Source organism: Frankia sp. CcI49 (genome assembly GCF_001983215.1).
Classification (GTDB): Bacteria; Actinomycetota; Actinomycetes; order Frankiales; family Frankiaceae; genus Parafrankia; species Parafrankia irregularis.
Genome location: NZ_MOWP01000029.1, coordinates 230,686 through 278,664, shown reverse-complemented (window position 1 = coordinate 278,664; position 47,979 = coordinate 230,686). Strand labels below are relative to the sequence as shown.

Below are 47,979 nucleotides of genomic sequence, written 5' to 3'. Positions count from 1 at the left end.
GCCGCGGAGCCGCGGAGCCGCGGAGCCGCGGAGCCGCGGAGCCGCGGAGCCGCGGAGGGATTATCCGAGTACCAACCGGCCGGCCGGCCACCCGATTCCCGGCTATTCAGGTGCCGATTTGGGCGCGCGCCCAACCGAAGGCGATATAAAGCGCTGTCAGCTGTTCCAACGGCGAAGGAGCGGGCGCACATGAGCATCGACGGACGCTGGGAAATCATTCTTTCATCACCGATCGGCGAGCAGAAGGGTGAGCTCACGATCACGAGCACCGGCTCCGGATTCACGGGCTCCATGGTTCAGGACGGCACGACACTCGAGATCACCGACGGCCGGGTCGACGGTGACAAGATCTCCTGGTCGGTCGCGGTCACCTCCCCGATGAAGCTCACCCTCAAGTCGACGGCCACCGTCAGCGGCGACACGATGACGGGCAAGGCGAAGCCCGGCATCATGCCCGGGATGTCGTTCACCGGAACCCGCGTGGGCTGAGCCCACCCAGGGAAAGCACGGAGATACCAGCGGACGGTGCGGCGCGACCCCAACAGCGGCTACGCCGCACCGACGGCCTCACCTTCGGCGACACTGCCCCTTTCGCTCGATGCCGTCCGCATGCCCTTCGGCCGGACAGCCGGCAGGTACAAATCTATTCGGTTTCCATATTCCAAAGGAAAGCAGCCGGAGGAATCGTTTCCTCGGAAAATGACCGCGATGCGGGGGCTGCCCCCCGGACCTACTCCGGCCGCTCGACAGCACCTCGGGCGGCCATGAAGCGGTCCTCCAGGGAGCTCAGCGCCGAACCCAACAGCATCCGATGCTCCACCACGTAGTTGACGAATACCGGTGTGTGATGCTCGCCATGCAGGTCCACCCCGATCCGCTGCCCCGCGTCCCGCCGCAGACGGACGAGCTGCCGTTCGAGCCACTCCTCGTTCGTCTGGTCGGACGGCCGGTCCAGCAGGCGCAGGGTCTGATGAGTGCGGTCCCGCGACCGCGGCGGCAGGCCCCGCAGCTCGGGGTAGCAGTAGGCGGCGAGGGTACGGACATCGCCCGCCGACCAGTCCGGATCAGGTGCCGCGGCGGTCGTCGTGGCGGCGGTACCGGCGATCACGCCGACGGCTGGAGCGACTGCCGTGACAGGGGAGGCCGCATCGTCGCCGGGCCCCGACGGCTCAGAACGCACCCCCGGGGAGATCGGTGTCCGGCATGGCGCGACCAACTGCACGATCAGYTGGAAACGATGTTCCACATCCCCGTCGGGGGAACGCAGCGTCAGCCACTGACGGGAGCGGGGAAGCAGCTCCGGCGGGCTGAACGGGGTGATCTCCCGATGCAGCCCGGGTGCTGTCAGCAGGAGCTTCGTGGCGGTGGTCGAGCAGTTGGTAACCGCCCACCCGCCGCCTGCCTGACTGATCCGTCCCGCCAGCCGGGGCATGGACGGCTCGAGAGAGCCCTCCGGGGTCAGCAGCGTGGCCGCGAGGTCGACGCCGGCAGGAGCCCGACCAAAGCCGAAAACCATGCCGGGGTGTAGCAGCCATCGCGAGTCGACCCGCAGGGCGTTCTCGCGTGGGTCGATCTCGGTGTTCAGGCCCCCCGCCCGCCGGTAGAGCAGAATCAGCTGTGTGCCGGGGAGACCGGGGGTGACGCTCACCGGGGCCGGTCTCCGCACAGGCTGTCGTTGGCAGGCATCAGTGGGAGAGTCCCACGGGTAGCGAGACCCTGGCGATGGTGGAGAAGCTGCGGGAGCTGCGCCGAGGGCGCGGGGCGCGCTCGGACGACCTCCCGGCTCGGACCGGGCCCAGGCTCCGGCTGTTCTGTGGCATCGCAGACCATGATTCCCCGGGGCAGCTGCGGGAGAAACTGGTCCGTGCTCTGATCGGACAGTGTGAGCGGCTGCCCGGCGACCTGCGGCTCGCGGTGCTCGCCGCGTTCGCGCTGCACGACCAGGCCGCCCAGAAGTTCCTGCACGAGCGGATGGAACGGCTGGCCGGCCGGCTGGGTCGTGATCCGTGTACGGCCCGCCGCCGCGTTGACGAGGGCCTGCGCCTGTGCGCATCGGCTCCTCAGCAGAACGACTCGAAGCCCAGGAGCTGCTCATCGCCACGGCGCCACACCGCGGCCGCGTAGGTCAGGCCGTCGGCGTCGCCCCGCGCGCCGTATCGCCCCGGAACGTCGAAATGGTGCCGCATCCGCTCCCAGCGCTCGGACGCGTCGACCGGAGTAAGCCACCGCAACGGGCGGTGGAACCCGTGTAAAAGTACGGTGCGCGCGTCGACGAGTCGGCGCTCCACCTCGTCAGCCTCGGCCCATCGCTCGCGACGCCACTCCCGCCCCGCGTCATCCCACAGCCGGTCACCGAGTACCCGGTTCCGCGGCTGCCGTTTCCCCACCGATCCATTGTGGCACCAGCCGAGCGGACGCCGGGCAAGAAGGCCCGACCCGCAATCATGGTGCCATGGGCATTCCGAGCCGGGCGCCGATCACCGTCCGCCACGCACGCGGCGAAGATCTTCCCGCCGCCCTGGAGGTGTGGCAGAGGGCGAATACCGCTCGTGGCCGCCCACCTGATGTCGCCCGCGTCGCCAGGGTTCACGCGAAGCTCGCCGCCCCAGACGCCCTGCTGTTCGTCGCCGAGGATGGAACAGAAATTCTCGGCATGCTTCTGGCCGAGACGGGCCGGGAAGACGACGGGCAAGGTCCCGAGCTGGAAGAACTGTGTCACATCTCGATGGTCTTCGTTGATCCCGGCTTCTGGGGGCAGCGAATGGGTGAAAGCCTCCTCCGAGCCCTCGTGGACCATGCTCGCGGTAGCGGATACCGCCGCCTTCAGCTGTGGACCGGAACCACCAACCGTGCAGCCCAGCGCCTCTATCGTCGCGTTGGATTCGTCCCGAGTGGCCGCGTGGCACGCATGAGGAACGGAGAGGAGGCCCTTCACCTCAGTCGACCAACCCGTTGACCAGACGATCTTTACGCGGAACAGCCTGGCCACCGCCACCGCCCTTCAGATGGTCGGACGGCGGGGCGGCCGGACTAAAGGGCCACACTCGGGCCTATGGGACATGGGCATCACCACGGCGGAGGCGGCGGAGCCGGAACCGGTGAGACGTCGCGGCCAGCCACGATCGTCATGGCGGTGGCGGTCACGCTGTTCCTGATCCTCACAGGTGCCGGTGTGGTGATGCTCTGGCCGTCTGGCGGCGCCCACGAGACGCCGGAGGATCTGCGTGGTCTGGTCGGCGGTGCCGGCCAGCTCGTCGACGCCACCATCGAACGCGCCGGCCGGGGGCCCTGCCCCGACCTGGTCGGCACCGGGACGCCGCAGGGGACCTGCGACCAGATCGACGCCGTCCTGGACGATGCGCCGGAAGCCGACGCCCGGGTCCATCTCGACACCCTCGTCGACCCCACCGGCCCGGTCCTGAAGGCCGGGGACGAGGTCCGTCTCGCCGCCACGACGAACATCGCGGGCCAGGCGACCTACTATGTCGCGGACTTCCAGCGCTCCGCCCCCATCGGCTGGATCGCGTTCCTCGCCGCCGCCGTGGTCGTCGCGGTCGCCCGTTGGCGCGGGCTGGCGGCACTCGCCGGCCTCGTCCTCAGCTATCTCGTGATCGTCGAGTTCACGTTGCCGTCCCTGCTCGACGGGCATCCTCCCGTCGCGGTCGCCCTGACCACCGGCGCCGCCCTGGTCATCGTCCTGCTCTACCTCGCCCACGGTGTCTCGGCCCGCACGACCGCCGCACTGCTGGGAACCCTGGCCAGCATGGCCCTGGCCGGCGCCTTCGGTGCACTGGCGATCAGGTTCGCCCACATCACCGGGCTCGGCTCCGACGAGGACGTGATGCTCAAGGCGTTCGCCGGGCAGCTGAGCCTGCCAGGCCTCGTGCTCGCCAGTGTCATCATCGGCTCACTCGGCCTGATCAACGACATGACGATCACGCAGGCCGCCGCGGTCTGGGAGGTTTCCGAGGCGGCCCCGCACGCCTCGCTGCGGCACCTGTACCGCTCCGGGATGCGGGTCGGACGCGACCACATCGCCTCCAGCGTCTACACCCTGGTGCTCGCCTACGCCGGTGCCGCCCTGCCGACCCTGCTCCTGTTCACCCTCGCCGACCGCAGCAGCACGGACCTGGCCGGCACCGATCTCGTCGRGGCCGAGATCGTGCGAACCGCCGCCGGCACCGTCGCCCTGGTCGCCTCGGTCCCCCTCACCACCGCCATCGCCGCCCTGGCCGCATCACGACGCCCGCTACCGCCAAGCCCGGAATCCCCACCGCCGACCGACGCGGATACAGCCGACCCGGCCAGCGGCGGTCACCTCGATGCCGACACCCAACCCCTCACCCGCCGTCGATGACCGGCCGTCCAGCCCACCCAGAAGCGTGCTCAGGCGGCCCATCCCCAGGCCCGGCGGTGTGCCTGGGCGAGGTAGTCGTTGACCGCGTCGAGGTCCGGCCGCAGCGGAAGCGGGGACGACGCGGGGAGATCCGGGCTGTCGAGCAGGTCGGCGAGGTCTCGCGCCACCATGTCGATCATTTCGCGGGCGGTGGCCTTGTCTACGTCGCCGCGGCGGATGGCCATCACCTGCTCACGGTCCTCGTCCCGCATAGGCAGGGACAGCCGGCCGGTGGTCATCAGCTCGAACCCCTGCAGGCCCAGGCGGAGGGCCTGCGCGGCGTATTTCGTGTCATAGCCGTGGGCGGCGACGAGCTCCGGACGGTTCGGAACCCGGTTGCGCCGGCCCAGGCCGTCCATGCGTTCGGCCTGGTTCCTCAGGTAGCGGAGAAACCGCTCGCCGGCCTGCTGCGACACCACCGCGGGGGCGAGCGCGCGCAGCCGGTCCCCCTCCTCGGTGCGGACGATCAGGGCGTCGTCGGGCACCCAGAACAGCAGGAGCACCGACGGGTTCCCGGAGACGGCGAGGCTCAGCCACCGTCGCAGGCTGTAGATCACCAGATCGGTGTCGCCGGGGCCCGAGCGGGCGCCTTCCGGCTGGGTGCGGAACACGTAGCGGGTGAACGAGTCGTCGGTCGACCCGTTGTGCACATCCACGGCGTGCAGGCCGAGGGCGTACGCCGGGGGTTCGATCGAGATCCCCATCTCGTCCCGGTCGTCCTGGCCGTCCAGCGCGGTGCCGTGAAGTGTGGAGCCGACCAGGCCGCGGAGGATCTCGTTTTCGCGGGCGACCTCCCCAGGGCCGTAGTCGACGTTCGGACGGGCGTCAGAGCGGACCATCGTCAGTGTTTCCGTTCAGTAGCAGAGCGATCGTCGCTTCGGGGCGTCGTGTTCGTCGATGTTTTTCCACTGCCGGCAGCGACGCTCGACAGCCCCGCGGTGACCGAAATGGAGATCCGCTGCGTGGAAGATCGCCATGGGTGCAGCCTGCCATGGGGCAGGCGGACGGTCGATTGAATTTCCCTCGGAGCCTGACCAGGTGGGCTCTTCGAAAATGTCGTGGTCCGCGAGCCAGCGGCGCCGCAGCGAAATTATGAGCGACTTCTGGAATCTTGACTGATACGATCGCGCGGTGTGCCGGTACGCACAGCAGCCCTACAAGGTTCATTACGTCTGTGTGCGCTGCCGGCAGTCTCACAAGTCCCGGTGGGACAGTGCGGAGCACCTCTGCACGCGGTGCCGTGCGCCGATGGTGTTTGCGGGTCATGACTTCGCGGCGCCTCGCAGAACAGATGACGAGGGATGGGCGGCGGTCGCGGCCGTGCTCGGGTCCGGCCTGCGCTACGAGGGATTCCAGACATGTGGATGCGGCAGAGAGCCGAGATATCGGCCGCGAAGAAAAGCTGAGGTGCGGGCGCAACAGGCGGAGGCTGCCCGCAAGGGCATCAATGACACCCAGGCGTTTTCGTTGCGTGATCTGGAGTAGCGCTCACGGGTCTCCGACCCGAGCGGACCCGGCCGCGGGCGGGGTCTTGACCGCCGCCGCATGGCTGGCGGTACGCTACGCCGCGATGACTACCTCCAAGCACGGATTGGGGGCCTGGTTCACCGAAGGTGAGTGCTGATGCACTCGCCTGTGACCGGCACCTTCCCGTCCGATCTGCTGTGGCCCGCGCGTGACCGTTCCGCGCCGCCGCCCCCCGTCGAGATCGCGAATGCCCGCGAGGGCGCCGAGGAGCACCTCGGTCCAACCTCGGGGACTGTCTGGCACGTGGACTGCCGAGGCACCCCGCACCTGATCGTCCTGGTGGACGGGTTGCCGGTCGCGCTCGACCATGGTCCGGCGGAACTCCGCCGTGAACGGCTTCTCGCCGAGCTGACCGGCGCGCCGCTGCCGTGCGTCCGGGTGCTCGACCAGGCACTTCGTCTGACAGTCCCTGCCGACGGCGTTCCGGGTGATCCGCAGGACGCTGCTCCGGACGGCGTCGACCTGTTCGGCGCGGCGCCGCACACTTCCCTCCCCCGCCCAGCGACCTGGAGGGTCACCGGCAGATCCTGGCCATCGAGCGCGCACGGGCGCCCCAACCGCCCCGACCGCCGGGCGCGCCGGGCACACGCCCGACCTTCCCGCTGACCACAGGTCACCGCACGGCGGGCCACTGCCCGCGACCCCTTACAAGCTTCGCGCGGCCGACAGCCGCGCCCGCACACCCGCCAGGTGATGACGCATGCCCATGACCGCCACCCTGCCCGACGAGAACAAGCCCGACGGCAACGAACCCCTGATTCCGCTGGCCACGCTGTCCTTCGATGCCGTCCACGACAGCGCGCAGCCACGCACCCCCGACCCGCTCGCGGTGGCCGACGAGCTGATCGCGTTCCTGTCCGAAACATCCACCGAACCGCGCCCCGACCCCCAGCTCGAGGCGCTGATGCTCGCCGTCGCCGCGGATCTTCCGGTCCTGCTCTGGGGTGAGCCGGGGATCGGCAAGACCTCGGCGATCACCCAGCTTGCCGAGGCCCTCGACCTGCCGCTGACCACGGTGATCGCCAGCGTGCACGAGCCATCGGACTTCTCCGGGCTGCCGGTCGTAGGCGAGGACCCCGCCGTCCATGGAGTGCCGCTGGCACCGCCGGACTGGGCGGTGCGGCTCGTCCGGGAGGGCCGCGGCCTGCTGTTCCTCGACGAGCTCTCGACCGCCCCGCCGGCCGTACAGGCCGCGCTGCTGCGCCTCGTGCTGGAGCGCAGGGTCGGCGCGCTGAGGCTGCCCCCAGGGGTGCGGATCATCGCCGCCGCCAACCCGAAGGCGTCCGCGGCCGACGGCTGGGATCTCAGCGCGCCGCTCGGCAACCGGTTCGTCCACCTGCCCTGGGTCCACGACGCCGGTGTCGTCGTCCGCGGCCTCGGCGGCACCTGGCCACGCGCGGTCCTCCCGCGGCTCGACCCGGACCGGCTCCCCGGCGCGGTAGCCTACGCCCGTCGCGCCGTTTGCGGCCTGCTGACCACCCGCCCGAAGCTCGTCCACAAGCTCCCGGACGGTGAGACCCGGCGCGGCGGGGCCTGGCCGTCGCCACGCAGCTGGGAGATGACGCTGCGCCTCGTCGCCTTCGCCACCGCCGCCAACGCCTCCCGAGACGCGCTCTCGCTACTGGTCCGTGGCACCGTCGGTGACGGTCCCGGGCTGGAGCTGCTCGCCAGTCTCGACCGGCTCGACCTTCCCGACCCGGAGACCCTGCTCGCCGACCCGACCGCGGCTGACCTGCCCGACCGGGGCGACCTGCGACAGGCCGTGCTCGACGCCGTCGTCGACGCCGTCCGCCGCCAACCCGACAGGAGCCGCTGGGACGCCGCCTGGGCAGTGCTCGCCCACGCCCTGGACACCGGCGCCCCGGACCTTCTCGTCGTCCCCGCCTCGACCCTCGCCGCGCTGCGCCAGCCCGACTGGGACCTTCCCGAGGCGATCGACCGCTTCAACGGGGTCGTCGCGCTGCGCCGGCGCGTCGACTCCCTCACCGACTCCCCCACCCGGGGACGCCGATGAACGCCCCGCGCCCCGTCCCGGACCCCGCCGCGGCCATCGACGGCGAGAAGCTCTTCGCCGCCAGGCTGCACGCGGCCCAGGTACGGCCCTACCTCGCGACGGCACTCTTCGCGCTCTGCCCCGTTCCGTCCTGGCGGGTTCCGACAATGGGTGTCGACCGGCACTGGCGCTGCTACATCTCCCCACGGTTCGTCACCGAGACGCCGGTGGACCAGCTCGCCGGTGTCTGGGTGCACGAGATCTCCCACCTGCTGCGCGACCACCACGGCCGCAGCGACCGTTACATCGCCGAACACGGCGAGGACAGCCCCGCCGAACGGCTGCGGATGAACATCGCCGCCGACTGCGAGATCAACGACGACATCTACGGCGACGGCCTCGCCCGGCCCCTGGACTGCGTCGACCCGGAATGGCTGCGGCACCCGCCGGGCCAGTTGATGGAGGAGTACCTCGCCGGCTTCCGGCTGACCACCTACAGCCGGACCCTCGCCTGGCTGGACTGCGGCTCCGGAGCAGACGGGCTCGACCGCCCCTGGGAACTCGGCCCGGACGGCGCACACGGCCTGAGCGAACAGGAACGCGACCTCGTCCGCCATCGAGTCGCCCGCGGCATCATCGGCGCGCCAGGGACCATGCCGGCGGGGTGGCGGCGCTGGGCCGAACAGGTCACACACCCGGCCCAGCCCTGGCGGGCCCTCCTCGGCGCGGCGCTACGGGCAGCCATCTCCGGCGCGGGCGCTGGCGACGACTACACCTACACCCGTCCCTCCCGGCGCGCCGCCGCGCTGCCAGGAGTCATCGCGCCGAGCCTGCGCCGCGTGCCGCCCCGGGTGGCCGTCGTCGTGGACACCTCCGGCTCCGTCAGCGACACCGAACTGGGCAGCGCGCTGCTCGAGATCGCCGCGATCGGCCGAGCCGTCGGCGGCCGGCGCGACAGTGTCCTGGTCGTGCCCTGCGACGCCGCGGCCGGCGCGGTCACGACGCTGTGCCGCGAAGAGGATCTCCCGCTCGTGGGCGGCGGCGGGACGGACCTGCGAGCCGGCTTCGCCGCGGCACTCCGACACCGGCCAGACGTCATCGTCGCGCTCACCGACGGCCAGACACCCTGGCCGCGCCGCCCGCCCAGTCGGACCGTGATCGGCCTCTTCGACCGGCCCGGAGCCTGGTCCGAGAACAGCGAGTACGTGCCCGAGGCCCCGCCAGCCTGGGCCCGCCTCGTCCAGATCGGCGACCGACCCGGCAGATGATCTCCAACCCTCCGCGGCACCGGTCAGGGCAATCGAGCGTGCAGGGCGTATTCCACCGGGATCTCCTGCCCGGCGAGGAACAGCCGCCACCGGCCGTCCGACCCTCGGACCATCAGTTCCTGACGCCCCTGAGGGCCTTCGGCGTCGAGGTACTCGGTGAGCCTGGTGACACGCAGACCGGCCGCCGCGGCGGCTGTCACGATCTCCCCCATCCCGTGGGGGTACTGCACGGTGTGCGTGGTCCGCAGGCGGGCCGCGCTGCTGGCATAGAACGTCGCCGAGGGCAGGCGGTGCGCCGCGCCGCCCTGATAGGGAAAGTCGAACCGGACCGGCTCGGCGGTGTCGACCATCTGGGTCAGCGGATGCCCGTCGATCAGCACCATGACCCCACCAGGGCGCAGAGCCGTGGCCGCGCTGTTCATCCAGGCCGCCACGTCCGAGATCCAGGGAAGCACCCCGTAGGAGGCGACCACCAGATCAAACGACGCGGCGAGGTCGCTGGGCAGCCGCTGCGCGTCCGCCTGGACGAACCGCGCGCCCAGCCCGGCCGCGGCGGCCAGGGCGCGGGCGCGCTCCACCGCGACACCGGAGAAGTCCAGCCCCGTCACGCGGGCACCGAGCCGTGCCCAGGACAAGGTGCCCAACCCGAAGTGGCATTGCACATGGAGCAGATCGACATCGGACAGCGCCCCGACGGCCGCCGTCACCTCGTCCCGCTCCCGGACGGACAGCGCGCACCGCCCGGCGAGGAAACCTTCGACGTCGTAGTAGTCGTCCTGCCCGTGCAAGCGAGCCAGTTCGTCCCACCGCGCCCGGTTCAGCTCCAGCGCCTCGCTCACAGAGCAAAGACTGTAGCGACGCCGACACAGCCGGCGCGCATCCGCGCCTTCGGCCTCACGAGTCCCAACCCCGCCTGGTCAGCGCAGGCAGAGTTGATCGTCATAAACTCAGACTCGTCGTCCAGTGAGGGAGGTCGGCACCATGACCTTGGAGGAGATCCGGGCGCTCCGTCCCCAGATCGCCGCCCTGTGCCATAAATATGGGATCGCCGAGTTGGCGGTCTTCGGTTCGGTGGCGCGTGGTTCCGCCAGTCCAGCCAGTGACGTCGATATTCTGTACGTTCGGGCTCCGGGCAACGATCTCGGCATGTCCTATTTCGACCTGCAAGACGACCTGGAGGCACTTTTCGGCAGATCCGTCGACCTTGTCGCCAAGGACGGACTGCACCGGCTGATCCGCAACGAGGTACTGCACGACGCCCAGGTCCTGTATGCGGCGTAACGAACTCTATCTGGCCGATCTCCTGGACAACGCACGCGCTGTCCAGGAATACATGGAAGATGTGGACCGGGAGCGCTGGGAAACCGACCGCATCCTCCGCGACGCGGTATTAGGTCACATCGCCGACCGCCGGACACATCCACCCCGGCCTGAGCGGCACCCAAACTCCGATCGGTCGCTGTGACGACGGAACCCCCTGGACCCTGTCTGTCCGGCGCATCCTCGTCGTAGGCGCGACCAGGCGCGGGCAAGAGATTGGTGCTGTGGTCGATCATCCGCGGACTCGGCCCAACATCCACCCCTTGGTTGTACACCTGGGTAGTCGCCTTGCGTCATGCCACTGGAGTCGTCGGCTGGACGCAGGAACGCGGCACGCCAGAGATCATCGGCGGTTCGTCCACCGGCGTCCGTGGACGTCCGCCGGTCAAGGGTCCAGCCTCGTCCTATGTCGATGAGCTGGCCAGCAGGGGTGCCTGGCCAGCTCATCGACGGCGAGATGCCGCACGGCACTCCATCAACAGGGACGACAGATTCCGGGGGGATCCTCGTAGACGCCGCAACTCCTGTTCTCACCCCGGAACTCAATTCTGATCTTTTCCCCACGGATAAGGCGAATCTCCGCGACCGAATCACTGCCCTGATCAAAATCTAGATCGCCCAGGGCGACATCCGCAATGGACAGAAGTAGATCCTCGGCCTGACGAGCCTGGCGTTGAATTCGGTCAACTTTGAGAGAGGAGAGCTTGTTACGTTCAGCAGTTCTCGTCATGGGAACCCCTCTATCAGGCAGGCTGTATGACCGTAGGCCCCTCGACCCCGGAGCCCACGCATCGGCGGTGTGCCCTCCCGGAATCGATCTACTCCCCTGTAGACAACTTTAGAGTCCTCAGACAAGAAGGACCGCGAATTGACCGGCATCGCCCCCACCCGCCCGGGTCCTCGACGCCTGCCCGCCGGCCGTGAAACCCACGTGTCCCGCACCAAGCCGGAAGGAGTCCGCTCGGGCCCCGATCAGGACAATCGAGCTGCAGGGCGTACTCCACCGGGATCTCCTGTGGGCCGGGAGCGACGGCATCAGGCGAAGACTTCGACAGGGCATCGGGCAACGCCCCCGCGTTCGATCCGAGTGTCACAGGTAATCAATGGCAGGCTCAGCGCTTCCGCGAGGGCCACATACTGGGCATCGTAGGCGCTGAGGTTGTGGTGCAGGTCGCGGACTCGCGGCCAGAGGACGAACGTCTCGTGACGCACAAGCGGAAGAAGTCGGTAGTCACCGACAGCCTTCTCCGCCTCCCGCTCGCTGATCCTGCGGCCACGGACCATCCCGAAGAGGGCTGAGAGCATCTCGTAGTCCAGGAGCCCTGGGGCCGCGAGCGACGCGAGGCCGGCGAGCCGACGGCGCACCGCGTGCCCAGCCGGACTGCGGTCGGTCAGCGTCCGGACCAGGGCGGAGCAGTCGATCACGGCCTCGGGACGGTTCACCGACGCTCTCGGCCCTCGTCGATCGCGGCGAGGATGTCCCCGGTGGACACGTCGGAGTGGGTCTCCCGGTCGAGCCGCGCCATCATGTCCGAGAGAAGCGGAGTCCGGGCGTCTCTGGTGACCAGATCAAGAAGGTAGGCCTGCAGGCTGCGACCGGACTGCGCGGCTTTGACCTTGAGAGCGTCCAGAGTCCCGTCCGGGACATCGCGGATGGTGATCGCGGTCATGCCTGCATTCTAGCTGCAGCACTGCCGGATCAGCAGCAAGCCGCCGACCCCTGCCGGGTCGAGGTGCCATGCGAACGCACTGTCCGAACTCGCGAGGGATGGCCGCAGCCGTCCGCTCTCCCACAGGGAGCCGCCGCCAGGGGGAATCACCGCTCGGGAAGGCGACCAGGTTCTCCTCCCAGGCCACGGCAGCCGCCCGCAGGTCGGCGGCGGTCAGACTTCGGTCGAGCTCGCTGGACACCTGGCGGCGGCCGTCGGGCGAAGGCGGCGCGGCTTCGGCGGCCAGGCCGTCTTCTGGAGCCGTACCCGGGCGGTCCCTCTGCGGCGAGGACCGCCGTGGACGCTCATCGCGCCGGCGAAGCGAGAGGCCCGCCGACTCAGGTCTCGTCTTGGTAGATGTTGATCATGGTCGGATTGAGCTCGTCCAGGATCGCCCATTCCGATCGACGCGAGATGGCCCGTGTCCAATCGCTCAACTCGATGCTGTCATCGGAGAACCACCACTCGGAATGCTTGCCGAGGGCGGCGAGATTGGCACTTGGGGCGAACTGAATCTCCAGGTGCACTTGGATGTATTCGTCATCGTCGAAGCGGGCGAACTGCCGAACGGGCGCGAGGCGGAACGCGGATCCACCGCCGAAGTCAAAGATCCCAAACTGGTAGAGCAGACCGTCGGCGTTCGGCTCGTCTGGGACGTCGAAGCGGACGGCGGCGAAATCCAGGAACACGGCCCACGCCTGCCGCACGGTGAGTTCGTGGGCAGCTGTTCTCTGCGCCTCGACCTTGGCAAGCAACACCTGCGCTGCGTTCTCTGTAGGCAGCGCCCGGGCAGACCTCACCTGCACATCATTGCAGCCAGGCAACCGGCGGCCCGATGCGATCGGTGGCAGCCTGGGACGCGCCGGCGAGCACGACGCGCCAGCGCCGCGCGCAGCCGTCGCGCGGCGCGGCCCTTCCCTGGCGGCGTCTTGACACGGCGAGCGCGAGCCGATGAGAGACGATGTTCGTCTGGGTGACGTCTCGTGTCGTCCTGGTGGGGCCTGGCGGGGGTGGCCGGTGGTCGAGGGTCTGAGCGGTGAGCAGGTGCGTGCGCTGGCCGAGGTGTTCTCGGATGAGCGGTCGGCGCGGTCGGTGCTGGAGCGGGCGGGGTTTCCGGCGGGTCGGTTTCCGTGGGGTGCGTCGAACGCGGTGCTGACCGACACCCCGGCCGGGGAGTACGCGGAGTTGTTGGCAGAGGCGCCGGGTCGTGCGGTCGAGGATGTGTGGGGGCGGTCGGTGGAGCGGCTGCGGGTGGGGGTGCCGGCGGCGGCGAAGCTGTTGGAGGTGTGCGCGTGATGTGACGCGGAGCCGATCCCGCTTGACCTGTTCACCAGCCATCCCGCGCTGCTTGGCGGATCGCTCGGCGAGGTTGCCGCGGACAGGCGGGGGTGGACTGAGGCGGTCGGAGCACTGGTCCGCTTCAGTCTGGTGCGTCGGGACGGTGACCGGCTGCTCTGTCCGTGTCCACCGCCGTCCGCTGAATCATCGGCTTGGGTGGCAGCGGTTCGGATCTTTCAGTCAATCTTCACCTACTTACTCTCATCCTGCTGGACATCGGGTTCTATGATCTCCATAATCCCAATCAAAAGGTTTGTTCGTTCATCCATCAGCAGGGGGCAAGGTGGCGAAGAGCTTTTGGGGCCACGTAGCGGAGGCCACGACTGGTTTCGTCGTCGGTCTGCCAGCACTCGGCGTCGGAGCGGTGGCCGGAGCGGCGACGGCACTGTCCGGTGGCAAGTTCTCTGACGGATTCGACGCCGTCGGCGATGCCGTTGAGGACGCAATAGATGCAGCCGGCAAGTTCGGAGACAAGCATTCCGACGAGCTGACGAGTACGACAATCAAGACTGTCGGACACGTTGTCGGCGGCGCGGCCGGCCATCACCACACCAGCTCATAGCGATCAACTTAGGTTGGACGCCCCCGCGGAGGATCCCGCGGGGGCGTCACCATGCCTGCTCTCTTACGAGTTGCCAGCGACGCGCCGGCGAGCACGGCCCGCCAGGGCCGCGCGCAGCCGTCGCGTGGCGCCGCTTGATCTCAAACGAGAGATTCGGCAACGATGCGGCCCGGCCGCCTGTCCGATCCCGGGTGATGTTTTACATCTCGGTCCCGCCTGGCGCTTGACGTGATCCTTTAGGACGGAGTCCTAGCCTGCATGCGTGAGCTACGACATGTTCGTCCAGCGATTCGAGCGCCGCGAGGCGGCGCCGTTGCCCCGTACGGCCTTCCTGGCTGTCTTCGGCCCCCATATCGACCGTCGGGAGCACCAACACAGATACTGGCACGTCAGTGCCGACGACGGCAGCGAAGCAGACATCTACGCCACACCTGCCGAAAACACGCTGGAAAGCCTGATGATCACCCGGTTCTCTGCGGGTCGAGTGCTCGACATGCTTGTCGAGTTCATCGGCCTCGCCGACGCCGTAGTACTCGCCCCCGGCTGTCCCACCTTGCTCGCGCACGAGGACCAGCGTCGGCACCTTCCCGAGGAACTTCATGACGACGCCGTGATCGTCCAGACAGGTGCGGACCTGCAGCGTGTCCTTCAGGACTGCTAGGCGCCTTGTAGAACATGTGGTGGGATGGAATCGTCAAGCATGTGGTGGGACTGGACACGCGGCTCGTCGCTGTCGTGTTCTGGGTGATACTTGACGTGCCGGTCCCACCTGATGCTTGACTGCGGTCCAGCGGGCTCTGCACTTCGGCGGACGGGCGGTGAGCGCTCGGCTAGCGTTCTGGCGTGGCGGACGGTAGCGGGGACGTCGTGGGCTTTGGGGTGGCTGAGGCTCGGGYGGTGCCGGCCGCTGCCTGTGCCGTGGCTGGCCTTGATCCTGCCGGCGCTCGGATGTTGCGGCTCGGTGAGCATGCGGTGTTCCTGGCGCCCGATGCCCTCATCGTACCGGCGGCGGCCGGGTAATCGTCCGTCCGAAGAGCCGCGCCGGTCGGCGGGCGATCGTCATCCCGGAGAACCTGTGCGCGAGCCTGCGGGCCCACCGTTCCGCGCAACGCGCCGAATGTCGGGCGGCCACGGTGAGTGGGTCAACGGACATGACCTCGTGTTCGTCCAGCCGAACGGACGGCCGATCGACTCGCGGGCCGACCACCGGGCCTGGCAGGACCTACTCACAAGCCGGAGTGCGCGCCGCTCGGCTCCACGATGCTCGGCACACGATGGCGAGCCTGATGCTCGCGAGAAGGTCCATCCGCGGGTGGTCATGGAGATCACGGGCACTCGCAGATCAGCCTGACTCTCGGCACCTACAGCCACGTCGCGCCGGAACTGTCGACGGAAGCAGCGGACCGGATGGGCTCTGCGCTATGGGGAGAAACAACACCGGCCGCAGACGACGAAGAAGGCCAAGACGAGAAAACGAGAAAGGCTGACATGGGTTCGCACCTGTGGCTGCCAGAAAGAAATAGCGGCTCCGTCCACATGGACGAAACCGCTGGTAGCTACGGGTGCGCCGCCAGGGACTTGAACCCCGAACCCGCGGATTAAGAGTCCGCTGCTCTGCCAATTGAGCTAGCGGCGCATGCCTCCGCGTTTCCGCGGCGACGTGGACAACCATACCAGGCCCGCAGGGCGTTTGACGCCGAGGGGGCAACCAATTTTGTCGGCGGTCGATCGGAGGCCCAGGCGGCCTCGGATCCGGCCCCGGGTGCAGCCCGGGTGCGGCGTGTCGCCGGGGTTGGCCGATCGTTGAGGGCCTGGACGCGCGCAGTCGCAGGCGGCCCCCAGGACGGCTCCCCCCGGGTGCGGGACAGCCGGGACGAGGCGCGGGGCGCGAGCGGGCGGTCGCGGGTTGACCGAAGGTGCCTGGTGGCGGCGTTAGCATCGGGCGCGTGAGCCCGACCGCCGCACGTGATCTCGTTGTCGACCGGACCGCTCTGCTCGAGTTCGTCCGTCCTCGACACCATGGCATTCTCGTCACCACCCGAAGTGACGGAAGGCCACAGTTGTCGCCCGTGACCATGGGTGTGGACAGGGCCGACGACATCGTCATCTCGACCTATCCCGATCGTGCCAAGGCACGTAACGCACGCCGGGACGAACGGGCGTCGGTCTGTGTGCTGTCGGACGAGTTCAGCGGTGACTGGGTGCAGGTCGACGGAAGCATCACGGTGGTGGATCAGMCGGCGGCGGTGGAGGAACTCGTCGAGTACTACCGCTGCATCAGCGGGGAGCATCCGGACTGGGAGGAGTACCGCGAGGCGATGCGGCGCCAGGGCAAGGTGCTGCTGCGGCTGCGGATCGACCGCTGGGGGCCGATCAGCCGCGGCGGCTTCCCGCCTCACCTGCTCGCCGGGACGAACTGACCTCCGGGTATCCGTCCCGGTAGCCGCGGAACGCCGTCCGGAAGCCGTCCAGGAGTGACGTCGAACCGCTTCGGGCCTTTCGGGCGCGTCGGTGCGAGGATTCGCGACACGCTTCGCCTCGGTGTGGCGCGGCGGCGGATGCGGCGGGCGCTGCGTGGCGATCTGGCTTCGCGGCTCCGCGCGGCGGATCTGATCAACGGGGCGATGAACCTCGCCGCGCTGATTCTGATGATGTTCTTTCCGTTCGTGATCGCGTTGGCGGCGGCATCGCCTCTGGGTGCCGGCGGGGCGGCGGACATCATCATCAGGCGGATGGGCCTGAACCATGATGCGGCGATGGCCGTCGAGCGGCTTTTCACGCCGCGGGGTGGGACGACGGTCTCCGGTTGGTCCGTGCTGGGTGTGCTCTGGCTGGTGCTGGGTGGGGTGAGCCTGGCCGCGTCCATTCAGGTGGTGTACGAGCGGGTGTTCCGGCTGAGCCCGGCGGGTCTGCGCGGTCTACGCCATCAGGTCATCTGGCTGTCTGGGCTGCTCGTGTTCCTGGCCGGTTCGACGGCGCTCGGAGCGGTGCTTACCGGCACCGCGGTCGGTCAGGTCGGCTACGCACTGGTCGTCGTCGTGATGACGGCGATGTTCCTGTGGGCGGGTGCCTGGGTACTCACGATGGGCCGGCTGAGCTGGCGGGCGGTCTGGCCGGTGGCCTTCTTCACGACGATCGGGCTGACCGGGCTGGGTGGGTTCAGCCGGCTGGCGTTCTCTGCGACGATCGTGTCGAACGAAAGCACCTACGGGCCGATCGGTGTCGTGTTCACCATCCTGTCCTGGCTGATCGGGTTCGGTGTGGTGATGATCGGTGGCGCGGTGGTCGGCAGCTGGTACGTCGAGGCGGGGGTTTCGGTCATCGACGTCCTGAAGCGGATTTCGACCGACAGCCGGCCACGGCACGGCCAGGCGCACGGGCAGAGACATCGAGAACCCTGATCCGGCGGGCCCGGGCCGAGCCGGGCACCGCGGGACACCAGCCTCAGGTGCGGACGCGAGCCACAGGCAGAGCTACAGGCGGCAAGGTCAGCCCCAGGTGGAGAGGTTGCGGCTCAGGGAGCCGGTGAAGACACCGGTGGACTCGTAGACGTCGCGCCGGCGTTCGAGGGTGCCGGTGCCGGCCGTGGTCGGCTCGTCCGTCCACAGATCGGACACGGCGACGCGGTGCTGGCCGGCGGGCTGGCGGTGGTCCAGCGGGAGGGCCGCTCCGGCCGGCATGGCGCCCGTTCCGCGCACGACCACCGTGCCGCGCAGGATCTCGTCCAGAACGGGCAGCGAGGTACCGGCGCCGGCGTCCGCGGCCTCGCCCTCCCCGGCCGGGGTGATGACGATCCGCAGGTACCAGCGCGGGCCTGAGATCCCGATCAGCCGGCTGCCGCCGCTGCTGAACTCCGGCCCGTACCGGCCGGAGGTGACGGTCGGCGTGCCGACCGGGGTGGCGCAGGCGGGTACGGCAGTCGTGCCGGGCGCGTCGGCTGCGCTGGGCACGTCGGCCGCGCTGGGCACGTCGGTCGCGGCGGTCGCGGCGGCCAGGTCGGCGCGGAATCCGTCCCAGGTGCCGCGGCTCTTCGGAGCGGCGAAGGCGGCCAGCCGAATCGTCAGCTGATCGGCCCGCAGGACGAGTTCCTGGACCTCGGGCCGGCCGGGGGCCGGCTGGATCTCGGCCGTCACGGCATCCGGCACGGCGACGCGCAGCGCGCCGTAGTCGACCAGCGGCGGCCAGTCCCACTCGGGCAGGCCGAGGTCCGGTGCGTCGGCCTCGTCGTAGGGGCCGGGGCCGGGCATGGGCGGCGCGGCCGGCGGGCCCGGGTCGGCGGCCCTGTCGCTCGCGGACCTGCGATGACCGAACATCAGCAACCTCCGCCGCGCCGGACCGTGATGGTCACAACCGAATCGTGAGCTCACTGGGAGTGTCACGCGGGACGTCCCAGGCCTGCAAGGCGTGCGTGCCTGTCGGCCACCGGACTCCGGCCGGTGCTCTGCCCTCGGATCGGTTCCTCAGATCAGCTCCTCGATGAAGTCCTGCGGCCGCGCGGTGACGAGCACGCGTTCCAGCTCCCGCGGGGAGTCACCGTAGTCACGTACTCCGTAGTGCAGCAGGACGCGGTTGTCCCAGAGCGCGACATCACCGGCGGACCAGCTGAGTCTTACCTGGCACTCGGGCCTCGTGGCCTCGGCGAGCAGCACGCGGACGAGGTCCGCGCTGCTCGACCGGTCCCAGCCGACCACGACGGGGTCGAGCATGAAGCAGACGTAGAGGTGGCGTTCGCCGGTGCGTGGGTGTTCCTGCACCAGCGAACGCACGACGGCCGGGTAGTTCTGCCGGTCGATCGGCCGGCGCCTGGCCATGTGGGTCGTGTAGAGGTCCTCGATGGACTCCTTCACCGCCGGGCTGAGGCGGCGGTAGCAGTCGACGAGGTTCGAGAACACGGTGTCACCGCCGACCGGTGGCACCTGGACGGCGCGCAGCGCCGAGTAGTCCGGCGCGGTGACGAGGCTGCTCGCGTCAAGGTGCCAGCTGCCGGCGTCGTCGGGTTCCGGCGTGCGGTCGCGGTTGTGGACGAGATGTACGCCCGGCGTCGTGGGGTGGTTCGGGAGCACGGAGGGGAAGGAGATGAGCGAGCCGAAGTTCCGGCAGAACGCCACGTACTGGGATGTGTCGAGACGCTGGTCGCGGAAGACCAGGAGCTTGTGGGTGTCGAGAAGGCTCCTCAGGACGTCCACATCGAGCTGCGACAGGGGAACACGCAGGTCGGCGCCGTGGAGCTGCACGCCCGTCGTGGGGCCGATCATGCTCACCGACGCCCGCTCGAGCACTGTGCCCGCGGCCGGGCCCGGCACCGGTTTCCACGCCGCTGCGGAGGGCGTGGCCGCCGCGGAGCTCCGGTCAGCTGGTGGGTGTGGGTAGGCGCGCACGTCGTCCTTCACGGTCGGGGCGCGTTACGCGGGCCGCGAGTCGTCGACCGCTGGCCATCGGCCGCGCACGCACTGTCAGTGACCGGCCCCGGAGCTGAACCGGTCGGCGTGCGACGCCGCACGAGATCCGCAGACACGGAATAACCTTGGACTATAGACCGTATCTGCGGATATGCCGGCGGTTTGTACGCCTTCGGGCTCAGGTCAGCGTGACGCCGAGGACGCAGACATCGTCCTCTCGTTCGCCCGGCCCGGCGATCTCGGCCAGCAGCGCGTCGCACAGCTGGTCGAGGTCGGTGCTGGCGGCGGCTGCGGCGATGTCCGCCCGATCGAGCGCCCGCTCGGACGGCACCCGTCCCGACGGCACCCGTCCCGACGAGTCTCGTCCGGCCACCCGGGCGGCGCTCGCCGCCAAGGCCTCGAGGCGCTGGGAGATGGAGACGTCACGGCGCTCGACGAGCCCGTCGGTGTACAGCAGCAGGCCCGGGCCGGCCAGCCGCAGGCCGCTCTGCCCGTACCGGTGGTCGGACAGCACGCCGAGCATCGGGCCGTGGACCTCGGGCAGGTAGCGCGGGCGGCCGCCCTCCCCCGCGAGGTGCAGCGGCGGTGGATGACCCGCGCACGACCAGCTGAAACGCCCGGTGGCCGGATCGAGCTGGGCGATCACCGCGGTGGCCAGGATCTCGCTGCCGGAGCCGGCGAGGTTGGCCGACAGCTGGGTGGTGATCGCCGCGGGCGACAGGCCGTGCAGCGCATAGGCCCGGGCCGAGTGGCTGAGCTCGGCCATGAGCGCGGTGGCGCGCAGCCCGTGGCCGCCGACGTCGCCGACGGCGAGGGCCAGCGTCCCGTCGGGCAGGACGGTCGCGTCGTACCAGTCGCCGCCGAGGCCGACGTCGCGGCCGGCGGGCAGGTAGCGGGCGGTCAGCTGGACGCCGGGCACGACCGGCAGCTGCTGCGGCAGGATGGCGCGCTGCAGGGTCTCCACGGTGCACATCTGGCGTTCGTAGCGACGGGCACGCCCGATCGCCCGCCCGTAGGCGGAGGCCATCGCGCGGAGGAAGGCCTGGCAGTCCGGCCCGAACTGCCTGGGCTCGGGCCAGGCGAGCAGCAGCACCCCGAGCGGGCCGTCGCCGCCGTCGGCGACGACCGGGAGGCTGGCGCAGGCCTCGATGCCGAGCTCGGCGAAGACCTCGGCACGGTCGGGAAAGTCGCGCAGGTAGCGTGCCGCCGAGGTGTCGAAGCGGGCGCGGCCCGTCTGCATGACCTGGGTCGCGACGGCGGGGCCCCAACTGCCCGGAGCAGCCCAGGCGCGGTCGACGGCGGGTGGGCGGGGCCAGGTGATGACCCTCGTCCGCAGCGGCGCGCCCGGTGGGCCGCCGCGTGGGCCGAGGTCGCCGTCCTCCTCGAACAGCACCATGCCGGCGAAGGTGACACCGAGGCGGGTGACCGTCCCGAAGGCGACCCGGGCAACGTCCTCCACGGTCAGTGCCGTGCTGAGCCCGTCGGTGAAGTCGAGCAGTTCCAGGGATGCCTCCAGCGGCGACAGCGATCGGCCACCGCGGCATCTGCCCGCGTCATCCAGCGCCGCGCCCAAGGTCGGCACGGACTCGTGCCGGTCTGCCATCCCCGGCACCTGCACCTGCACCGGTTGCCCCATTTGTCGAATATCCCTCCGTGGACGAGACGGCCCCAGCCGGCAGCCGTCCGGCTCTCTTCAGGGGAACGAGCGAGCACCCGGGGGAATGCCGGTTGACCCCGCCGCGGCGCCAGAAAAGGGGTTACCGGACGAAGCCACCTCGACCGGGAGAGTGATGCGCCGCCGGCATGGGCCCTTGTAATGATCTCCGGAACGGAAAAGGGCCGGCGGGCGTAGCCCAATTCGCGAACCGACCGACGTTCGCCGCTGTAGGGGCACCTGACCGGAGCGTCACCCGTATCACCTGCCCCGGGCATTCTCGGCGGTTGACCAGAAGTCGCCCATGTCAGTCGTGTCTGTCAGGCATCGTGCTTGTCAGGTATCACCCAGGTCAGGCAGCACGAACAGGCGGCGGGACGACGGTCACGGACGTCCCCCGAGGGAAAGTCGCTGGCGCTCGGCGCGCAGGCCGACGGCGAGAGCGCCGACGGGTGGGCGCCGGGCCGGGTCCGGGTGCAGGGCGCGCGCCAGCAGATCGTTGAACTCGGCCGAATGGCCCGGCAGCGGCACGTCCGGCGCGGACGCGAGCCCACCGAGAGTCTCCCGGACCAGCGCCGCGACCTGGTGGACGTCCGCCGGTGGCCCGGGACGAGCCCCCAGGCCCCGGATGGGACGCGGGCTCAGGCTGCCGCCCGCCGGCACGGAATGGTGCCAGCGGCCGAGCCCCTGGTGACGTTGCTCGGGTGCCTGCCAGGGGCCGCCCTCGCCGGGGACCTCGGTCAGGCCGAGCAGGCCGAGATCGCGCAGCGCGACGGCCCGCCGGCCGCGGCCGGGGGCGGTGATGACGATCGCGTCGGGGGTCAGGCAGCGGTGCGCCTGCCCCTGCTGGTGCAGTGTCTGCAGGACGAGGCAGAGTTCGGCCGCCGCGGCGAGCGCCCCCGCGGCGGCGATGCGGTCCAGCCCGCCGACCGGCCCGCCCGCGCCGAATCCGCGCACACCGAACCCGCCTGGGACGGGACGGGTACGGGCCGGGCCGCCGCGGGTGACCGCGGAACGGGAGAGGCGGGAGAGGCCGGAGAGGCTCGCCCCGGGGGTGTGGACGTCGCGCCAGGGCCGGCCGGTCGGCGCCGACAGCACCAGCGTCGCCGTGTCGCACCGGGTGAGCGCCTGCCGGTACCTGTGCTCGTGTTCGTACTCGTGTTCCTGCCCACGCCCGGGGCCAGGGCCGTGGCCATGGCCGTCACCGCTGCCGCTGCCGATGCCGCTGCCGTCACCGCTGCCGCTGCCGCTGTCCTCACCGTTGCCGGCCAGGCCGTGCCGGGTGAGCGTGCGCGGCAGCCCGGCGGCGCCGGCGAACTGGTCCAGCAGGTCGGCCTGGGCACGTAGGCCGGCGCGGCGGGCCTCGGCGTCAGCTGTCGGGCGATGTACCTGCAGGTGCCTGATCCGCACCGGCCGGGCCGTCGGCACCAGCTCCCGGGCGTCGGCGTCGTACTGCGCCCAGGACCGGTCCGGCGCGACGGTCTCGGTGACCGGATCATGCAGGAGATAGCAGGCGTGGCCGAGGCGGACCTCCGCTCCCCCGTACCAGCGACCGGCCGCCGGATCAGTCGCGTCGAGCGCCTCGTCGTCGTGGCGGGCACGCAACCGCGGCTGCCCGGTCGGGAGCCGCCTCCCACCGGTCGACGGCCACCCCTCGCCGGTACCGGCCGAGGGCCGTACCTCGCCAGTCGCCGGCTGTGTCTCGCCGGTCGACGTCCGCCGCTCGGCCTGGACGTCGTCGTAGTAAGCACGGCGGATGTCGTCGGTGTCGGGACGCATCAGCAGGGAGCGCAGGCGCGTCTCGTCCCACAGCTCGATGGCGATGTTCATCTCCCGCTGGCGGCCGTCGCGCCAGGCCGTCCAACGCCGGCGGGCTTCCGGCGGAAGGCTCACCGGGACGCACAGCACCCAGCTTTCGATCCCGTAGCCGTTCTCGCGCGCCGCCCGGCAGGCCCGCGCGAAGGAGTGCTCGACGTTGCGCAGCTGGTCGGCGGCCAGGCGGTCGATGACGTAGCGGACCTGCCAGATCCGGACCTGGCTGGTGAGATCGCCGAGGAAGACATCGACGCCCCGGTCGCCCTGGATCGGGGCGACGCCGTGCGCCGGGCCGTGCAGGCGGTCGACGAGTGAGGTCACCATCCGCTCGAACGCGGCCCGGCCGCCCTCGACGCCGAGCCGGGACCGGTGAACGTGGAAGTCGACGGGCCCGCCCCCCGCCGGAAGGTCCACGGCCGCACCCCCTCGCCGATTTCACCGGCTTCACCGAGCCCGGCTACTCCCGGCACAACACGAACTGTCGCCAGCGGACTCTACCCTCGCCGCTTTCGGTGAAAGCGGTGAATAGCGAAAGTCATCGATAGGCGGGCGGGTGCACCGGTCACTGCCCACCAGAATCCCCGGTGCTCCCGGGGAACCGAAACAGTGACGGCTTCCGTTCATGTCGCAACAACGTTTCGTTCCGGCCGCCGTCGCAGATCATCTGCATACTGCCAGCTGCGGGTGGGGCGAGCACGGGGCCGGCGGCGCGTCCCCTTCTCCGAACCGGCCGGTGGAGCGCTTCTTTCATGCACGAGGAAAAGCACGACGCAGCGGTGGCGGACGGGGCGGCGGGCAGGGTGGCAGCGGACGGCCTGCGGGCACTCGACCGGCGGAGCGTTCTGCGCGGATCCGCGGCGGCCGCCGTCGGAACGCTGATGGCACCGGCCTGGCTCACGGCATCCGCCGGCACCGCCGCGGCCGCCTCCACCACGACCACCGGCGCCGCCGAAGGCACAGCCGGTGGAAGCGCAGCCGCCGCGTTCGTCGACGCCTACCGGACGAACACGACCGCGGACCTGACCGCGGCGGGCAACGCGGCCGTGCGGATCCTCGACGGGATGGCGAAGCTGTGGCAGACCGGGACGGCCTGGAACACCGGCAGCCCGCTGCGGCCGGACGTGCTGCGCGAGAACATGCGCTACACCGCCGAGGTGACCCGTCGGCGCACCGACGCGCAGGCCCGTGACGCGTTCATCTACGACCGGCAGCACCAGAGCTACGCCGTGATCGCCGCGCTCGGCCCGCTGGCCGCGCTGTACAAGGAGGGGGCGCTGGCCGTCACCAGCATCACCTCCGCTCCGGACGGCACCCCGCCCGCGAAGATCGACGATGCCGTCCCCGCGGGCGCGCCGGCCGGTTCGGCGATCGGGGCCGGTTCGGTGAGCTCCGCGCTGGGCAACGTCGTCACTCTCGTGAACACGGTGCGCGGCCCGTTCGCGTCCAGTAATCCGAGCAAGTTCAGCTACCTGTACCCGCGCCCGTGGCGGATGACCGAGCGCAGCGAGATCGTCGACACCGGCGCCGTCGACGACCTGGGATTCCCGGTGTACCGCTCGGAGGTGACGGTCGCCGCGCAGCTGTTGCGCCAGCGGTCGACGGTGCCCGCCGAGGACGGCGGTTTCCCCAGCGGGCACACGAACGCCTTCCACCTGGCCGCGCTCGCCCTCGCCTACGCCGTGCCCGAGCGGTTCCAGGAGCTGGTGGCCCGGGCGTACGAGCTGAGCAACACCCGGATCCTCGCCGGTATGCACTCCCCCGTCGACGTGATCGGCGGGCGGATCCTGGCGACCGCACTCGCCGCGGCGACGCTCGGCGACCCGGCCAACGCGGCGCTCAAGGTGGCCGCACGAGCCCAGGCCACGCAGTACTTCACCGGACGGACCGGCACGACCGCCGACACCCTGTTCGCCTACGCGCATACGGCGGCGCCCGGCACCGGCACCGGCACCGGCACCGATGCCTACGCGAGCCGGGAGGCCAACGCCCGCAGGATCGCCCCGTTCTACACGTACATGCTGCGCCGCAGCGGGCCGGACCGGCCGCTGGTCGTCCCGAAGGGCGCCGAGGTGCTGCTGGAGACCCGGCTGCCGTACCTGAGCGCGGACCAGCGCCGCGCGGTGCTACGCAGCACCGCGCTCCCCGGCGGCTACCCGCTGCTGGACGGCACCGAGCAGTGGGGCCGGCTCGACCTGTTCACCGCGGCCGACGGCTACGGCGCCTTCGACGGTGACGTGTCCGCCGACCTGGACGCCTCCCTCGGTGGCTTCCACGCCCACGACACCTGGCGCAACGACATCGGCGGGCGCGGCGGGCTGGTCAAGACCGGCAGCGGCACGCTCGCGCTGACCGGCGCGAACAGCTTCACCGGCACCACCACGGTTCGGGCCGGCACCCTCACCGCCGGTTCGGCTGCGGCGCTCGGCCGCGGCGACGTCCGGGTGGATGGCGGTGTACTGCGGGTCGAAGCCACGAAGACGGTGCAGGTCAGGGGCGACCTCACGCAGACCGGCGGCGCGCTGGAGGTGACGGTGGGRGCCGCGGGAGCTGGGCGCGAGGCGCCGCTGCGGGTCGAGCGGGCGGTTCGGCTCGGCGGCGCGGCGACGTTGACGATCCGGCTGGATCCGGCGGTTCGTTCGCTGCCGCGAGGCTCGGTGCCGGTGCTCACCGCGGCGTCGGTGCGCGGCCGGTTCACCCAGGTGACGGTGCTTGCCGACGGTGTGCGGGCGGTCGTGGAGCACGGCGCCCGCGAGGTCTCGGTGCGGCTTCTCCCGGTCTGAGCCTGGCCCGGCCCCGGCCCCTGCCTGGGCCGGGGCCGGGGCGGTGTCATCCGCCGGTCGAGAAGTCGATCTCGCTGATCGCCACGAAGGTACCCGAGCCATTCGAATGGTCGAAGGTATCGACGATCCACACCCGCGCGATGCGGACATCCCGGCCGGCCACGCCCTTCAGCACCTGCGGTTCACCGCTGTCGCTGAGGTCCTTCGTCCAGCACTGGTCGTCGAGTTGGATCCCGATCTGTTTCGGCTGTGCCTGGACCGGTGCCTCCGGATCGTTCTTGGGCAGGCCGGCCCGGATCGAGACCCGATCCACACGAACCGCGCTGGTGAATCGCAGCACCAGGGTCGCGCTCCGGCCGGCGGTCTTCGGGCAGCTCTCACCGATCTCGGCGGTGGGGTCCCAGGCTGTCATCCAGGCCCGGTTGCGGGATCCGTCCACGGCACGTTGCGCCAGGTAGCCGGGCCGCTCGTCCATCTCCGGATCGACGCGCACCGAGGCGAACTCGTCGATCTCGCGGTAGGAACCCGGCAACACCGTCGAGAGCCGGTCAGCGGCCCAGCTCCGGGTGGTGGTGCTGGCCGATGCCAGCACCACTGCGATGAGGGCGACCACCAGCGTCGTCCGGAAGGCAACGACCCGTAGCGCGAGCGGTCGGCTGTAACCGGACCGCCCGGTCGCGGCGCGGCGCATCTCCCGGTCGAACCTGCGCCGCTCGCCGGCCCGTTCGAGGCTCGAGCCGAGCCCCCGCGACGGGACGGGCGCGGCGGCGGGCCGTGGGTCGTCCGGCCGCAGGTCGGACTGCGCGGGAACCAGCATCTGGCCGCAGCGGCAGAAGCGGCTCTGCGGCGGGCTCTCTCGCCCACAGTGGCAGCGTACCGGCGCGTCGGCCAGGCCGGAATCGCTCGGGAGCACGCGTGGGGCGGCCAGCGACTGGGAGGACGTCGCGGAGGACGTCTCCTCGCCGGGATGCCCACCACGACTTCCGTGCAGGGACGATTCGCCGGCGGCGTCGGTGCCGAGGAGCTGGGTGATGGGGATGGGTGTCAGGCCGTCGGGACGTGTGCCCCGACCGATCCGGATACGCCCCTGCGGTGTGCGCGAGGCCCCTGCCGGCGCGCCCGGCAGGCGGGGGGACCGATCCTGCTGACTGGCGCCGGGGCCGGCCGGAGGTGATGACATTGTGGTCTCCGGCCCCGGCCCCGGCCTCACCTCGTAAGCGGACCCGGTGCCCGCCCACCCGCCGTCGCGCTGAAGGTTGCGCGGAGCAGGACCAGGAGCCGGGGCGGGGGCTGGCGGCGGTTCCGCCCGAGGATGCCGCGCATTCGCGGCATCTGCCGGATTTGCGGGACCACCGCCCTCGCCTGACCGGGCAGCGCGCCCGGCCAGGCGCACCGCACCCGGACTGTCGGCCCGCGGCTGGGAGCCCTCGCCCCGCGCGGACCAGAGAATCCGACCGCACCCGGCGCAGAACTCGGCCGCGCTGTCGTTCCCCCGATGGCAGTGCGCACAGGTGGTCACCGAAGGAYACCCCAGCCGCCGACCGCACCCCGGTACCCGGAGAGCAGGTCGTCGTGCCGGTCGACGGCGACAAGCTCGGGATCGGTGCCCTCCGTCAGGTCGACGTACGCCGCCGGGTCGGCCAGGCCGGCGAACAGGCCGTACCCGTCCAGCGGACGGCCGTCCGCCCCGGTGACCTCGACCTCGAGGACCGCCGACCTCGACGGCCCGCCACCGCTGTGACCGGCCACCACCGCCACCACCTGCCCGACGCGGACCCGGGAACCGCTCTCGACCAGCGCACGGACCCCGGCGAACCGGTATTCGCGGCCGTCATCCCCTCGCAGCGCCAGCTGCGATTCCGGTGGCGGCCAGGTGGTGACCGCACCGGCCACCACGGCGTGCACGGGTTCCTCGGCGCGGGCCGGGATCCGAACCGCTCGCCCAGTGCTGGGCGCCACCAGCAGGGCGCCCGACAACGGCTGGCACCGAGGTCCGCTGCACGGCTGCGGCTGCGACTGCGACTGCGGCTCTGGCTGCGACTGCGGCTCTGGCTGTGGCTCTGGCTGTGGCTCGGCGCGGTTCGGTGAGCGCGCGGGGGACGGCGCCGACGGCCGGTCTCCGGGGTTCCGCTCCTGCGGCGGCCCGTCCGGCCGATGTGACCAGGCTGGCCCGCCCACCGGGCTCGACCCGCCCGCCCCGGTCCGGACAGGGGGCGAATCAGCGGACGCAGGGACGAGGCCCGGTTCCGAACCGGGATCCGCGCAGCCCTGCGCAACCTCCGCTTCCTCCGCCGGGTAGGAAGCGAACAGCGCCGAAAGTCGGTCATTGTCGTCCCCCCGCGGACCACTCGCCGTGACGTCGGCCCCCATCCGGCATCTCCCCCGTAATCACGAGTGGTGCGCGCGGCGTCACAGCGCATTCCGGACGGCGGCCGCACCTTGTATCGGCAACGGTATACCGCACGCACCGGCCACCCATCCGAAATAGTGCGTTGTTCCACGATGCCGGGATTGGACGAAGTCCACGCCCCGCCGGTCAGGAACCATGTCGGGCGGGATGGTGCAGTGCTACCAGGAGCACCACGTTTCTCGAACTGTTCGAACGAAAGGTGCGAGTTGGTGGCCGCAACCTCGGGTGCCACGACCTCGGGTGCCACGGCCTCGGGTGCCACGGTCTCACCGAACCGTCATCCGCCACCAGCATCCTTGCGTACGAGCAAGTTCTCCACATCGGCGCCCCGCACCCCAGCCGCACAGCTCCCCCGACCCGGACTCCCTCGACACCGCACCGACCTCGGATGATCTGTCTGGTCCGCCGCCTCGACAGGTTTGCTTATCCGCTTCTGGCAAACCACCGAGAATCACCCGCCGGCCGGCCCACCCGGCCTGCAACGTCGCATCCACAGAAAGGGACCACCTGGCGACCACCAGCACTGCAATAGTAGCGATGTCTCGGCCGGCGCGGACGCCGGTGCAGACAATGGCGTCAGGCCGGCGTATGGGCGCGGAAAGCGCCGGCCTGAAGGAACGCGGGGGGCGATGCGTCGCAGCATGGGCGTGTGCAGGTACGGCTGGCCGATGTTCAGGCCCGGCCAACGTCGGAGGGCGCTGTGACGGCTGAGAGCGCGCCGCCGCGGGTCATCCCGGCACGATTTCGTCCACCGCCGGCCGCGAGAATGCGCCGGGAACGCCTGACCAGGGAGTTCGCCGGCTCGCCCGCCTACCGCGTCGGCCTCGTGGTCGCTCCGGCCGGAGCGGGGAAGTCCACACTCCTGGCCGAGATCGCCCAGCACCTGCGCCATCCCACCGCCTGGCTGACACTCGATGATCGGATCGGCACCAGCGGTGCGTTCCTCGCCCATCTCCAGGCAGCCGTCAGGAACGCGAGCCAGCCGGCAGCGACACAGGCCTCCCCGGCGGCACAACACACCCCGGCGGCGCGGGCGCCCTCGGCGGAGGGCACGACCCGCGCCGGCCAGGCCACCGAGCGGCCCTGGACCGACATCGAGATGGCGATCACTGATCTCGAACAGCGGCTGCGGAGCGATCTGCTGATCGTTCTCGACGACCTGCACACGGTTCAGGGCCAGCCGGCCGAGGCCGCGGCGCAGACCTTCCTCGACTACCTGCCGTCCCACGTGCGGGTGCTCGTCTCCGCCCGGTGGCGTCCCGATCTCGACCTGCACCGGCTCCGGCTTGCCGGGCGGATCCTGGAGCTGGACGCGGACGCGCTGCGGTTCCGCGTCTGGGAGGTCGAGGAGCTGTTCCGGGACTGCCATGGGGTCCGGCTTCGTCCCGACGAGGTCGCCGCACTCACCCGCAGCACGTCCGGCTGGGCCGCCGGGCTGCAGCTGTTTCACCTGGCCACGTCGGGGCGCCCGCAGCGTGAGCGGGCCCGGATCCTCTCCGGGCTGGCCAAGGCCAGAGTCGTCCGGGAGTACCTGACCACCCACGTCCTGGACACGGTCCGCCCGGAGGAGCGGGACTTCCTCATCCGGACCTGTGTCTTCGACCGGCTCACCGACCGGCGCTGCGATGACCTGCTCGGCCGCACGGGCAGCGACGCCCAGCTCGCCGGCCTGGAACGCCGCGGGCTTTTCACCGTCGTCGACGATGACGGGATCAGCTATCGCTACCACGAGGTCCTGCGGATGCACCTGCTCGCCCAGCTCGTCGACGAGCTCGGCGAGGCCGGCGCGAACGAGATACACCACGCGGCGGCCACCCTGTGTGAACGCGACGGAGCTTTGAGTGAGGCAGTGCTGTGTTACTGCCGATGCGGCGACTGGAACCAGGTCCGGCGGCTGCTCGAGCAGGGCGGCGAACGGCTGGCGGAGGATCCGGCCGACTGGTTCGAGCTGCTTCCGCCGTCGATTCGGGACTCCGACCCGTGGGTGCTGCTCGCGGTGGCACGCCGGCTGACCGCGAACGGATCACTGAATGCCGCGGCCGACGCCTACCGGGGCGCCGTCGCCGCCTTCGGCCCGCAGGCCCCCGTCTGGGTTGCCCGGGAGCAGGCCGGCCTCGACGACTGGCGCCATCCGGCTTTGCGGCGGACGACGAGCTGGAGCGGGATGATCCGGAAGGTGCTGGAGGATCCCGGTGCCCACATCGACCGCCCGGCCGACAGCCCGCACGCCCTGCTCACCAGCGGGATCGCCGCCTTCGTCGGCGGCCGGATCCCGCTGGCACGCCGCCGGTTCGACCTGATCACCGACGGAGCCGACGGAGCCGACGGAGCAGGTGGAGCTGGAGGAGCCGGTGGAGGCCCGGTCGTCGAGGCTGTCGCCGCGATCGGCAGCGCCGCCTGCGCCATGCTCATGGCGGACGAACGAGTCCAGCCGGACGACCGCGGAGGCAGGACGCCGGACGACGTCGTCGACGCGGCGATGGCAGCCGCCGAGCGGCTCGGCTATCCGGCCTTCCTGCGGGTCGCGACCGGTATCCGGGCGATGCGCCTGCCTACCGGGCACCGCCGCGTCCTGCACCTGCTCAACGCCGCCGAGGTCGCCGATGACCAGTGGGGTGCAGCGATACTCCGCCTGATCGGCGCGCTCGTCACGCTGACCGCGCCTCCCAGCGCTGACGACGGGGCCGACGCGGGGAGCGAGCAGGCCCTCGCCGCCCTCGCCCTGGCGGCCTCGGTGCGCCACCCGGCCATCGGCGGGCTCGGCGAAACGGCGCAGGCCCGCACGCGCGCCAGGCCGACCGGATCGTGGGCCGCCCAGCAGGCGGCGGCGACGTTGGAGACCGCAGCGCGGGACTTCGACGAGCTCTCCGCGCCGGCACTGGCCACCTGGGCCCGCGTCCTGCGACTGATCGCGGGACGCCACACCGGAACAGCGCTGCCCGAACGGGAGACGGCGCGGACCGTGCGGGCGGCGGCCCGCATCGGCCCAGCCCCGTACGCGCTCGCGCTGGCCGGCAGCGCACCGTCGCGCGGCGCCGGCCACCTGCCCGACGGGCCCGGTCACGCCTCCGCGGACGAGATGGCCGCCCGGATCGCGGCCGACGCCGGTATCGGCCCCCTGCTCCGCCGGCTCACCGGGGCGCACGACGAGCACGGGGGCACCCCCACCGACGTCGTGCGCCCGGCCGTCGGCCCGCCAACACCCGCGACGAACACGACCGCCGACCGGCCGGCCAGAAACCAGCCAGCCGCCGAGCGGCCAGCCGCGGACCAGCGCGCCGCGGTCGAGCCCGGGCCGCCGAACCCGCGGACCGCAGCCGCGGGCCGGCTGACCATCCGTTGCCTGGGCGGCTTCGAGATCAGCCGCGGTGGCACGGCGATCAGCCTCGACGGGGTGCAGCCACGCAACCTCGAGCTTCTCCACATCCTCGCGGTCCACGCGGACCGTGCCGTATCCCGGGACCGGCTCACCGAGCTGATCTGGCCGGACGCATCACCCAGCCGCGCCAACCACAGTCTGCAGGTGGCCATCAGCGCGCTGCGCGGCCTGCTGGAGCCGGACGTACCACGAGAACAGCGCCGGCTGCTGCGCCGCGCGGGCCAGGGGTACCTGCTGGTCGTCACCGACCACGCCGACCACGATCTTCTCCGGTTCGGGCAGCTGCTCACCGCGGCGGACGAGGCCCGCCAGCGCGGCGATCGCGAAACCGAGGCCGACCGCCTGATGACGGCGATCGAGCGCCACGGCGGTGAGCTGCTTCCGGCCGGCCGTCCGACGGACTGGTTGCTGACCGAGCGAGAACGCCTTCGCGTCGTGCTCGCCACCGCCTGCGAGCGGGTCAGCCGCCTCCTCACCGAGGCCGGTCGGCACGCCGAGGCCGCTCGGCTCGCCGAGCGCGGGCTCGACGTCGACCGGTACCGGGACGGGCTCTGGCAGGTGCTGGCACTCGCCCTGCGCGCAGGCGGGCAACCGGCCGCGGCCGCGCTGGCCGAGGTCCGCTACCGCTCGATGCTCGCCGAGCTGGGGGTCAGCGACGGTCCCGGCGACGGTTCCGGCGGCGGCGGCGGTCGGTGACCAGCGGCGTCAGCCGGTCTCGATCCGGTGTGGGACGTGCGCGGGTTTCGCACCGCGCACCGCCGCCTCCACCGCGCGCAGGTCGGCGTCGCGCGGCACCCGCACCCGCAGCAGCGGCGCCCGGCTGCCCGGCGGGATCCCGTACGGGCGCGGCGACCACTGCGTCCCTCCGCTGTCGATGACCTCGGCCTCCACCTCGGCCAGCACCCTGACGGCGGCGATCACCCCACGCACGGTGCCCCGCCAACGCAGCAGCTCCGGGGTGTGCCGCAGCACCCTTCGGACGTGCTCCGGTGGCCACCGGTCGTCCACCGCGACGCCGAGCCAGCCGGCAAGCCAGCCGAGGAAGTCCGCCGGGGTCAGATCCGGGTCGAGGTAGGCGTCGATGTTGTCGATCGTGGCCAGTGCCGGTGCGAGCACCTGGTCGAACGCGGCGAGCAGATCCCCGAGCGCACCTGCTTCGAGCAGCACTCCCGGCACTCCGCGGGCCAGCGGGAACGGCGTCGGCAGATCGGCGGCCTGCCTCATCGGATGACATCCACCTGATGCTCGAAACCGATCACCAGGCCGTTCGCCGGCACATCGATCCGCTCTGTGCGGACGGGCCGCTGCTCCGCGGCCGGCGAGTTGGCCCGGGCGATCGGGTTGGCCCGGTAGAGCCGGACCTCCTCCAGGTAGGCGACACCGGGCACCGCCTGGAGCACACCGTGGATGTCGCCGATGGTGACTGCCCGGCCGAAGGGCCATCCGGTGCCGTCCGGCCCTCCGGTGACCGGGTGCAGGCGCCGGTGCAGCAGGCGAAGCGCCTCGTCGCGCACCTGCTCGGGGGCCGCCGTGGCGGTTGCCCGCACCCGGGCAGCGACGGTGAAGCCCAGGTAGATCGGGGGTTCCACGACGAGGCGCACCCCGATGACCCGGCGGGCGTCGAGGTAGCGCCGCACCGCCTCACCGGTGCGGTCCGAGACGAGGAGCCCGGTGGGGTCGAGCTGGCCGTCGGCGGCGACGTCGGCGACCCGCGGGACGAGCAGCACGCGCACCACACCCGCGTTCTCGCCGGACTCGTCGACGACGCAGCGCGCCCGGGCGATCTCCGGCGCGGCCTGGCGGGCGAGGATCTCGTAGTCCTCCGTGGTCACCGCGCGGTCGCGGTGGCGCAGTGTCAGTGGGCCGCGAACCCTGGCCTCCTCCACGGTCTCCCCGTCCTGGCCGCCGGCGGCCGGCTCCCGGTTGTAGACCGCCGCCACGTAGGGGATGGAGGTGCGCAGGGTGTTGAGCGACCGGGCCACCACGTTGCCGTCGCGCCCGCCGCCGGTCTGGTAGGGACGAACCCGCACGGTGGCGCCCTTCGCCGGCACCGCGCCAAACGTGCGCACCGTGCCGTCGGCCAGCCGGACCAGCGGCCCGAAGCGGATCTCCCCGGAAGTCGGATCCACGGTGACGTGGCGGTCGGCGGGCCCGCTGGCCGCGAACGACTCGACGGCCTCCCACACCGTCCATTCGAGCTCCGGGGCAGGCTCGGGCAGCGCCTCGGGAGCATCGCCCGGGGCCCGCCGGGCGGCGCCGACCTCGACGACGATCGGCTCCGAGGTCGTCGGCACCGGCGCCTGGCTGAGGGTGAACGCCTGCCCGGCCACCCCTTCGGCGAGCCCGAGGATCTCACCGGGTACCTGCGCCCCGTGCACGGCGTCGACATCTCCGCCGACGGCCATGCCGGTCACCGACACGATCTTCGGCGAATCCCGGTAGCCGCGCACGCCTCGGCGCTCGACGACCCGGCAGCGCACCCAGGCCGCGGACCGCCCGCCGATGTCCCGGACGGCATGGCCGCGGGGCAGATGGAGTTCGATCACACCGGAGGTGTTCAGGCCGTTGGTGGTGTCCTGTTCCTGCGGGCACCGACGCCACCGCTCGCCGTCCCAGGCCTCCCAGCGCAGCGGCGGGTTGTCCGGGTCGATGCCGTGCCCGCTGACCGTGCAGGCGAAACGCAGCAGGACGATCAGCGACGGGGCCGGCCGGTCGAAGCCGATGTACAGCGCGTCGCCCGGCTTCGGGTGCTGGTCGAAACAGGCGAACCCGGTGCCCAGGCCGAGCTCCTCGGTGTGGTCACGCCACGTCTGGCCGTCGATGACGGACCCGACCCGTACCGAGCGGGCGGGCACCACGTCGAGGTCGACCATCGTGGTGAACTCGATGGCCGGCTCGGTGGCGGTACGCCGGGTGGAGACGACGGTCCCCTTCGGGATGCGCACCGTGGCGTCCTGCGGCGCGGACAGCCGGAACGACACCTCGGCCCGCGCGGCGACCGGCGGGAACAGCCGGACCCCGACGAGGTCGAGGAAGCGCAGGTAGTTGCGCTCGGGGACCCGGTTGAGCCGGTACAGCATCAGGTCGGTCATCCAGGCGAAGGTCTCGACGAGGGTGATGCCCGGATCGCTGACGTTGTGGTTCGTCCACGTCGGGCAGCGATCGGCGATGAAGCGCTTGGCGTCGTCGACGAGCTGCTGGAAGGTGCGGTCGTCGAGATTCGGTGCCGGCAGGGTCATCGGAGGGCCTCCGTCTCGTCGTCGGGGATCACGTAGAACGGGACGACGAGGTTGCGCCGGTCGTAGTCGTCGCGGATCCGGTAGGCGATGTCGATCCACAGCGTCGACGCGGCGACGTCCGGCGTGACCACGACCTCGAGGACCTCGACCCGCGGCTCCCACCGGGTGAGCGAGCGCTGCACCTCGTAGGCGATCAGACCGGCCGTGTTCGCGTCGGCCGGCGCGAACACATGGTCGGCGAGCGGGCACCCGAACTCCGGGCGCATCGGCCGTTCCCCCGGGGTGGTGCTGAGGATCAGGTACATGGCCTGCTCCACCTCGGCGGCGCCCGTCGTCATCGCGAACGCGCCGGCCGCGTCGACCGCCACCGGCCAGCGCCACCCGGCTCCGAGGAAGCCACCCGCCGCGGGGCCCACCGGCTGCACCGTCATGGCCCCACCAGCACCGTCGCGCCCGAACCGACGATCATGGCCGTCATCTGCGCGCACTGGGTGACCGGGCAGCCCGAGTAGGCCACGCCGCGCCCCTCGACGCGGACGGTGCCGCTGCCGGAGAGCACCCGGCCCTGCTGTGTGGCCGGCACAAGGTAGGGATCGGAGACATGCAGGCCGACGTGCGGCGGCAGGTTCGTGCCCGTGGACGACTCCAGCGCCACCGGCTTCCCGCCGACGAACACGGTGGCGGAAAGACCCATGGTCAACGGCGCCGAGAACGGCAGCGGCGCCGGTGAGAGGATCGGGGCACCGGCGGGCCCCGGTATCTGGTGGACCGCGCACATACCGGTGATCTTGTCCCCGGCGACGACGACGGGAGCGCTCACCGAGTCACCTCCCTCACGCCGATCTCGGATTCGTCCATCTCGCCTGCCGCCCGTGGCCCGCGAGGTCAGTTCAACTTGATCTGGGAGCCCTGCACCGTGACGTCGGCGCTGCTGGTCACCGCGACGCCGCCGTCCGCCGACAGCGATGCCGAGCCACGCGCGGAGATCTCCAGATCCCCGTTGGCGGTCATCCGCAGATTTCCCCCGGCCCGGATCTCCACGTCGGAGTCCGTCTCGACGGTCAGCCCACCGGCGTCGTGGTCGAGACGGATCCGGACCCGGCCGTCCCGGGTGCGGATCTCGACGTGCTCGTCACCGTCGGCGTCGCTGATCATGATTTCGTGGCCCTGGCGGGTCCGCAGCCCGCGGCGCACCGCCAGGCCCGTGGCGGTGTCGACCCCGCCCTCGAACGGCGGCGCGTCCACCCCGTTGTAAAGGCCGGCGAGGACGAAGGGGCGGCGGGGATCGCCCTGCTCGAAGGCGACCAGCACCTCGTCGTCGACCTCCGGCGGGATGAGCAGGCCGCGGTCCGGGCCGGCGCCGGCGAACGCGACCCGCGCCCAGTACGTCTCGTACTCGGCGGACAGCCAGGGCAGGCGGACCCGCACCCGGCCCCGCGCCTCCGGATCGTTGATGTTGGAGACGATGCCCGGCACCACCCCGGGGATCGTCGGGTTGCCTCCTCGTGCGCCGCCCGCCGCGGCGACCAGGCCGAGCAGCGAACGGTCATGCCCACCCGCGACGGTGAAACGGGTCCGGTAGCCGGAATGGTCGAAGACATGCTCGGCGTGTGAGACCGTGAGCTTCCCGTCGAAACGGCCACCGGTGCGCCCGACGCTGAGCGCCACACCGGCGAGGATGCGCGGGTCGCCGTGGGCCACCCCCTCCGCGGCCGCCGAGGTACTGGCGATCCGCTCGGCGAGCGCGGCGACCATCGCGTCGCATTCGGCCTGGGTCGCCAGCGGCCTTGCCGCGGCGGTGAAGCGGGCGTTGGCGTTCCCCGCGCCGAGCGTCGCCGGCTCGTCGGGAAGCTGTGCCGAACTCGTCCGTGCCCGGGCCGTCGCCACCACCTCCTGCTTGGCCCGGTCGTCCCAGCCGCGAACCTCCACCTCGGTGACCTGCTGGGCCGCGGTCACCCGGGCGGTGAACACCTCCAGGTCACCACCCGGGGTCAGCTGCAGATGGTCCCGGCTGTCGAAACCACCGGGGCCCGGCGCCTCGTCGGCCGGGGCCGGCCGGTCGAACTCGAGCCGGTTCCCGCGGACCCGCAGCACGTAGCCGATCTCACGGGCGCGCCGGGTGAGGAAATCCCAGTACGTCTCGCTGATCTGCCCGACGTGGTCGTGCACGACGGAGGTCGCCGCGATCGTCCCGGTCTCGATCCCCGCCTTCCCGGCGATCATGGAGACGAGATCGGAGTCGGTGACGTTGTGGTAGGTCGCGGTGTGGACGCCGTTGAACAGCGCGTACGAGCTGTCGAACGCGACGATCACGGTGTGTGAGCCGAGCTCGTCGTAGGAGATCCCGAGGCTGTAGACGCGCCCCTCGAACAGGGTCGTCTCGGCCGCGGCGCCCGTCGGGTCGGCTGCCGGCGGCGCGGTGACCCGCAGCGTCTTGTGGAAGTCGAACCCGCCGACGGTGAGCAGCTCACGGCCCGGATCGTCGAGGACCACCCGGCAGGCGTCCGGCGCGGCGAGATCGCTGTCGATGACCACCCGGCGGATCGCGGTGACGACCGCGGGTGGCACCCTGGCCGAGTCGAGGTAGAGAACGGGCAGCGCCCCGTAGGTCTCCGCCGCCATCACCGACCACCCCGCCGGCCCGGCCCGGGCGTGAGGTCGGCGCGGTCCGGCAGCAGCAGCCGGGCGCCGGAGGTCAGCCGGGTCGGATCGTCGAGCCCGTTGAGCTCCGCGATCGCCCGCCAGCAACCGGCGTCGCCGTAGGTGCGGTACGCGATGCCGGCGAGGGTCTCGCCGTCGATCACCCGGTGGGCGCGGCGCGCGCTCACCCCGCCCGAGGTCGGATTGGTCCCCTTCGGCTCCTCCGGGACAGCCCTCATCGCCAGCGACACCTCGGCCCTGGTGGGCGCCCCGCTCGGCGCGAACAGGTTGCAGGTCGCGTCGACGCTGGTGAGCAGGCCGATGAACTGGCCGCTGGCGCCGAGCTTGAACTCACCCCAGGTGAACATCAGCACCGGCGGGCTCGGTGACGTCCCCTCACGCGAATCCCTGGTCGGGTTCGTCCACTCCAGCAGCTGCTGGATCTCGGCCAGCACCGATCGGTCCTGCCCGCGGCCGGCATCGAGCAGGAGACTGAACTGGAGATCGGCGGCCCGGGCGCCGAGGAAGGTCGGACGGGACGACTCCCGGGCCGCCTGCGTGGGCTGCTCCCGGTACTCCGCCCGTTTCCCGATCTTGATCGTGGACGGGTTGAAATGGAAGGTCACCCGCGTGTTCTGGTTGTCCTGCTCGCACAGCCGGGCCCTGACGAAACTCCCGCGCGCCGGGCTCACCGCCCGATCACCGGCCCGGCCACTGCGCCCGGAACCCCTGGTGGGCGAACTCCAGGGTCTCCGTCGCCACCTTCGCGTCGGCGCTGGAGAAACGCGGCCCCGAATAGCGGACCGGGCACACCCCGACCATCGTCCACTCGGCGATCCGGCGCAGGTTGTCATCGAACGCGGTGATCGTGGCCGTCGTCTCCCGCCCGTCGCCCTCCCGCGCGAAGGTGCTGAACCAGCCGCTGAGGTTGYGGCTGTCCGCGTCGATCGGCCGGGTCAGCTTGACGTTCTGGTAATGGACGCGCCCGAGGAGCTGATGCTGGAAGCCGTTCTGGCCGCCCTCGTCGTAGGTCTTGATCTCGTAGCTGGCATCCAGGCCCTCGATCGCGGTGAAGGCACCGAGCTCGAACGCGCCGATGGTCACGTCGAAACGCAGCCCGTTGGCCGGCCCAGGCCTGGATGGCCGGGGTCTGGCCGGCACGGGTCTGGCCGGTACGGGCATCGGAGTCCTCCTCTGCTGCAGTGACGACGACGCGGCGTTCACAGCGGGTCCGCCAACAGGCCGCGACGTTCCCGGTCGGCGAGCAGTTCGGCGCGTAGCCGACGGGCCAGATACTCGTAGATCCGCTCGGCGAGCCCGGCGATCTCGGCATCCGGAATCCGCCCACCGCTCCCGCTCCCGGTCCCGGCTGTGGCGCCCGCGGCTCCGGCTCCCACTCCGGCTCGGGTTCCGGCTCCGGCAGGTTCCGAGGCTGCCGGCTGCTCGTCCGCCGTCGCCCTGGCCACGTTCGGCGCGGATGCGCTGAACCTGGTGACCAGCGTGGATGGCGCGGCCGCCGGCGGCAGGGATGCATCGGCGGCCGACTCGGGCTCCCGCGACACGGCGATCTGCTCCGGGTGGAGCGACCGGGCTGGCTGGAGCGCCGGGAAGGGCTGGAACGCTGGGAGCGGCCGACGTTGAAGGGGCTGATGCGCCGGCCCGGCCGGATCCGATGCCACCCCCGCAAGGCGTGCCACGGACGGTGCCGACAACGGAGCAGGCGCCTGCGCGGGCCCAGGCGGGCGCCCCCACGCCGGAACGATCACGGGTGGCGTTCGGCCGGCACCGTCGGCACCGTCCGACGCGGACCCTGCGGAGGCAGCACCCCCCCATCCGAACGAAGGCGACGTGCCAGGGCCACCACCGCGCTCGGCCGGCGCGGACCACACCGTGTCGGCCGGGCCGCCGGAACGGGGCGGATCGGAGACACCGCTGTCTGCCCGCGCCGCGGCACGAGCCACCCGCTGGACGCGCGGAACCAGCGGGACCGGGCCCGCCAGCGGAGGCTGGACGACACGTGCCACCGGACGGTCCCTCGACGAGGTCGTGGCTCGCTGCTGCGGCGTCCCGCCGGTGGCCCTGCCCGCCATTCCCGTCAGGTCCGCCGGCCCGCTCGAAGCCGCCCGCCAATCCGACTGTGCCCGCCCATCCGACACCGCCCGGCCGTCGGACACCGCCGGCGCCCCCGGCATGGCTGGGAAACCCGGAGGCAGCGGCGGGGCGTCCCGGAACACCGGAGCGTCCGGGGGCGGCACAGCCGGGACGTCCAACGCCGGTGCGACGCCTGGCAGCGGTGGAACGTCCAGATCCGCCGACACGGACGGTGCCGGCGGTCGTCCCACCGATTCCGGTGTGGATGTGGCCGGTGACAGGGGTTCCGCGGACGGGACGACGTCCGTGGAACGCGCCGCCCGGCTCACCGGTGGCACCGATCTGGCGGGTGGCCGCGAGGGCGGTGACAGGAGCTGCTGCTCCGGGAGCCCGGCCCGCCACACGGCGGACGTGCCGCCCGCGCTCTGCGTGGGCGGCGTTCCTCCAGGCGTTGCGGTCAGCTCCGACGGCGACGGAGCGCCGGGCTGCCGCCCACCGCCTCCAGAATCAGACCCGCCAGTGCCACCGCCTCCCGGACTCTCGTTTCCGGGGCCATCGCCTCCAGAGCCGCCGCTTCCGGAGTCGTTGCCTCCGGAGTCGTTGCTTCCGGGATCGACGAGGGGGCGGCGCGAGACCGGCAGGCCGAGGCCGGCCCGGCGGGCAGCCGGACGGCCGCCGGGGCCCGTCCCCTCTGGGGAACGGGTGACTGACGGCGTCTCGATGACCCGACCCCGCCGTGGACGATCATCTCGTGTCGGCCCGATCGGGACACCGAGGCCACGGCGCCCGGCGGGCGCGTCCGGCGATCCCACGCCGGACGGCGCCGCCTCCGTGCTGGCCGACGACGGTGGCGGCGGGTTCGTAGCCGCTCGTGCCACGGGCATGGCCGGCCACCCGCCGGCGTCACTGCCGTGATCGCCGAGACCGAGGTCGCCCCCGCCGCTGCGAGGCATGTCTGACGACAGGCCGTCGTTCTCGGCGGTCGTGCCTTCCCGCGGCTGCGGAGTGCGCGCACCGGCACCGATGATGTCCCCGTCCGCCGCGGTGGCTGGCTGCGGCCGGCGCAGCACACGGACCACCGGGGGCGGCAGCTCGGCGGCAAGGCGCATGGGCTGTACCGACCCGGTGCTGGCAACCAGCCGGCGGGGCGGCGGCGTGGGAGCAGCGGGTACGGATGCCGGAACCGACACCGGCAGCGGAGCCGCGGCGAACGGAGTCGCGGCAGGCGGAACCACACCATCCGACGTCAGGCCGCCGGCAACCGCCTCACCGGGCGCCCCGTCGGGTGCCGAAGACGCGGAAGGTGCGGTCGATGATGGCGGGGCGCCGGTCGACGGAAGGTCACCGACCGATCGGGCGAGCCGCTGGCGCCGCCAGCCGGACGAGGCCTGACCAGCCGGCGGCATCGCCTCGGCGCCCGATCCGACGGCCGTCCTGCCGATCGACTCGCCCGTCGATCGAGCGACCGCGGGACGGTCGGCGACCGGCGGTGGCGGGGTGACCGGCGGCGGTGTGGCGACTGACGGCGGTGTGGCGGCTGACGGCGGTGTGGCGACTGACGGCGGTGTGGCGACTGACGGCGGTGTGGCGACTGACGGCGGTGTGGCGACTGGCCGCGTGGGGATCCGCGCCGCGGAGGCCGGCCCGATGGGGCTGGGCCGGAATGTTCCGGACGGCGCGAGCGGGTCCACGCCGTGGGCCAGGGCACTCAGGACGATCGGGGCCGGGCTGCGACTTCCGAGCCCCCGGGCGAAGCCGGTGGCATCGGCGGTCACCGGATGGTCCGCGGGCCGGATCGGCGGTAGCGAACGCCACGCGGCCGTGCTGGCAGGGCAGCACGGCCCGAAGCCTCGCCTGGGCCGCTGCCACCGGAGGCGGTCTCCCCCTCCGTGCTTCCATCCCCGCCGACCGCACCGCCCGACGAGGGGCGATCCGATCGACGGCGCAGCCATGCGCCCAGGCCCGAACCCAGCATCGCCTAGTCCAGCCCTCCGGATTCGTCGGTCAGTTTCGTCAGCGCGGTGAGGAAATACCGCCGGTCGGGATGCTCGAGGTCGAGGATGTCCGCGAGCGACCAGTGGTAGCCGGCGGCCAGGTACGCGACCTCCTCGAGCAGGTCCTCGGCCGCGTACGTCAGGATTCCCCCGGTGCACCACCTGCCACGTCGACCGTGAAGGCGTGCTCGCAGGAGGGGCAGCTCACCGCGGCGTGGGTGTGCCCCTCCTGGTTGATCCGGCGGTAGAGGTCCTGCAGGAACGCGAGATCAGGGGCGAACAGCCCCTCGACGACCGCCGGGGTGATCGTGGTGAGCGATCCGAGGCGGGTGATCACCCGAGACAGCAGGAGCACAGTCAGGTACGCCTCGTTGTCCCGCACTCGCGGATCACGCAGCGGGAGGATCTCGTCCCGCGCCGTCGCGAGCCGCATGACGCCTTCGCGGTGTAGCTGGCCGTCGGCGTCCAGATAGCCGCGCGGCAGCGCGAAGGCGAACTCGGTGACCAGCCCGGCGGCGCCTGTGGTCACGCCAGCTCCAGGCCTTCGTGGACGAGCGTGACCTCCTCGATGGTGATCTCGCTGCCGCCGGCCTGCAGGCTGCCGATGCTCACCTTGGACGGCCAGGCGTTGATGAAGTTGAAACGGGCCTTCTCACCGCGGGTGTAGTCGTAGAGGACCACCGAGCCGTTCTTGCGCGCCTCGTCGATCTTCCCCTCCTGCACCTGCTTGATCCACTTCCACCAGCCCGGATCATCGGTCTTGCCGCGCTTGAGCTGGATGTCGCCCCATTTGCGGGCCCCGGGCAGTTTCTTGATGACCGGGATACCGCCCTTCTTGTTCTCCTTGTGCTCGATCACCTGGATCTCCGCGCTGAGCCCGGAGACCTCCTTGAACTGGGCGATCGCCACACCGTCGATCTCGATCTGGTAGGCGTAGTTGCCGAGCGCGTCCTCGCCGATGGGCACGACGTCTCTCCTGTCCGGGTTTCCGGTGAACTCGTCGGGTGGTCAGGTGGCCGGGCGGCGGCCGGTTATTCGGCGCCGAGGGTGATCTGGGCGACCTTGAACACGACGAACTCGGCCGGCTTCACCGGCGCGACCCCGATCTCGATGATCACCTGGCCGGAGTCGACGACGCCCGGCGGGTTCGTCTCCTCGTCGCACTTGACGTAGAAGGCCTCGTCCGGGGTGACCCCGAAGAGCGCACCGTCCCGCCAGAGGCCGAGCAGGAAGGCCGACACCGTGCGCCGCAGCCGCTGCCACAGATCGAGGTCGTTCGGCTCGAACACCGCCCACTGGGTGCCGCCGAGAATCGACGCCTCCAGGTAGTTGAACAGCCGCCGGACGTTGACGTAGCGCCAGGCCGGGTCCGAGGAGAGGGTGCGCGCCCCCCACACCCGGATGCCTCGGCCCGGGAACGCCCGGATCACGTTGACGCCCACCGGGTTGAGCTCGTCGTGCTCCACCTTGGTGATGTTCAGCTCCAGGCCGAGCGCGCCGCGCACCACCTCGTTGGCCGGCGCCTTGTGCACACCGCGGGTGTCATCGCTGCGGCTCCAGATGCCGGCCGCCGAACCGGACGGTGGAACGAACCGGCTGCGGCCCTCCACCGGGTCGAAGACGGACACCCAGGGCCAGTACAGGGTGGCGTACTTGGAGTCGAAGTTGGCCTGCTCCCGCCGCCAGTCCCGGATGGCCTGGGCGTTCAGCCCCGGGGGCGGGTCGAGGATGGCCATCCGGTCACCGGCGCTCTCGCAGTGGTCGATGACCGCCCGCTGGACGGCCTGCACCACGTCCAGGCTGATCTGCTGCTGCTGGAAGGCGAACCACAGGTCCGGCACCAGCACCATGGTCACGTCGTCGCAGGCGGCGAGGCCGGCGACGCCGGTGCGCTCGGCGACCTTCCCGATGAAGTCGTCGGCGCCGGCTCGCGGCACGGGCGACGGAGCGGGCGCCTGCAACGCCACCACACCGGACGTCGGCGCCCGGTCGAGTGCCGTGACCCCTTCGAGCTCGGTCACCCGGACGAGCTCCGACCCCTCGTTGACGACGGTCGCCAGGTTGCGCCGCCCGCGCCGGGTGGTGACGTCCTCGAAGACCTCGACGTGCTCACCGTCCCGGATGACCGTGACGGTGAGATGCCGGCCGGCGTCCCCGGCACCGCCGCTGGAGCCGGCTCCCGTGGGGCCGTTCGCACCGGATGCCTCCGCGCCACCGCCACCGTCGGACGCGCCGCCGTCAGGCCCGGCGGACGTCTCCTGGGCAGGCCGGCCAGCCGGAGTGATCTGCACGGACAGGCTGCCACGCACGTCCGGGTCGACCGCCTCGATCCGGTAGACACCCACCCCGGGCCTGCTCGCGCTGGTCAGCTCCGCGACCGGCCCGGCGGCGGCGCCCTCTCCGCCGGAGCCGACGCTCACCACGTAGCAGGCCCCACCGCCGTTGTTGAAGTACTGGAAGACCGCCAGCGGCAGGTACGCACCGGGCACGAAGTCGCCGAAGTTCTCGACGTACTGCCCCCAGTTCGCCAGCCGGATCGCGGTGTTGCGCGGCCCGCGCGCGGTGAAGCCGATGAATGCCGCCACCGCCGTGCCGACGCCCTCGATCGGCCGGGACCCCGCCTCGACCTCCTGAACGTAGACGCCGGGCGACCGGTAGTTCGGCATGCCATGCCCTCCTCGACCTGACCGGGAATGTTCCGATCATCACCGGCCGGCAGGTTGGAACCAACGTCCGACGGCGCATCGTCCCGGGCACAGCCCGTCGCCCGATAGGGCAGCCGGGAAGGCGGCCGGCACCGGACGCCGCCAGAGGCCAGCCGGGCGGGCAGCGCCTTTACGGCTTTCCAACCGGACCCGTCTACCTGGTTCGGGCCTCGCGGGCTGCGCGCGCTTCGCGATCACGTCTTTCCCGGATCTCGCTCCTGATTCTCGCCGCCAGATCCACCGAACGCCCGACCATGCGCCGGTACCGGGCTTCATCCGAGCCGAAGAGACGCCATCCGCTCCATGAGCCCCAGGGGGTGTCACTTCTCGTGCCGTTGGCACGGGCGTTCAACGGAGCGAAGTTGTCGAGCATGTTGGCGACCTCAAGCTGCGATGCGGGGAGCAGCTCGACGAAGCCTGGCATGTTGACGATCTCGATCAGCGGCACGATGTGATCCGCTTCGAGATCATCGACCGGCGCACCGAGGCAGTCCCGCTGGTCGTCGGCAGCCGCGAGTGCGCGCACATGCGCCCTCGCAGCTCTGTCCGGGGAGAGGTTCCCGCCCCGGATGCGGGCGTAGGCCGCGCTCGGCGCCTCGTGGGTCAGGAGGCGCGCATCATCTCCCATGTCTCCCAACAGGTTCCGCTCGGCATCCTCGATCCCGGCGACCAGAGCGGCAAGCTGCTGGTTGAGCTCCCGCGCTCGGGTGTTGTCGTTGGCGTCGAGCGCCGCCTTGCGTTCGGCGGCAGCAGTCAGCACCGCCGCACGATCGCGCAGTACGCGGGCGACCTCCGCGTTCCAGGCCGGCCAGCGCGCCTCGATTCTGGCCTGGGCGGCGCCGACCCGGTCACGGAACGCCCGGTCGGCCTCGTCCTTGCGCCTGGCGGCTTCCGACAGCTTCCGAGGCTTCGGAGCAGCGACCAGCAACGCGTCCGCGCGGGTCTGGGCGGGAACGGGCCCGGTCTCCGAGTCCTTCTCGGGGGCCTCGGCATCCAGCCTGGCGGATGCCTCCAGGTGGCGCCCGACCTGCCGCATCAGTTCCTGGACCCTCGGGTCCGAGAGACCTCGCAGCTCTCTGATCTCGTTGACCTTCGCGATCAGCTCGCGGAGCTCGGCCCTTGCCTCCTCGCTGGCGGTCAGTTCGGCGCTTGCCCGGGCCGCCGGCAACGCCCTGACCTCGCTTCGCTGGATGTGGACATCCAGGCCGGACCCCGCGGTCACGGCACGTCCGCTGTAGGTGTGACCGGCCGCCGTCACGCTGATCGAGGCGACAACGCGACCATCCCCAGCGGCATCCGGGGAAGCCACGGGTTGACCACCTGCCGTGGCGCCGGTCGGAACGGCGGCGCTGGTCTGGCCAGCCGCGCCCTCCGCACCGGGCCCGTCCGTGGAATCACGCCCGGGACGAAGCCGGCCGAGGATGCGCCGGCCCAGGGAGGCCAGCCAGTCGGCGACGCGGTCGAGGGCGCCGTCGACGACACCGCGGACGCGGCCGACGACGTCCCGTACCGGCGCGGCGATGTCGCCGAGGCCGAGCAGGCGGGCGAGGAAGCCGAGGACGACCGGGACGCTGCGAGCGAGCGCCTGCTCGACGGCGTTCGCGGCGTCCCCGATCGAGCCGGCGGCGATCTTGGCGATGGAGTCGAAGACCGAGCTGGCGAAGGCGGCGAGCTGCTGGGCTCGTTCGATGAAGAACTGGACGGTGTTGTAGGCGGCGATGATCGCCTGGATGACGGCGCCGGCCGGGTTGAACATCGAGATCAGCCGGGTGACGGCGGCGCCGACCACGGAGCGGGCCACCCAGTCGCGGATGCCGCCGAGCACGGTGTCGAGCAGGCCCGTCGCCGATTCCATGATCTTGTCGACGACGGCGCCGAGCCCGCCGGTGATGATCCGCTGCACCCAGTCGACGGCGGTCTCCATCGCGCGCACGACCCGCTCGCCGAGCAGCCGGACCAGCCGGGTGCGCAGCGCCGACCAGCTCAGCCCGAGCAGGTCCAGCACCACCGAGACGATGCCGTTCAGGTCGAGGCGGGCGGGTATGCGCACCGCGCCGCGCAGGGCGCCTGTCAGCCAGCCGAGCAGCCCGGACTGCAGATGCGTCCCGATGTTGCCGACGAACTGCCCCAGGCCGGTGCGTACGGCGGCGGCGAGGTTGCCGGCGAAGCGCACCGGGTCGTTCACGATCGTGCCGAGTACGTCACCGGCGCGCCGGATGATGGCCATCACCTGCTCGCCGGCACCGCCGGCCAGCGCGAGCGCGCCCTCGAAGACGAACTCCATGACCTTKCCGGCCGCCGAGCGGGCGAAGCCGAGCAGGGCCTGCAGCGGCGGCCCGAAGACGCCGGCGATCTTCGCCCAGGCACCGGCCGGGTCGGCGAGGTCGGTGATGTCGAGCGCGTCCCAGGCCCGGCTGAACAGGGCGCGGATCGCCTCCCAGCTGAGCCCGAGCTTCGGTACCTCGGCCTCGAACCAGGCGGACGCCCGCTCCAGCGCGCCCGACCGGTTCAGGTTCTCGAAGATCTCCTGGCCGCGCGGCACCAGCTCGAGGAAGCCTCCGACCACGGTTGCCGCGGAGCGCGGCACCTCCGCCCCGGTGAGCACGTCCCGGCCGAGGACAACACCGAGCAGCTTGTAGCCAGGCATCCGGTGCGCGTAGGACGTCAGCCCGGACAGTGCCCTGTCCCGCGCCCCCGCCGCCAGGTCGGACACTCCGGCGGTCACGTCGTCGAGCAGGCCGCGCGACACCGTCACCGCCGCGCCGTTCGCCGCGGGCGCCGGCCGGCGGGACACCGCCGGATCCCGGGACACCGCCGGTTGGCGGGACGGTGAAGGCCGCCGAGGTGCCGTAGCGGGCTGGGACGCCGAGGAGTGACGGTACGCCGACGGCTGGCAGGAAACCGGCGGCTTTGCCACGGCCAGCCCCGGCACCCCGGTGCGAAGCCGCCCGTCCGAGTCTGCCTGCTCGCGCTGCTCACGCAGCAAGGTGGCCGCCGCCCGGTTCCCGGCGCTGCGCTGCAGGCCGAGCAGCGGATGCCCCGGGGGTGGAACTGACCGGGGTGATGCCACCCGGTTGGCAGCCGGCCCTGGCCGGTCAGCCGCCGGGTGCCGGCCGGCTGGCGAACGCCGGTCAGCCGCGGTGGGCGGCATCAGAGTCGATGCCGTGGTCACATGCCCTCCGCGGGCTCTTCCTCCTCCGGCAGCGGAGCGGCCTCACGGGCCACCTGGGCGCCGACCGCGGCGGCCTCCCGCTCGGCAGGGTCGTCCGGATGGCTGACCGTGCCGCCGGGCCCGCCGGCACCGCTCGTCTGCTGCACGACGTGGGTGAGCTCGTGGGCCAGCAGACCGCGCCCGGTCGGCGAGGTCGGGTCGTACCGCCCGGGCGAGAAGAAGACGTCGGAGCCAGTGGTGAACGCCTCCGCCTGCACCGCTCGGTTCAGGGTCGCCGCCGCGCCGTCGGTGTGGATCCGCACGGCGGACAGGTCGGCACCGAGATGGCCTTCCATCTCCGCCCGCACCGGCTCCGGAAGCGGTGAGCCGGCACCCCGCCGCGCCTCGATCGCCGCTCCGATCTCCGGGTCCAGCGGACCGGCGCCCTGCGAGCGCAGGGCACTGCGCAGCACCGCCATCGCGGCCCCGGATGACCGGCCGCCCTCGACCAGCGAGGAGCCGGCCCGCAGCATGTTCCCGACCGCCGCGTTACCCACCTGTGCGTGGAGGGCTGCCGGAACCCGCTCCCGGCCGACCGCGGCGGGCCGA

40 protein-coding genes and 1 tRNA gene (1 of these 41 only partly in view) are annotated in these 47,979 nt (G+C 71.6%); 14 read left to right on the top strand and 27 right to left on the bottom strand.

The annotated features are described in order from the left end of the window. The first annotated feature begins 189 nt into the window (after nucleotides 1–189). Nucleotides 190–489, top strand: a complete 300-nt coding sequence (locus tag CcI49_RS27185) for a hypothetical protein (protein ID WP_054564431.1) — start codon at nucleotides 190–192, stop codon at nucleotides 487–489. 241 nt (nucleotides 490–730) lie between these two features. On the opposite strand, the gene CcI49_RS27180 is transcribed toward CcI49_RS27185, so the two are convergent. Then, nucleotides 731–1,648 carry a hypothetical protein gene (locus CcI49_RS27180; RefSeq protein WP_076830591.1) on the bottom strand — a complete coding sequence of 306 codons (918 nt, stop codon included), beginning with the start codon at nucleotides 1,646–1,648 and terminating at the stop codon, nucleotides 731–733. 74 nt (nucleotides 1,649–1,722) lie between these two features. Here CcI49_RS27180 and CcI49_RS27175 point away from each other — a divergent pair, with 74 nt between their 5' ends. From CcI49_RS27175 to CcI49_RS27165, 3 genes are all read left to right on the top strand, one after another. Next, nucleotides 1,723–2,124 carry a hypothetical protein gene (locus CcI49_RS27175; protein WP_054564433.1) on the top strand — a complete coding sequence of 134 codons (402 nt, stop codon included), beginning with the start codon at nucleotides 1,723–1,725 and terminating at the stop codon, nucleotides 2,122–2,124. A gap of 328 nt (nucleotides 2,125–2,452) precedes the next feature. After that, entirely contained in the window at nucleotides 2,453–2,956 is a 504-nt protein-coding gene (locus CcI49_RS27170; protein WP_235497522.1) for a GNAT family N-acetyltransferase, read from the top strand. A 171-nt stretch (nucleotides 2,957–3,127) separates the two neighbouring features. After that, nucleotides 3,128–4,357 carry a YibE/F family protein gene (locus CcI49_RS27165; RefSeq protein ID WP_076830589.1) on the top strand — a complete coding sequence of 410 codons (1,230 nt, stop codon included), beginning with the start codon at nucleotides 3,128–3,130 and terminating at the stop codon, nucleotides 4,355–4,357. Between the two features lie 29 nt (nucleotides 4,358–4,386). On the opposite strand, the gene CcI49_RS27160 is transcribed toward CcI49_RS27165, so the two are convergent. Further along, nucleotides 4,387–5,235: a nucleotidyltransferase domain-containing protein gene (locus CcI49_RS27160; RefSeq protein ID WP_054564435.1), complete on the bottom strand. Its 849-nt coding sequence runs from the start codon at nucleotides 5,233–5,235 to the stop codon at nucleotides 4,387–4,389. 784 nt (nucleotides 5,236–6,019) lie between these two features. Here CcI49_RS27160 and CcI49_RS27150 point away from each other — a divergent pair. The 3 genes from CcI49_RS27150 to CcI49_RS27140 all read left to right on the top strand — a co-directional run bounded on the left by CcI49_RS27150 (nucleotide 6,020) and on the right by CcI49_RS27140 (nucleotide 9,184). Then, entirely contained in the window at nucleotides 6,020–6,529 is a 510-nt protein-coding gene (locus tag CcI49_RS27150) for a hypothetical protein (protein ID WP_131831197.1), read from the top strand. Nucleotides 6,530–6,623: 94 nt separating this feature from the next. Beyond that, on the top strand, nucleotides 6,624–7,937 hold the full coding sequence (locus tag CcI49_RS27145; protein ID WP_083749739.1) for a MoxR family ATPase: 1,314 nt from the start codon (nucleotides 6,624–6,626) through the stop codon (nucleotides 7,935–7,937). Further along, on the top strand, nucleotides 7,934–9,184 hold the full coding sequence (locus CcI49_RS27140; protein ID WP_076830583.1) for a VWA-like domain-containing protein: 1,251 nt from the start codon (nucleotides 7,934–7,936) through the stop codon (nucleotides 9,182–9,184). Before CcI49_RS27145 ends, CcI49_RS27140 begins: the two co-directional genes overlap by 4 nt. A gap of 23 nt (nucleotides 9,185–9,207) precedes the next feature. Here CcI49_RS27140 and CcI49_RS27135 read toward each other — a convergent pair whose 3' ends face one another. Further along, nucleotides 9,208–10,023: a class I SAM-dependent methyltransferase gene (locus CcI49_RS27135; RefSeq protein ID WP_076830580.1), complete on the bottom strand. Its 816-nt coding sequence runs from the start codon at nucleotides 10,021–10,023 to the stop codon at nucleotides 9,208–9,210. 142 nt (nucleotides 10,024–10,165) lie between these two features. Here CcI49_RS27135 and CcI49_RS27130 point away from each other — a divergent pair, with 142 nt between their 5' ends. Further along, entirely contained in the window at nucleotides 10,166–10,465 is a 300-nt protein-coding gene (locus tag CcI49_RS27130; protein WP_076830665.1) for a nucleotidyltransferase family protein, read from the top strand. A 1,074-nt stretch (nucleotides 10,466–11,539) separates the two neighbouring features. Here CcI49_RS27130 and CcI49_RS27125 read toward each other — a convergent pair. The 3 genes from CcI49_RS27125 to CcI49_RS27115 all read right to left on the bottom strand — a co-directional run bounded on the left by CcI49_RS27125 (nucleotide 11,540) and on the right by CcI49_RS27115 (nucleotide 12,971). Beyond that, on the bottom strand, nucleotides 11,540–11,947 hold the full coding sequence (locus tag CcI49_RS27125; protein WP_083749738.1) for a type II toxin-antitoxin system VapC family toxin: 408 nt from the start codon (nucleotides 11,945–11,947) through the stop codon (nucleotides 11,540–11,542). Then, nucleotides 11,944–12,174: an antitoxin gene (locus tag CcI49_RS27120; protein ID WP_076830577.1), complete on the bottom strand. Its 231-nt coding sequence runs from the start codon at nucleotides 12,172–12,174 to the stop codon at nucleotides 11,944–11,946. The genes CcI49_RS27125 and CcI49_RS27120 overlap by 4 nt, the downstream gene beginning before the upstream one ends. Nucleotides 12,175–12,551: 377 nt before the next feature. Continuing rightward, nucleotides 12,552–12,971 carry a hypothetical protein gene (locus tag CcI49_RS27115; RefSeq protein ID WP_131831196.1) on the bottom strand — a complete coding sequence of 140 codons (420 nt, stop codon included), beginning with the start codon at nucleotides 12,969–12,971 and terminating at the stop codon, nucleotides 12,552–12,554. 259 nt (nucleotides 12,972–13,230) lie between these two features. Between CcI49_RS27115 and CcI49_RS27110 the strand changes: the two genes are divergently transcribed. Next, nucleotides 13,231–13,509, top strand: a complete 279-nt coding sequence (locus CcI49_RS27110; protein WP_076830570.1) for an effector-associated domain EAD1-containing protein — start codon at nucleotides 13,231–13,233, stop codon at nucleotides 13,507–13,509. A 310-nt stretch (nucleotides 13,510–13,819) separates the two neighbouring features. Here the strand turns inward: CcI49_RS27110 and CcI49_RS41670 are convergent, their stop codons facing one another. Next, nucleotides 13,820–14,101: a hypothetical protein gene (locus CcI49_RS41670; RefSeq protein ID WP_131831195.1), complete on the bottom strand. Its 282-nt coding sequence runs from the start codon at nucleotides 14,099–14,101 to the stop codon at nucleotides 13,820–13,822. A gap of 274 nt (nucleotides 14,102–14,375) precedes the next feature. Between CcI49_RS41670 and CcI49_RS27100 the strand changes: the two genes are divergently transcribed. Then, on the top strand, nucleotides 14,376–14,774 hold the full coding sequence (locus tag CcI49_RS27100; RefSeq protein WP_076830564.1) for a hypothetical protein: 399 nt from the start codon (nucleotides 14,376–14,378) through the stop codon (nucleotides 14,772–14,774). Nucleotides 14,775–15,676: 902 nt separating this feature from the next. Here the strand turns inward: CcI49_RS27100 and CcI49_RS27090 are convergent. Continuing rightward, nucleotides 15,677–15,749, bottom strand: a tRNA-Lys gene (locus CcI49_RS27090). Nucleotides 15,750–16,059: 310 nt separating this feature from the next. Between CcI49_RS27090 and CcI49_RS27085 the strand changes: the two genes are divergently transcribed. Together CcI49_RS27085 and CcI49_RS27080 are read left to right on the top strand one after the other, a co-directional pair. Next, the gene (locus tag CcI49_RS27085; protein WP_076830561.1) at nucleotides 16,060–16,533 is read left to right on the top strand and encodes a PPOX class F420-dependent oxidoreductase; all 474 of its coding nucleotides are present in this window, start codon (nucleotides 16,060–16,062) and stop codon (nucleotides 16,531–16,533) included. Nucleotides 16,534–16,587: 54 nt separating this feature from the next. After that, nucleotides 16,588–17,514, top strand: coding sequence for a ribonuclease BN (locus CcI49_RS27080; RefSeq protein WP_241840258.1), 927 nt, complete (start codon nucleotides 16,588–16,590; stop codon nucleotides 17,512–17,514). 87 nt (nucleotides 17,515–17,601) lie between these two features. Here CcI49_RS27080 and CcI49_RS27075 read toward each other — a convergent pair whose 3' ends face one another. The 4 genes from CcI49_RS27075 to CcI49_RS27060 all read right to left on the bottom strand — a co-directional run bounded on the left by CcI49_RS27075 (nucleotide 17,602) and on the right by CcI49_RS27060 (nucleotide 23,395). Continuing rightward, nucleotides 17,602–18,426 carry a DUF3710 domain-containing protein gene (locus CcI49_RS27075; RefSeq protein WP_054564446.1) on the bottom strand — a complete coding sequence of 275 codons (825 nt, stop codon included), beginning with the start codon at nucleotides 18,424–18,426 and terminating at the stop codon, nucleotides 17,602–17,604. Between the two features lie 147 nt (nucleotides 18,427–18,573). Continuing rightward, nucleotides 18,574–19,503 (bottom strand): TauD/TfdA family dioxygenase, encoded by a 930-nt coding sequence (locus tag CcI49_RS27070; RefSeq protein WP_083749737.1) that lies wholly within the window; start codon nucleotides 19,501–19,503, stop codon nucleotides 18,574–18,576. A gap of 187 nt (nucleotides 19,504–19,690) precedes the next feature. Continuing rightward, complete coding sequence (locus CcI49_RS27065; protein WP_241840257.1) at nucleotides 19,691–21,115, bottom strand: GAF domain-containing SpoIIE family protein phosphatase; 1,425 nt, start codon at nucleotides 21,113–21,115, stop codon at nucleotides 19,691–19,693. A 435-nt stretch (nucleotides 21,116–21,550) separates the two neighbouring features. Further along, entirely contained in the window at nucleotides 21,551–23,395 is a 1,845-nt protein-coding gene (locus tag CcI49_RS27060) for a hypothetical protein (protein WP_076830554.1), read from the bottom strand. A 335-nt stretch (nucleotides 23,396–23,730) separates the two neighbouring features. Here CcI49_RS27060 and CcI49_RS27055 point away from each other — a divergent pair, with 335 nt between their 5' ends. Then, nucleotides 23,731–25,761, top strand: a complete 2,031-nt coding sequence (locus tag CcI49_RS27055; RefSeq protein WP_076830552.1) for a phosphatase PAP2 family protein — start codon at nucleotides 23,731–23,733, stop codon at nucleotides 25,759–25,761. Nucleotides 25,762–25,807: 46 nt separating this feature from the next. Here CcI49_RS27055 and CcI49_RS27050 read toward each other — a convergent pair whose 3' ends face one another. Then, nucleotides 25,808–26,941, bottom strand: coding sequence for a zinc ribbon domain-containing protein (locus CcI49_RS27050; RefSeq protein WP_054564450.1), 1,134 nt, complete (start codon nucleotides 26,939–26,941; stop codon nucleotides 25,808–25,810). A gap of 335 nt (nucleotides 26,942–27,276) precedes the next feature. Then, nucleotides 27,277–27,666, bottom strand: coding sequence for a hypothetical protein (locus tag CcI49_RS27045; protein WP_076830549.1), 390 nt, complete (start codon nucleotides 27,664–27,666; stop codon nucleotides 27,277–27,279). 1,205 nt (nucleotides 27,667–28,871) lie between these two features. Here CcI49_RS27045 and CcI49_RS27035 point away from each other — a divergent pair. Further along, nucleotides 28,872–32,246: a winged helix-turn-helix domain-containing protein gene (locus CcI49_RS27035; RefSeq protein ID WP_241840256.1), complete on the top strand. Its 3,375-nt coding sequence runs from the start codon at nucleotides 28,872–28,874 to the stop codon at nucleotides 32,244–32,246. A 9-nt stretch (nucleotides 32,247–32,255) separates the two neighbouring features. Here the strand turns inward: CcI49_RS27035 and CcI49_RS27030 are convergent, their stop codons facing one another. From CcI49_RS27030 to CcI49_RS26970, 13 genes are all read right to left on the bottom strand, one after another. Next, complete coding sequence (locus CcI49_RS27030) at nucleotides 32,256–32,774, bottom strand: phage tail protein (protein ID WP_054564454.1); 519 nt, start codon at nucleotides 32,772–32,774, stop codon at nucleotides 32,256–32,258. Beyond that, nucleotides 32,771–34,789, bottom strand: coding sequence for a putative baseplate assembly protein (locus tag CcI49_RS27025; RefSeq protein ID WP_076830539.1), 2,019 nt, complete (start codon nucleotides 34,787–34,789; stop codon nucleotides 32,771–32,773). Before CcI49_RS27025 ends, CcI49_RS27030 begins: the two co-directional genes overlap by 4 nt. Beyond that, a complete protein-coding gene (locus CcI49_RS27020) occupies nucleotides 34,786–35,220 on the bottom strand; it encodes a GPW/gp25 family protein (protein ID WP_054564456.1) in 435 nt (144 codons plus the stop codon). Before CcI49_RS27020 ends, CcI49_RS27025 begins: the two co-directional genes overlap by 4 nt. Further along, nucleotides 35,217–35,609 (bottom strand): PAAR domain-containing protein, encoded by a 393-nt coding sequence (locus CcI49_RS27015; protein WP_054564457.1) that lies wholly within the window; start codon nucleotides 35,607–35,609, stop codon nucleotides 35,217–35,219. The genes CcI49_RS27020 and CcI49_RS27015 overlap by 4 nt, the downstream gene beginning before the upstream one ends. Before the next feature lie 65 nt (nucleotides 35,610–35,674). Further along, nucleotides 35,675–37,411, bottom strand: coding sequence for a VgrG-related protein (locus CcI49_RS27010; RefSeq protein WP_076830536.1), 1,737 nt, complete (start codon nucleotides 37,409–37,411; stop codon nucleotides 35,675–35,677). Further along, nucleotides 37,411–38,121, bottom strand: a complete 711-nt coding sequence (locus CcI49_RS27005; protein ID WP_235497529.1) for a LysM peptidoglycan-binding domain-containing protein — start codon at nucleotides 38,119–38,121, stop codon at nucleotides 37,411–37,413. Before CcI49_RS27005 ends, CcI49_RS27010 begins: the two co-directional genes overlap by 1 nt. Nucleotides 38,122–38,128: 7 nt before the next feature. Further along, nucleotides 38,129–38,611, bottom strand: a complete 483-nt coding sequence (locus CcI49_RS27000; protein WP_083749736.1) for a phage tail protein — start codon at nucleotides 38,609–38,611, stop codon at nucleotides 38,129–38,131. Nucleotides 38,612–38,649: 38 nt separating this feature from the next. Beyond that, nucleotides 38,650–38,991 carry a hypothetical protein gene (locus CcI49_RS42225; protein WP_083749735.1) on the bottom strand — a complete coding sequence of 114 codons (342 nt, stop codon included), beginning with the start codon at nucleotides 38,989–38,991 and terminating at the stop codon, nucleotides 38,650–38,652. A 2,662-nt stretch (nucleotides 38,992–41,653) separates the two neighbouring features. Next, nucleotides 41,654–42,043, bottom strand: a complete 390-nt coding sequence (locus CcI49_RS26990) for a hypothetical protein (protein ID WP_054564461.1) — start codon at nucleotides 42,041–42,043, stop codon at nucleotides 41,654–41,656. Next, nucleotides 42,040–42,480, bottom strand: coding sequence for a phage tail protein (locus tag CcI49_RS26985; RefSeq protein ID WP_006539663.1), 441 nt, complete (start codon nucleotides 42,478–42,480; stop codon nucleotides 42,040–42,042). Before CcI49_RS26985 ends, CcI49_RS26990 begins: the two co-directional genes overlap by 4 nt. Before the next feature lie 65 nt (nucleotides 42,481–42,545). Next, a complete protein-coding gene (locus CcI49_RS26980) occupies nucleotides 42,546–44,180 on the bottom strand; it encodes a phage tail sheath subtilisin-like domain-containing protein (RefSeq protein ID WP_054564462.1) in 1,635 nt (544 codons plus the stop codon). A 193-nt stretch (nucleotides 44,181–44,373) separates the two neighbouring features. Further along, nucleotides 44,374–47,013 carry a hypothetical protein gene (locus CcI49_RS26975; RefSeq protein WP_131831194.1) on the bottom strand — a complete coding sequence of 880 codons (2,640 nt, stop codon included), beginning with the start codon at nucleotides 47,011–47,013 and terminating at the stop codon, nucleotides 44,374–44,376. 374 nt (nucleotides 47,014–47,387) lie between these two features. Next, a protein-coding gene (locus CcI49_RS26970; RefSeq protein ID WP_054564464.1) for a DUF4157 domain-containing protein crosses the window boundary here: on the bottom strand, nucleotides 47,388–47,979 show its 3' portion. 47 nt of this gene lie beyond the right edge of the window; the window shows 592 of its 639 coding nt (coding positions 48–639); its start codon lies beyond the right edge, outside the window; it ends in the stop codon at nucleotides 47,388–47,390.

What these genes read in the sequence shown, in the direction of transcription:
- CcI49_RS27020 (WP_054564456.1), bottom strand. Translation starts at nt 35,220, where the DNA reads ATGACGGTGCAGCCGGTGGGCCCCGCGGCGGGTGGCTTCCTCGGAGCC.
- CcI49_RS27185 (WP_054564431.1), top strand. Translation starts at nt 190, where the DNA reads ATGAGCATCGACGGACGCTGGGAAATCATTCTTTCATCACCGATCGGC.
- CcI49_RS27025 (WP_076830539.1), bottom strand. Translation starts at nt 34,789, where the DNA reads ATGACCCTGCCGGCACCGAATCTCGACGACCGCACCTTCCAGCAGCTC.
- CcI49_RS27170 (WP_235497522.1), top strand. Translation starts at nt 2,453, where the DNA reads ATGGGCATTCCGAGCCGGGCGCCGATCACCGTCCGCCACGCACGCGGC.
- CcI49_RS27130 (WP_076830665.1), top strand. Translation starts at nt 10,166, where the DNA reads ATGACCTTGGAGGAGATCCGGGCGCTCCGTCCCCAGATCGCCGCCCTG.
- CcI49_RS27075 (WP_054564446.1), bottom strand. Translation starts at nt 18,426, where the DNA reads ATGTTCGGTCATCGCAGGTCCGCGAGCGACAGGGCCGCCGACCCGGGC.
- CcI49_RS27010 (WP_076830536.1), bottom strand. Translation starts at nt 37,411, where the DNA reads ATGGCGGCGGAGACCTACGGGGCGCTGCCCGTTCTCTACCTCGACTCG.
- CcI49_RS27140 (WP_076830583.1), top strand. Translation starts at nt 7,934, where the DNA reads ATGAACGCCCCGCGCCCCGTCCCGGACCCCGCCGCGGCCATCGACGGC.
- CcI49_RS27030 (WP_054564454.1), bottom strand. Translation starts at nt 32,774, where the DNA reads ATGAGGCAGGCCGCCGATCTGCCGACGCCGTTCCCGCTGGCCCGCGGA.
- CcI49_RS27120 (WP_076830577.1), bottom strand. Translation starts at nt 12,174, where the DNA reads ATGACCGCGATCACCATCCGCGATGTCCCGGACGGGACTCTGGACGCT.
- CcI49_RS27050 (WP_054564450.1), bottom strand. Translation starts at nt 26,941, where the DNA reads ATGTCATCACCTCCGGCCGGCCCCGGCGCCAGTCAGCAGGATCGGTCC.
- CcI49_RS27065 (WP_241840257.1), bottom strand. Translation starts at nt 21,115, where the DNA reads ATGGCAGACCGGCACGAGTCCGTGCCGACCTTGGGCGCGGCGCTGGAT.
- CcI49_RS27175 (WP_054564433.1), top strand. Translation starts at nt 1,723, where the DNA reads ATGGTGGAGAAGCTGCGGGAGCTGCGCCGAGGGCGCGGGGCGCGCTCG.
- CcI49_RS27150 (WP_131831197.1), top strand. Translation starts at nt 6,020, where the DNA reads ATGCACTCGCCTGTGACCGGCACCTTCCCGTCCGATCTGCTGTGGCCC.
- CcI49_RS27145 (WP_083749739.1), top strand. Translation starts at nt 6,624, where the DNA reads ATGCCCATGACCGCCACCCTGCCCGACGAGAACAAGCCCGACGGCAAC.
- CcI49_RS27160 (WP_054564435.1), bottom strand. Translation starts at nt 5,235, where the DNA reads ATGGTCCGCTCTGACGCCCGTCCGAACGTCGACTACGGCCCTGGGGAG.
- CcI49_RS26980 (WP_054564462.1), bottom strand. Translation starts at nt 44,180, where the DNA reads ATGCCGAACTACCGGTCGCCCGGCGTCTACGTTCAGGAGGTCGAGGCG.